The organism is Caldisphaera sp. (assembly GCF_049974385.1).
Taxonomy (GTDB): Archaea; Thermoproteota; Thermoprotei_A; order Sulfolobales; family Acidilobaceae; genus Caldisphaera.
The window spans coordinates 1-57,671 of record NZ_JBMFIW010000003.1 but is presented as its reverse complement, the minus strand read 5'-3'; the positions used below and the strand labels follow the sequence as shown (position 1 = coordinate 57,671).

Below are 57,671 nucleotides of genomic sequence, written 5' to 3'. Positions count from 1 at the left end.
CTAAATTCTTTGACATCACTCCAACATTTTCTAACCTACTTCTTATATTTGGATTGTTTAAGAAAATCTTTGCATATTCATTAAGTCTGTTCCTCATATATCTAGTTGCTTTCCTTGCTCCTTCTGGGAAATCATCTGGTATATCTCTCCTAACACCACCAAATACAGGATATGAATGAGTTAACCTAGCTCCAGACATCTGCTCTGCTAAATCTATGAAAACCTCTCTATCTCCGAACGCCCACATATAAAGAGTAGAATGCCCTAAAAATACTCCAAATATACCCATACCATATAAATGGCTAGCTATTCTGTTTATTTCACAGAGTAATGTTCTCAAATATCTTGCTCTTTCGGGAGGTTCTGTGCCTAACAGCTTCTCCACAGCCTCAACGTATGGAAGAGTTATATTGCATGCATCTAATATTGCCATCCTCTCAAACAAAGGAATATTCTTTATCCAATCTCTTCCTTCTGCTAACTTTTCCATTGTTCTATGAACAAAGCCTATATCAGGGTCTACTCTTACCATTATATCTCCATCAACTTCTACTATAATTCTCATATGTCCTGATCCAGGGTGTGCAGGTCCTATATACACTTCATAGGTATTCTTGGACAATTCACTTACTTCCATACCAGGTAAATGAGGGACTACACTACCTGAAGTACTTGATTCCATAATTTCACCACCATTTATTTGCGTTATATGCTACATAGTCTACCTCTATATCATCGCTCTCCTCTTTAACAACGTAATCTTTTCTTAATGGTTTCAATGCTGCTATTACTGGAGTTAATAGCAATAAACGTAAATCTGGATGATCATCAAATGTTATTCCAAAGAATTCATAGACTTCTCTTTCTTGGAATTCTGCGCTCACCCATATTCTAGATAGGCTTGGTAAATGAGGATTATCTCTATTAATTATAGTTGACAATCCTATAATATACTTAGATAGTTCCTCGTTTAAATAACTTGATATATGATATGTTATTTTAAATTGTTTCTTTGCGATATAGTCAATGGCTGTGACAGATTTTACATGATCAAAACCAGAATCCTTTAATTTCTTAGCAGATTCGACTAGTTTCTCTGTTGGTACTAATACATCTAAATAACCTTTGTTTTGTTCAATGCTAATAACATTATCTTTTAATACATTTTTAAGTAAATCTTGTATTGAGATCAACTTTTTCACCTCTCCAACCACATAAATCTTCCTTAGGTATAATATTTTTCATATCTTCACGCTTTGCTTCTTTTATCCAATTAGCTGCTATAGATTTATTTCTTAGCAATTTTTGCAATTCTACAATAGCCCTAGATACTGCTTCTGGTCTCGGCGGACAACCCGGTATATAAACATCAATAGGTATCACTTGCCATGGTCTAACTATGTTATAACTATTATAGAATATTCCTCCATCAAGTGAACAAGCTCCCATAGCAATAGCAAACTTTGGATAAGGCATTTGATCCCATGTAATCCTAACAGAACAAGCCATTTTCTTTGTAACGGTTCCTTCCACTATAATTAAGTTAGTTTGCCTTGGTGAAACCCATGGAAGTGATCCATATCTTTCGTTATCAAATCTAGGTCCCCATGCAGCCCCTATTTCACAGCCGCAACAACTAGTCATTAAGTGAACAGGCCATAGACTAAAGGCGTTAGCCCAATCAACCATCTTCCCAATAGTCCCTTTTAAAAGAGCATTCTTGGCCATTTCAGCTGCTGTATCTAAATCTCCTATAAAAAACCTACCTTTTTCCTCTCCATTTCCTTTCTCTTCATTTTTACTCATATCTACAAATCACCTCAATCCAAAACCCATTTTCTAATTTTCTTAGCCTCATATGCAGCATATGCCAACAAAGGGGCAAATACTAAAACTAATACTAAATATAATAGAAGGGCATGAAATATTAGTGTTTTAGGAACAATAGTTATAAAGGTTAGAAGCACAACAGCCGGTTCCATGGCTAAAAACATAACTAAATAACCAAAATATTGAAATGAAACTTTCCCTTTACCTACTCCTTTTGGTGGGTTGGCAGATTCAAATGGTAATTTTTTATATGGCTCTGTTTTTTCTACATCTTCACTAGCCTTTAATAGCCATTTCAAAAGATATATTACTGCCACTAATAATAGGAAAACTACTATTGGTACTATTACCATCGAATTCGCAGTTATTACAAATGTATTATAGGCTATTGACAAATTAAATTCACCCTTCACGTATCAAATAAGTATTAGGAGTTTTATTTATTTTTTTACTTTTGTATTGTATAGTTATTTCTAATAAATATTTTTATACGGGTTTTGATAAACTAAACTATTAATTACTTCTTAAGGAATGCATTTATGACTTTATCATTAATCTAAAGCTTTCAAATTTTATTTTTAATTAAAATAGTTAATAGTCCTTGCTAACTTTAATGTCAAAGAAGATAAATAATCTCTACTTATACAATAACAAGGTTATGCAATACCAAGGAGCTGTATAGAATACGAATAAAAAACTAGAATATAATCCATAATGAGTTAAATCCTTAGATCCTATAGGAGTCTTTATTTGATTATAAAATGAAAAATAGAAAATATTTTATTTCATCGAAGTAAAACCTTTAAATCTACACAAACGTAAAAATAAAAGGAAGTGCTATAACAAAAACTATGGGGAGAAAATTGGTAGAAAGAGTTCCGCCTGAAGCTGAAGCAAAATATAATAAATATTTGCAGTTAAGAGACTCATATAATGTTATAGTCCAAGAAAGAATGAATGCTGAGTCATCATTAGGAGAAATTGAAAAGGTATTAGAGAAATTAAAAGTATTGGGGCCTGATGCCGAACTGTATAAAATGACCGGTTTTGTTTTAGTAAAAAGCAAGAAAGAGGATTTGGAAAAAGAACTTGAAACCAAGAAAGAGGATTTGGAACTAAGAATAAAAGCACTTAAAAATCAAGAATCAATGGTAAAGGAACAAATAGATAAAATTGCAGTAGAATTAAAACAATTGTTATCAGGCATCGGAGGTCCTGTAACTAAAGGAGGAATTGGAGGGGCAGGAAGTTAAAAATAGGTAATTATTTTGATAAAAACTAATTCACAAAATTTTTTATTAGATTTTATTCAAGAGATAAGTAATGATAAAATAGGTATTTCTTTTCATTCTAACGCAGACATAGACGCCATAGCTTCTTCTTTAATAACATATCAAATATGTAAGAAATATAATAGTAATTGCTGTATTGATATAAAACCTGGAATAGCTAAAGAATCAAAACTAGCATTAAAAGAATTAAACATTGATATTAATGAATGCAACTCAGATTATGACAAATTAATTATTTTAGATGCAGCCGGCTTAGAGCAAGTATTAGATATTGTTTCAAAGCCAAAAAAAGGAATTTTAATATTAATAGACCATCACTCAGAAGGGCAATTGTATAAGAATTCAAAATTACACTATATTGACGATGAAGCATCCTCTACTACAGAATTAGTCGTTACTTTTTCAAAAGAATTAAATTTACCATTAGATGAAAAAATTTCAAACTTAGCCATATTAGGTATAATATTTGATAGCAACAAATTAGAAAGAGCTAGGAAAAATACTTTTGATTCTTTAGCTTTTTTAACAGAACACGGAAACTATAAAAAATCAATATTTATTTATCACAACATCATAAAATATTTCGAAGAAGATTTATCAATTAGGATTGCAAAACTTAAAGGCCTTTCTAGGCTATTAATAGGAAAAGTATGCAAAGATTTGATAATTGCCTTAACGGAAATAGGATCCTATGAATCCTTAGTATCAAATAGTGTAATTCAAAGCGGCGCTGATGTTGTTTTTGTTATAAAAAATAAAGAAAGTGAAAACAACAGAATTTCTATAAGATTATCTGATAGAGCTTTGTTGAAAGGATTAGACGCATCTTATATAGCTAAGTTATTAGGAGAAAAATTTCACGGAGAAGGAGGAGGTCACAAAGGTGCATCAATTGTTTCTTTACAGGAAAGCGAAAATATTGAAAAGGAAAAATTTTTCAGTTATTTAGTAAATCTTATAAATAGTATGTGCAACAAAAGTGAAATTAAAAATGGAAACAAAGAAATATAGAATTTATGCCGATTCTAGAGAAGAAACGTCTGGTGTGCCTAAATTATTGGAATCGATGGGAATTATGGTAATTAGAAGGCAACTAGAAGAAGGAGACTATATGACTCCTGAAGGAATAATTATAGAAAGAAAAAGTGCTCCAGATTTTGTGAAATCTCTATTCGATGGAAGGCTATTTGAGCAGGCTAAAAGAATGTCAGCAAAATATCAAAATATAATATATATCGTTGAAGGAGATTTTAGAAGATCATTACTTTATTATAAAAACAGAGAAAAACAAATTCAATCTGCTTTGGTTACATTAATAATAGAATTTAACGTTAAAGTTCTTTGGAGTTTAGATCAATTATCCACTGCAGAATATATCGAATCAATTATTAGGAAATCATTTGTAAACAAAAAAAATAATGAAGTAGTTGTGCATAAAAAACCAAAGTTAGATGAAAGTAGGCAATGGCAACTTTACATTTTGCAATCTTTCCCGGGTATAGGAGAAAAAAATGCTGAAAAAATATTAGATCATTTTGGCTCTTTAGAAAAATTCTTTAACTCAAGCCTTTCTGAATTAGCAAGCATTATAGGAGAAAAAAAAGCATCAAAAATCAAAGAAATTATAAAAGTACCATATAAAAAAGGGTCTAAAGGATTTAGCTCATTAGAAAATTACTATGGCAATAAAGGTTGATATTTTGAGTCCGTTTGAATATACATCTAAGTGGTTCGTATTTAAAGCATATGGACATGAAAATGTTAGAGCAACTCATAGGTCTACAATAGAAATAACCAAAGATAATTTTTTAACAACAAGAGGGGATTGCATAATAGGAATAAGGTCTGAAGCATCTACAAAAGACTTTCCACAATGGTTAGTTGAAGACATAAAAAATGGAAGCAAAATATTTGTTGTATTTTGCACAAATAACTATTGTGATAGCTTAATAGGCTATGGAGATAAGGACCTTATACTATCACACGAAAACAAAATTATATTCAGAAAGAGCAATTATATAGAACCCGCAACTGCTTTAATAAGAAGCAATAAAGCAGCTATAGATCTAAGTAGAAAGTTAATTGATGACATTAAAAAAAGCGAAGAATTTACAATTATGATAACAAGCCTTAAAATTTAAAAAAAGTTATATTACCCATATATTAATCTTTAATTAGAAAAAAGCGAGGGTAAAATTTGAGCAAAAAATACCAAGAATTAAAGAAGACTAATGCTTCCCAAATCCTATCAATCATTAGTAAATTGATAATTCAAATAGAAAATACTTATGATGATGAATATAACCTTTTTGATGCAAAAGTAGAAAAAGATATCTTAGATTTTAGATCATTACTTAAAAAAATTAGCGGAAATATAATAGAATTAAAGATTAATACCCCATGGGAGTTCGAAGATTATTCTACTGAAATTGATGGTAAAGAGATTTTAATTAAAAAAGATCCAAATATTAAGGATTATATTAGCATAAAAGACGTTTATAATTTTATTCCATATATTCCATTTAAAACAGATTTGGATATAATAAAACCTTTTACAAAGAAAACCAGCTTAACTAATATAGAATTTTTATTTATGTATGATAACAATGGATATTTATCAATATTAGAGGGAGAATTGCTTAAAGTAAAAATACCCTTTATAAGAGTAGTCTTTAATATGCATACACATCCTGAAGGACATTGTGGATTTTCAGTTCCAGATATAAATAGCGGACTTGATTTATTATCTGAAGGTGGGCTAGCTACTTCTGTTGTTACAGATAGTTGTGCTATTGTAATGCATAGGCAAGGTCTAATAACAGAAAACGATTATATAAAAATTAAATCGAGAAAATATGAAAATGAAATTTTTGACTCAATAAAATTTACGAAAATTATTTACTAAGGCCCTAATAGATCTTCAAGTTTTGGAGGCTTAGGTGGTAGTCCCTTTCTGTCCCTTATTTTCTTTATTAAATCTTCAAGTATTGAATCTGGTACTGGAGCCCATCTGCTAAATTCTGTTCCCCAAAAAGCTTTTCCAGCAGTAGATCCTCTTAATTCCTGTGATATATCAAAGCTTTCGGCAACAGGTATTTCAGCACTTACTGAAACCTGCATACCTACTTGTTTTACATCTAAAACCTTTCCTCTTTTCTTAGTTATTATTGCAGTTACTGGGCTCAAATAATCCATTGGAACTTTTATATCTAATTTCTGAATAGGCTCAAGAAGTGTTGGCTTTGATGTTAACATAGCAGCCCATATGGCATTTCTTACAGCAGGATATATTTGTCCAGGACCTCTATGGACAGGATCTTCATGTATTTCTGCATCGTGAAGTGACACTTTAAGTCCTCTAACAGGCTCTGCAGCCAATGGACCTTCTTTAACAGCAATTCTAAAGCCTCCTAATATGGTATCCTTCACTTCTTTAAGGTATTGCACACCTGATGTTGCATCAATAAAGATGTTTATATTCTCATCTATAGTCCATATCTTTCTTGCCTCATCATAATCCCAACCTGCTTTATCTCTTAATATTTTAGCTCTATCTTTGGGATCTTGATCTTCATTAACCAAACCTTTATGTATAAGCTCTATAGTCTCTTCATTTAAAGGTTCAACGCTTATATAGAACCTATTGTGTTTGTTAGGGCTCTTTCCTTCAAATGTTTCACTTTTTTGCTTAACGGACTCTCTATAAACAACTATAGGTGGACTTGCTTTTACCTCTACTCCATATAATTCTTTTAGCATCCACATAGCTATTTCTAGGTGAAGCTGCCCCATACCAGAAATTAAGTATTCTCCAGTTTCCTCATTTATCTTAACTACAAGGTTTGGATCTTCGAGAGTAAGCTTCTTTAAAGCATCTATCATTTTTGGTAGATCTTGTAACTTTGCAGGCTCTATAGCAGATGTTACAACAGGTTCACTTATGTAATGAAGCTGTTCAAAAGGTGCTGCTTGAGATTTATATGACAGCTCAACTAAAGTTTCTCCTGACTTAAGGCCTTCTATACCCATTAGAGCTCCTACATTACCAGCAGGTATTTTGTTTGTTAATTCTCTAAATGGACCCATATATAAGCTTACCTGTAATATTCTTCCACTACGATCGCTTGAAACAATATATACCTCTTTTCCTGGTTCCAAGGTTCCTGAAAAGACTCTACCTGTTGCAACAATACCTGCTTTCTCTACTTTTATTGCATTAGCATAAAATACCAATGGCCCATTCGGATCAGCTTCCATCATAGCCTTACCTAAATCAGTATCAAGATTTCCTTTCCATATTTTAGGAATTCTGTATTTTTGAGCTTCTCTAGGATTAGGTATAAATTTAACAGCCATATTTAATAATGCATCCCATATAGGAGCTTTCTTAAACAGCTCGACTACTTTATCTTTATTATTTGATGAATATGCATCTATTATTTGCTGAAATGTTATGCCCTTTTTTGCCGCATCAGGTACAGTTAAAGCCCATTTATCTTTTGCACTGCCAAAAGCTACATTACCTTCTGCTGGATTAATTTTCCACTTATTCCTGAACTCTGGCTCAGCATACATATCTATTAAATTGTTAACATCTTTTATTATCTCTACAAACCTTTCTTGGATTTGTTGGGGGCCAAATTTTAATTCCTTTATCAATCTGTCTACCTTATTAATATATAAGACAGGCTTTACTCTCTCTTCCAATGCCTGTCTTAATACTGTTTCTGTCTGAGTCATAACTCCTTCTGCAGAATCAACGACTACTATTCCTCCATCTAGGACTCTAAGGCTTCTCGTAACCATACCAGTAAAATCAACATGTCCAGGGGTATCGATTAGATTAATAACGTAGGGTTTTCCATTAAATTCATGATAAAGGCTTGCATTAGCTGCCTTAACAGTCATTTCTCTTTCTTTTTCTACATTCAAATAGTCTAGAAGTAATGCATCGCCAGCCACTCTTTCGGATATAATTCCGGCTCCTGCTAACAACGTATCGCTAGTTGTAGTTTTTCCATGATCTACATGAGCAATAACACCTATATTTCTAACCTGTTCTATATTTGACATTATTTTTTCTATTTCTGATATGACTTTTACTCTAGCACCCATTTTTTTCACCTACTTCTTTTTAATTAAGAACTAATTAAGGGTTAAAAAATAATATTATTTTCATTTTGATTAAGCTTATTCTTTCTAAATTTTAAGAATTTTTATACATTTGAAATATCCGAAAATTAACTTATAATATAATTTGCCATTAAAAATATTAACTCTAAGGAATTGTTTTGAATATTTCATTAAAAATGATGTTACTTAATTATACAAAATAATTTAAAATATTAAAATAAAAATTCCCATTTACTTTTAAGAAACATTGAGCTAGTTAATTTGAGTATTAGACAATTTAAAACCATTTTGTCCAATCAATGGTACAAAAATTACACCTATATCATATCTAATATTTATTTGACCCAAGTCGTCCTTTTTTAAAATGGTTAATTTTTGTTCTTCAATAGATCCAATTGGCATAACAGCTATCCCGCCATTTTTTAATTGATCATAAACAAAGTTAGGTATCTTGGGAGAGGCAGCTGTTATTAATATCTTATCATAAGGTTTTTCTTTTTCATAACCTATAGATCCATCTCCTACAATAAGTTTAACGTTTTTGTGTAAACCTAGCTTCTCTAGGTTTTTATATGCAGTCTCGGATAACTCTTTAATTCTTTCAATTGATATTACTAAACCTTTTTCTTTAACTATATATGATAATATCGCTGTCTGATACCCAGAACCAGTCCCAATTTCTAATATTTTATCACCTTCCTTTAATTCCAACAGCTCTGTCATATAAGCGACTATACTTGGAGCACTTATTGTTTGCCCATACCCAATTGTTAAAGGTTTATCTTCATATGACTCATTAATATATTTTGGTGGAACAAAAATTGATCTATCTACATTACTAATAGCCTCTTCGACTATTTTAGTTTTTATAAAACCAGCATCTTTTAAATAATTAATTAACCTATTTTTTTGTTGATAAATATAGTTGTCTGACATTATTTCACCTTAATTCATTTCAATTCTTTTTAATCTAATTAATATATTAATTAACCTAAAATAATAACCTTATATTATTCTTCGTTAAATTTTTTAAAGGATAATCCAGAACTTTCAAGCATTTTACTTACCATAAAATATGGGATTCTTTCAAGCATAGATTTTTGACTTGAATCAGGAAATTCACTTATTGAATTTGAAGCTTCAAAGACTATATCATTTAACATATTCATTCCATTTTTTACTATATCATCACCTCTATCTTTGATTGCGTACTTTTGCATAATCCATTTTTCAAATAACACTTCTCCCGGATCGAGCTTTTCTTTTTTTCCTATTAAATATGAATAATAATCACTTATATCATCAGCTAATTGATATGCTATACCTAACTTATCTCCATAAAATTCTGCATTATCTAATACTGTTGAGTTCTTAGCGGCAATTGCTCCTAAAACTGTTGATAAACTAAATAATGATGCTGTTTTTAATTTAACAACATTTAAATATTCTGAAGGTAACAATTTTATTGAAGCATATGCATCCATAATTTCTCCTCTTACCATAGATTCCCATGATTTAATGCTGTATTTTATAGCATCGAATCCATATTTTTCTATCACTCTTTGAGCTACTGGAACTAAAAGGAGAGCCGTTAAAGCAGTCTTTCCAATACCATATACAATCCAACTAGATAATTTTCCTCTCCTATTAACATCGTTATCAACTATATCATCTATTGCTAAGCTAGCTGCATGTACCATCTCAATAGCTACTGCAGCATCCGAGGCGAATTCAATATTAGATCCAAGAGACTCTGCAAAAAGAATCGTTAAAAACCCTCTAAACATTTTACCTCCTGTTACCAAATATTTTGGTATCCCTTCTATTCCTAAATTCTCCATAGTCTTTGCTGCATCATATATTTTTGGTTGAAGATATTCTCTAACCTTTTCCCATTTTTCAAGTATTAAATTGTCTATGTCTTCATAGGAGATTTCTTTATTCAACCTTTGCACACCACTTCTTCCATTACTCATATCATATTTAGGGGTTATTAATATGTATCCTTACTACCTTTTTTCACAAACATTTAAGAATGCTTAAATATTCTATACATTAAGAATCTTGCTAAGCAATATATTTAAATAAATATTTAATAAAATTTCTTTGGATTTGTCGCATATAATATCCCTACTATAATAGGCATTTTCTTAAAATTTACATTCTCAAAATAATTTCTTGCCAACATTATAAACTCTTTTGGTGAATACATATAATTAATAGTTTTATGCAAATTAGGGTATAATAGAGCTTCTTTACCGCATCCCATAAGAAGACCTGATATAACTGATAATATGTTAAATTGAAAAAATGATATTATTTTTTCTAACGCTGATTCAGGCCTATATAGGTCTAATATAATTAATTTACCTTTTCTTTTCAAGACTCTAGAAAATTCGCGTAAAGCTTTATCATAATTCCTTGCATCTCTAAAAGAAAACATAGCTACTATTGCATCTGCAGAAGAATCTTTAATAGGAATATTCTCAAACATACCATTAATTGCATTTATGCCTCCTATATTATCTTTAGCCATTTTAATCATAGCAAATGATGGGTCCATTGCAATTATTTGAGAATAATTATGAATAACTCTAATATATTTTGTTGAAGTCCCAGGACCACTTCCTGCATCTATAATAACATTTGAGCCCTTAGCCAACGAAGTTGCAATTATTCTAAGTTTTTTTAATGTAAAAAGACTCATCAATATATTTACCTTTTCATAGCATCCCTTTTTAGAATAATTTTCTATTTCAGATACTATATTCCTCCAAAAATCTTCTTCCAATCCTTTACTCTTAATTTCTAATTCATTGCTATTTTTCATCCCTAACTCCATTGATTTTATTATAATAACTAATTTTATAGTTTATTTAAAAAATGAAATTAAAAATAAAGAAAAAATTAATTATCTTTTGGGTCAGAAACCTTTACAGGAGCTATTGAACGGGCTGTTTTCTCCAAATCTAATCCCAATAAGTTCTTGTTTCCAGTTTCGAATCCTTTGTAATACCAAACTAACGTTCCACCGACTCCTATTAATGCTATTATAAACATTGAAGCGGCACCTATTGCAAATGGTAAAGGTATTAATATCAATAGACCTGCTATTATAGCTGAAGAAACCCAAACTACAAATCTTACCAAAGAAACGTATAGACCTCTTCTGTTAGTTGGGAATAATTCAGGTTCTAACAAAGCTCTAGATGCCCATGTTAATTCTACCGGAACCATAAGTAACGTGAACATTGACAATATAGCAAATGATGACTTTGCTACACTACCAACTATCCACAATAATGCCCAAAACACAGCTAACATACCATAAGACATTAATGAGAAGACTTTTCTACTCACTTTAGATGTAACTAACAAGCCTGCAACTACTCCTACTATAGTCATAGTGAAGCCTCCGATCAAAGGAACATATGCTGCTACATTGCTGAAATATGCAAATGATGCACCATATGTTATGTAAACGAATGCAACATCCTGAACAATTCCTATAAGGATTAATGTTAAGAACCTAAGGCCTAGACCTGCATTTGGATTTACTATTTCGGTTGTGTTATCTATTTTCTTCCATGCATCTTCTACATTACTTTGCTTTTTAACTGCCCTCCAAGGTAACGTCTCTGATGCCTTTAACCATGCCAATATCAATCCGATTGTTGGTGCTACATACATGAGGATTAAAGCTAGCTCATAATTAGCAGAAGCTGCAATAGCACTATTTATTCCGAATATGAGCAATGGAACATATGCTAAAGCTACTCCCAGATTTCCAAAATTTGGTCCTATAACAAGCAACTTACTTCTGTATTGAGAATTAACGCTTTCTGATATCATGGCTAATACCGGGCTTTCTAAGCCTATAGCTGCCATTCCAACTATTGCTATGGATACCAAAAGCGTTATTGTTCTTGCAACACCAGAAACGAAATTAAGCCATACTGGTAAATATAATATCATACCTAATAGGACCAAGCCTGACGACAAAATAAACGCAAGCTTTCTTCCTAGCGCATCAGCAATGTATCCAGCTAATAAGGCGCCAATTCCTCCGAACAAATATGGTAATGTAAATCCAAGCCATGCCAGATTTGATGGTATAACTTCAGTTAGTGCAGATAATGGACCATAGCTTTCTGCTAATCCGAACACTATCATACCTAAAGATAATGCGACGAAAGCTGCCCATGGAAATCCTATAGATGTTTTTTCAGCCAAATACGTCACCGAATCTAGTCGATTTGACCAGCAGTTATAAATTATTAACAAAATTTATTATAAAATTTTACTTGATTAAATAAAATGCAGTTTATTATACCACCTAAAGATACCTTTATTGAACTGAACTTTTTCCTAACCCAAAAAGTTAGGTTTTTAGAGAAATTTAACAGTATATGAGCACATACTTCATTTCACTTAAGGAATCTTAAAAGAATTTTCAAACAATAAAAATAAAAAATTTTAGACATTAGTTACATTCCTTTATAGATCTTATTTCTCTCCTTTCCTACTCTATACTGCAAGAACAGAAAAACCTTACAGTACCTTAAAGGGGAAGGGCTTGCTATCATTTATTCTCTATTAAAATAAAAATAATAGAAACTATAAAAATTAAAACCGAAGAAAAAATTGAAACTATGCCAATTCCAAAAGAAAGACTTGAAACCCCTATTACTGAGGTTATTTCTGGAGCAAACCCGCCCAAAATTCTACCAAACATGAAAACAAAATTTGAAGCAGTAGCTCTCAACTCTATTGGATAGTTTTCACTAACCCAGATACCATCATATGAAAACAATCCAGATGATATATAAAGCAATGCTAAGAGAAGAACTATAAAATAAGAATTCTTAGCAAATATTAATAAAAAACCTGAAATAAGCCCTAAGGCTGAAAAGCTCATAGTAGTTTTACCTCTTCCTATTTTATCAGACAAAAAGCCAGCAAACCAATAAGAAAGAAAGCCAATTATAGAAAGTATACCTATATCTGATGTCATATCAAGCTTTTCAATTAAAGTTGGAGCAATACTTAATAAAGGAACACTTAGCAAAAATGCTCCTACAACTATTAAAGATAACAAAATTGTTTTATATCTATATTTGCTAATAAAAAGGTCACCTATATTTGATACCCTTTTTTGATGAGTTTTCAACGTTTCTTTAATAACTACTGAAGATATTATGCCAAAAACTAAACTTATTATACCGATAGTTAAAAATAGGAATCTCCAATATCTAATAAAACTAAACGTTAAAACATCTAATCCAAATCCTACATAATAAAGACCTTGAACTAATCCCCCAAATGACCCTGTATATGAGCCCAAAGTTTCAACTATTAATGCATATGCTATGCCATTCTCAGCATTTACGCCAAAACCAACAAAGAACCAGCTTATAAATAATTCAATGATAGAATTAGAAAATGATGAAATAATTAGAAATAAAGAAAACAAAATTATAGATAAAATTGTTGTAAACTTCCTACCAACTTTATCTGCATATCTTCCTAAAATAAATCCTCCTATAGCTCCTCCTATAAAGTCTATAGGAAATGTTAAGCTGATAATGTAAAGAGGTACATTAAAATAACTTGAAATTTGGGTTAGAACCATGGAAATTGAAAATACTACATAAGCTGATAATGTAAAAGGAACTAATACACCTATCATATTGTTAATTTTATATTTATTCAAGCAGACCCCTATTAAACTAAATTAAAAGATAAAATTAAAATTTTCATACGTCAAGTTAATTAAAAAATAAACAAATTATAAGCCCATTTTCAATAGTATAAAATGCGATGAAGAGTGTGGTGGACCCGGAAACTTAAAAGTTAATGACGACAAGGAGCCCTCTGAGCACTAGATTTTTTATTAATATTCTAATATTGTTTTGCATATCTCATAACCGTAAAAGCTTTTTCACCACATATAGGGCATTTTTTGCCAGATAATTTCTTAGAAGGCCATGGTGTTCCTAAACTTTTTGCCTCGAGCTCTTCCATGATTTTGTTTGCGCATGTATCTTTACCGCACCAGGGGATTTCAACAATTCCTTTTTTATTTATATAATCCTTTGCTTCTTTTATATTATCAAACTCGTATATTTTTTGTTGTAAATTCTTCCACGCTCTTTCATATAAATTGTTTTTGATGCTTTCTAGAATTAAATTAGTTTCTTTTATAACATTGCTTTCTTCAACTACCTTTCTTGCTAAAGTATCTCTTCTAACTATAGTTATGGTACGATTCTTTAATTCTCTAGAGCCAATTTCTATTCTAACAGGAATACCTTTAGCCTCCCAATAATAGTATTTTTCTCCAGGAGTGATGTCTGGCCTATCGTCAATTTTGCATCTAATTTTAGAATCAACAAGTTTATTAAGTATATTTTTGCTATATTCAATTACAGATTGTGCTTCTGATTCATTATTTGATGGTATTGGAACTATCACCACCTGTATAGGGGCTATGTCAGGTGGCAACACTAGACCATTATCATCTCCATGTACACCAATTATTGTTGCAATAACCCTATCGCTTATACCATAACTTGTCTGCCATGGATGATCAAAAGATTCATCCTTTAATTGTATCTTGTAGTTAAATGCTTTTGAAAAACTTTGGCCTAAATGATGTACAGTTCCTATTTGTAATGTTTTACCATCAGGCATTATCGTATCGAAAGCTATAGTATATAATGCTCCTGCAAACTTATCCCAATCGGGCCTTTTACTAATTATATAAGGTATTCCTAATTCATCAAAGAACTTTTTATATATGTCTATTGCTTCTTTTATTTGGTTTTCTGCACTATCAAAACTATCATGAATTGTGTGAGCTTCTTTAAAACTTGTTACTTCTCTTAATCTTATTAATGGTCTTGTTGCTTTGGTTTCATATCTAAACATACTAACTATTTGATACAATTTTTTTGGTAATTGTTTATAACTTTGATACCAAAGTGATTCATAATATGTTATAATCGTTTCGCTTGTTGGTCTAAGGGCTAACTTTTGATCTAGTTCTTCAGTTCCTCCATGGGTTACCCAAAATACTTCATCTTCAAAGCCTTTTATATGCTCTCCTTCTTTTTCTAACATCCATTTTGGAATTAAGAGAGGGAACAAAATCTCTTCATGATCCTTTGAATCTAGTAAATCTCTCATTAAATCTATAGTTCTTTTCCTTATTTGAAATCCATATGGCAACCAAATACCCATACCCTTAACTGGATACCTTCCGTAATCGTAAACTTCAGCCCTTTCTAGTATCCAATCATACCATTGAGAAAAATCTTTTTCTTTCTTTTCCTTTCTTGGTTCCACCACTTCTAACACCGTTTAATTACTGGATATTACAAGCATAAAACAAAATATAAATATTGCATGTTAAAAAATCATGGCAATACAAACAATATTATTATCGCTATCAATAATCCATATATTGCTATTCCTTCTCCTAATACCACAAATATGAATGCTGTTCCAAATAGCTCCCTGTTTTCTGCGACAGCACTTATTGCTGCAGCACCAGCAACACCTACAGCGTAACCTCCACCAATTCCTGCTAGACCTATTGCTAAACCTGAACCAATAGCTTTACCTAGTTCAGAGTAAGGCGAAACAGCTGCAGTAGAAGAACCGGTTGCAGCATGAGCTATAGCCATACCAGTTCCAAAAGCAGCCAATAAAGAAATTAACGCCACAGCTATCATAATATATCTATATTTTGGATTCTTTAACGATTCCCTTATAACCAAGCTAAGCCCTTCCATAAACTTCTCCACTTTAACTCACCATTACTTTAATCTCAAAACAGTTATTTAACCTTTATCAATTACCTTTAAATAAGTTTATGTGTGTTACTACTGCAAATAGTAATTTATCATTTATATTATACTTATAAGAATTATTAAAAGAAATTAAATTTTATCATTTTACAAATTTATAAAAGGTTTATTTGTAGTAATACCAGTGGTGAAAAAAGTGCAGATACCATTAGATAAGATTTGTGTCAAAAGTGGAATGCTGTGCCCAAACTGTCAAGCAAAAATAGACAAAGGACTATATGAAAAATGGGAAGTAGATGTAATGAAAGTTTTATTAGAATTAGAAGACAAACTAAAAGGAATGAAAGATGTAAATTATAAGAAATCCATTATATTTGATAAAAAGTTATATGTAATGTTAGAAAATTTGGGTCAACATAAGCATGAGATTGAAAAATACCTAAGAGAAAAGCTTAGCAATTTTGGTTTTAATAAGATTATTTTGATAGAATTCACAAATAATCCAAAAGAGTTAGTATATAAACTATTGCACAACATAGAAATAAAGTCGGCCAATATTTATTATAGTCCAGATGGAAATATATATTATGTAGTTAAAGTCCCATCATATGAAAAATTTAAAGTAGATGAGATAGGAGATTCTGCTAAAAGAATATTTAAAATATTAACAAACAATGACATATATTTTGAATTTGTGGAATCTGCCAGATCAACAAAAATAATTAATGAAGAGGAAAAATTAAACCAACATATTGATTCTGATAAATTAAATAAAATCCTAAAAAATATATAATTTTTTATTATTAATTTTATAAAATTACTTAAACCAATTATCTAATCTTGCCTGCTTTGTTTTTATTGATTCTTTATAAGACTTTCTTAGCCTTTCTATGGCCTTTTTAACCCTATCTTCATTAAAATCATGTTGCTTAACTAACATATCTAATATTTTTTCTTCATCTGGCTCTTTCCAGTCTATTTTATAATTATCATTTGATGGAGGACTTAAGAAATAATTATATATCTTTATAGGATCAACATCTCCCCAATCAACTTTTATTGAATTTAAAGCCTTTATCGGATCCTTATATTCCTTAACGAACTTTAAAGCAGTTTTTGGCCCATAACCCTTTACTCCATCAGGATTAAAATCTGTTCCTAATAAAATACCTATTAAGATTAATTGTTCTCTACTAATATCTAGTAGTTTAAGCATATCTGATAAATTTATTAGTTCAGGTTTTATCTCAATATATTCTTCTTTATTTGGAAGCTTTCTTTTACCAGTTATTGCGAGATTTCTAACTAGTTTTGGAGAACCAAAAAGTAGGCTATCATAATCCTGGCTTCCTGCAGCATATACATCACCTTTTTTAGCCATGTAAGCTGCCTGTGCCTCTCCATCAGCTGGCGCTTGAATCCATGGTATACCCATATAAGTTAATAGCTGCTTTGCATCATTTACCATTGTGCTTGAAAGAGACGTAGATGCTTGAGCATATTTTTTCGCCTCTTCTATACGGCCTTCTTCTTTTGCCTTTTGATATTTTTCCGCATATTGCTGCCTTCTAGAAATTCTCTCCTCAATTTCCCTTTTTTTCATTTCCGGAGGTTTTCCATCAAAAACATATATAGGTTTAACGCCTTCTTCAATTAAGTTTATTGTTCTATAAAATAGACCGCTTATATGACTAGTTATGTTACCTTGCGAATCTATTAATGGTGTTCCATCAGGTTGTCTGATTGCAGCAAGAAATTGATATAACATATTATACCCATCCAGGGCTATAGAATAACCTTTTAAAGATTTTATTTCGATATCTTGTTTTGCGTTTTCTGGAATCAGGTCTTTTAAGTTTACTCCCAAAAGTTTCACCACTTATTAAAATAAAAATTAAAACGTTTTAATTTTTCGTTAACTTTCATTATCTACTTGATGGGGGATTTCAAATTGTTCCATTGACTTCTTTAATTTAATAAGCCTGTCTTCCTTTGTACTAGAACTTACTACTATTAAACCCATTATCTCTAATTTTATTAAAATCTTTATTAGGTCAGCAGGAGACATTTCATATCCTTGACGAGATAAACTTGATATGATTTCTCTTTCAGAAACAGGAATTTCTCCATCTTTAGTTAACCTTTTTATCTCATCATATACTATGTTTAAATACGGAGATTCTGCCCATATACTCAAATTTATCACCTCAATAGGTTATAGATGTCGCTGTAGATCTACCTGGATTTATTTGCCTAGCTGTTTCCATCCATTTCATATAATATTCTATCATGTATTGGGTTACACTTGGCTTCACCTTTGATAATGCAACATCAAAATGCCTCTTTTTCACTATTCCGTTTTGTAAGTCTTCCCTCAAAGCACCCATAGCAGCCTCTCTTACTAATGCCGCTAGATCTGCACCTGTATATCCATTAGTCCTCTTTGCTATGTCAACTAAATCAACATCATCTCCTAAAGGTACTGTTCTTGTATGTATTTGCAATATTTCAAGCCGGCCTCTCTCATCTGGGGGTGGAACATAAACTAGTTTTTCTAACCTTCCGGGTCTTATTAAGGCTGGGTCAACCATTTCTGGTCTGTTTGTTGCTGCTATAACAACAACGTTTTGAAGGTCGGTAATTCCATCTATTTCAGTAAGAAGTTGGCTAACTATCCTTTCTCCTACCCTTGTCCCCTCATCGGTGCCTCTTAAAGCTGCTATAGCATCAATTTCATCAAAGAAAACTACTGCAGGTGCATATTGTCTGGCTTTTTTAAAGATTTCCCTTATTGCTTTTTCGCTTTCACCTACCCATTTACTTAATACTTCTGGCCCTCTAACTGTTATGAAGTTAGCTCCGCTTTCTGTTGCAACTGCTTTTGCTAATAATGTCTTACCGGTTCCTGGAGGACCAAAGAGAAGAACTCCCTTAGGTGGTTGAACTCCAATCCTCTTAAATGAATTTGGGTACTTTAATGGCCATTCTACTACCTCTCTTAATTCTTGCTTTAAGCTATCTAAACCTCCTATATCTTCCCAATGAACTTCTGGTATTTCAACCTGAATCTCTCTTAATCCGCTAGGCGTTATTTCTTTAAACGCGGCGATAAAATCCTCCATAGTAACTACCATTTTTTCTAAAACTTCAACTGGTATTTTCTCCTGCTCTATATCAATCTCTGGCAGATATCTTCTTAGTGCATGCATGGCGGCCTCTTTTACTAATGCTGCCAAATCTGCCCCTGTATATCCTTTTGTAATTTCTGATAGCCTTTCCATATCAACATCGTTATCTAATGGCATATGTCTTGTATGTATCTGCAAGATTTCCAATCTTCCTTGCTTATCAGGTAAAGGTACTTCAATTTCTCTATCAAACCTACCAGGTCTCCTTAATGCTGGATCTACTGCATTTGGCCTGTTTGTTGCTCCAATAACTATTACCTGGCCCCTATTTTCAAGACCATCCATTAGAGCCAATAACTGTGCCACTACTCTTCTTTCCACTTCTCCTACAACTTCGTCTCTCTTAGGAGCTATTGCATCTATTTCATCGATAAATATTATTGCTGGCGCATTTTTCTTGGCCTCTTCAAAAATCTCTCTTAATCTTTGTTCACTTTCTCCGTAAAACTTACTCATGATTTCAGGACCATTTATTGCAACAAAATATGCATCGCTTTCTGTTGCAACCGCTTTTGCTAATAATGTCTTACCGGTTCCTGGAGGACCAAAGAGAAGAACTCCCTTAGGTGGCTCAATTCCGAGTCTTGCAAATAGTTCCGGGTGCCTTAATGGTAACTCAACCAATTCTCTAATTCTAGATACTACTTCCCTTAAACCGCCTATATCCTCGTAAGTTACCTTAGGAACGTTTATTTGTGTCATTGGCTTTTCAAGAATATCAACTGAAGTTTTTTCACTTATTATAACAATTCCTCTTGGTCTTGTATCTATTACTGTCAATTGGACGGCCTGACCTATAACAGGAACGACTATAACATCTCCTTCAATGACAGGAGTTCCAACAAGCTTCTTTTTAACATATTTTTTAAATCCCTCATCAACTGATATCGAATGAACTGTTGGAGCCAACTTTACTTTTGTAGCCTGTTTTGGAATAGCCTTTCTAACAATTACCTTGTCTCCAATATTAATGTCTGCGTTTTTTCTCAATATACCATCCATTCTTATTATATCTAGGCCTTGGTCTTCAGGCAATGATGGCCATACAACAGCAACTGTCTTCTTCTTACCTTCTATTTCTACTATATCACCTGGTTCAACATTTAGTTGCTTCATTATATCAACATCTATTCTTACTCTTCTTTTCCCAGTATCTCTTGGCCTTGCCTCAGATACTCTCAAAATTATTTCTTTCGAATTGTTAGATTGATTCTCTTCTGACATAATTTTACCCCACCATCTCCACAAAAAAACTATGCTCTAGAGCCTTTAAATTAGCATTTTATATTATTTTTATAAATATTAATATTTTATATTATTTAAAAACTAAATTCACACGCTTTAGATTGAATAAAGTAAGAATTAAACAATAACAACAACTATTACTCATTTGTATAAATAATTTTAGATTCGTACTAAAAATTATTTTATATATTTATTAATAATAGAAATTATAACAATATATGATAAAATTTATTTAACCTACGCATAATATAACATAATGCATAGGGGAGAATGGTTTGCCTGAAACCCAAAATACAATAAACCAAGGTAGAGTTGATGTTTATCATATAAATTGGGATTCTAAATCAGACGCTAGTTACGTAAAAAAGGAGCTTGTTAACGCATTTAGGGCTAGGGCAAAAAGAGTTATAATTCATGTTTATAACTCTTCTGATTATTCCTATATGGAAAAGCTTAGAGATTTTTTAGGTGAATTTTTATCTCAAACAATCATAATTGTAAGAGAAAAGACTGATAGCGATTTAAGGTGATAGAAATGGTATTTGATGTAATATTAACTACTGATAGGACAATGATGAGTGATCATCATAAGCATGAGTTCTTAGGATTTATGACTACTGGACCATCTATTGGTCTACCAGAGTCGATCTGGAAATGGATAGCAGCACCTAAGCCAAAAGTAGATAAGCTGGGTAGGCCAGCTATAGCTCCTTATGGTATTAGAAAAATAGAAGCTGCTTTAATTGATTCTGGAATAAACGCAGCAGTGATTGATCCAGATCACATAAATAAGCACTTAGATACAGTAAAAGTAATAATGATAGGCCATCATGATTATTTTGCATATGGTCCCCCAAGCAGCGAATGGTGGAGTATAACAGGCAAGGAGCCTATTAATAGAGTTTCATTTAGAAAATTCATGGAAAGCCCTGCTATAAGGAAAGCTAAAGAGAATGGGGTAAAAATAATTGTTGGCGGCCCTGCTGCTTGGCAGTGGTTATGGTCTCTTGAGGAATGGAAAAAATGGGGGGTTGATACAGTCGTAGACGGGGAAGCAGAAAAAGTTTCTGTTGAACTAGTTAAAAAAGCTCTTAACAATGAAGATTTGCCAGATTATGTTTTTATAGGACCTCCTGACGTTCCGTCATTGGATGAAATACCTAAGATAAAGCATGCAAGCGTAAATGGGCTTGTAGAAATAATGAGAGGATGCCCTAGAGGATGCAAGTTTTGTAGCGTAACTCTAAGAGCGTGGAGGTCTATACCGCCAGAAAAAGTTATAGAAGAAGTAAAATTAAACCTGAGTGAAGGTATCGATCAAATACTTCTTCATAGTGAAGATAATTTACTTTATTTTGCTGATGGAATTAGGCCCAGGCCAGAGAAACTTTTGAAATTACACACAATGGTAAGAGAAATATCAGATTTACCTATAGCATGGTCTCATGTGAGCTTAGCGGCTGTAAAATATGCAGAAGAAAACTATAAGTTAATATCAAAGCTTACAGATATCATGTATAGCGGGAATCAAGATTTCTTAGGAGTAGAAATAGGCCTAGAAACAGGTAGTGTTAAGTTAGCCAAAAAAATCATGCCAGCTAAATCTGCCCCTTATAGCGCAGATAAGTGGCCCGATGTAGTTGAATCCGCATTCTCAATTTTAATGGATCACAATATAATTCCTGCAGTAACATTAATTGTTGGTCTTCCTGAAGAAGAGCCAGATGATGTAATGGCTACAACAGAGCTCATAGAAAGGTTAAGACCATATAGGAGCTTAATAGTTCCTATGTTCTTTGTCCCAATGGGTCAATTAAAAGAAAGGGATTGGTTTAGAAAGAATTTCTTAACAAGAGAACACATAGATCTACTTAAAGCAACTTTAAACCATAGCACTTATTGGGCAAAAGACATAGTTAGTAGATTTTATATTAAAGGATTCAAATATGGCCCCGTAAGGTTTTTACTAAATTACATAACCGACTACATACAGAAGAAGGCTTTGATAGCTGCTGAGATGGTAGAAAAAAGTTGGGAAGAAGATAAATTAAAGAATAAAAGCAAAGAACAGATATCAACAAAAATACAAGTATAAACTATTTTAATTTTGAAGATAACATAATAATTTAATTCTTTTTTAATTACATCATGCTATTGGGAATTAAGTTTGAATAGAAGAAATTTATTAATGATTGCAGTGCTATTAATTATAATGATTGCAGTGCTCTCCATAATTACAGAAAATCCAATTAAAATCATCTATATAATATACAAAGGTAACATTTTATTACTATATTCATTCTTATTAATAACTTTATCAGAAATTATAAAATCGTTCAGGCTCTATTACATATGCAATTCATTAAAAAAATGCAAAATAAATTTTATCGAAGCTATGGAAATTCAATTTAACGGATTCTTTGCAGGAACGATTACCCCAGGAAATTTTGGAGGTGTTTTCACAATTGCTGGATTAATAAGTAAATACTCTCAAACTCCAATGGGAGAAGCATTTGGTATTTCTTCTCTTCAGTCATTTTTTGACGGCATAATACCATCAGTTGTATCATTTGTATTATCATTATATTATCTACCCAAATCTATAGGTATAACTATTTTCTCTTTTTTAACCATAATATTTTGGATTTTAGTTTTTAATGTTAACATAAAAAATTTGTTTATGAAACTTATTAGTAAAATAGGAAAAGATAATATAAAGCAAAGAATAATATATGAGATAGATAGATTCCAAAACTTACTTAGAGTTGCTGGAAATAAGAAAATAATAATAAATTCTATAGCTATTACATTAGTTGCATATATAATCCAAGTATTTTCAATAAGAATTTTATTAAAAAATTTAGATATAACTTATTTAAATATCTTTATAGCTCTAATGTTTAACTATTCTATGGCATCATTTCCTACACCAGCTGGAGAAGGAGGAGCTGAATATGGGCTTGCATTATTATTACCTTTAAATGTTGTTATTTTATGGAGATTAACTTATGTTTTTTCAGGTCTAATATCGGGAGGCTTTTCTTATTTAACTTTTAAGAAGCTGAAAAAATCATAAAAGCATATTTAAATATTTTCACCCTTATTTTATCAAATGATCTGAGGTGAAAAGAAATTTCAATAGAAGAAAATAAAAGAATAGTAATAAGCCCACCAACACATCCAATATTTATGGGATTTTATCTAATGGCAGGAGTTATTATAGCATTAATAGCCTTTAGATTTCCAGTATATATAGCGCAGTCATCTACCTTAAGTTACGCTCTTCCTTTAGGCATACTATCTGCAATACTAATAGTATTGAGTCCAGCTTTGAGTTTTGTAAACCTTATAGTGAAAAGGATCAGAACTGGAATAATAGAAAATGTATTAGAATTACAATACGTTGATTTTTTTGGGATTCCTATACCAGTTCCTAAAATGACTTTTAGAGAAGAGACCATGTCTATTGCCGTTAATATAGGAGGAGCTTTAGTTCCCTTATTTGTTTCAATAACATTATTCATATTAATGATTTATTCCCCATATTCAAAAATATTTTACATGGCTTTTATTGTTTCTCTTCTTATTAATACTTTAACAACATATTTTTTGGCAAAGCCTATAAAAGGTGTTGGAATAGCAGTGCCAGCATTTATACCGCCCATTATATCATCAATTCCAGCAATATTAATCGCTGGAATAAGTCCAGCTGCTGCTTCAGCAGCATATATTAGCGGATCCATGGGCAGCTTGTTGGGAGCAGATATATTGCATTTAGCAAAAGAGCCTGAAAAAATATTTGCTCCTTTAGTAAGCATTGGTGGAGCAGGAATTTTTGATGGAGTATTTATAACAGGTTTAATTGCGTTTGTAATAGCATATTAATCATATTTTTATGTTTATCTCATAGATTGACTGTTTTGGGCTATAATCTAATACCCTTCTGACTTGCGATATCTCGAAACTATAATTGCAATTTACTTTTAATTGATCCAAAATTATATTTAAATTTTGTTTTTTATTGTCTAATAAAGTATATAGATGTATATTACCTTGATTTTTTATTAGATTGCATGCTGCTCTTAAAAAAGAAAGAGAACCTGTAGGATGATTCATTATTATTCTATCAAATTTAGTTTTAATAATATTGTCAAGGTTCATAGAGTCACTTCTTATAAAAAATGTTTCTCCTTTTAATGTCTTTTTATTAATTTTTGCATTCAAAGATGCAAGACTTATAGCATAGGGATTTAAATCAACACCTATAACCCTTGATATTCTTTTCTTAGCAATGTTTAATGCAAAACCTCCTACGCCTGTAAACATATCTAATACAAATTCTCCATCTTTTACCATATCTGCTATCCTATTATGCTCCCCCCCAAGTCTTGGGTTGAAATAAACCTTTTTTATATCAATGTAGAAAATCAAACCATTTTCTTTATACAAAGTTAATGTATTATCCTTTCCATAAAGTAATATGAGTTTTGGTACTCTAAATTCCCCCTCTGTATCTATTTTTGCATATACACTTTCTATATTAGGATTAATCCTAGCAATTTCACTTGCTGCTTTTCTCAATATTTCCAAGTTACCTTTATAATTTATTATTGCTATTTTACCTATTATTAGATAACTAGATATGCCTTCTATAATTGCATTTAATTTCTTTGATTTAAATTTATATTCTTCAAATAATTCATTACAAATTTCAAAAGGAAAATGTTTTCCAATCTCATTTAAAGATTTTTCATTTACTATAGGAATCAATAAATAATTGCCTTCTTTTCTTGGCCTTAAATCCTGATTCAATAAACCCATCTCTTTCAATATATTAATAGCATTATTTCCCAACTCTTTATACACTTTAATGCATTTACTACTTATTTTGTCAGGCATTACAATTACCTATTTACATCCAATTTATTAATTCTACCTGATCTATATAATTTTGTAGGCCAGGATAGTGGCTGACGGGCCTATTGGCCTGAGGAAACACCGCCCTCTCGGTGGCAGCTGGGCCTCTGGCTGAGGTGATACCTCAGGCAACGGCACAGAAACGAAACGGCCTCCATTATATGATAATGATGCAGCAAGATCTTCTTGGCAACAAGAAGATAGTAATCTGCTGAAGATAATGGAGGATGCGATGAAACGGCCGACCCCAGCGGAGCAAGGTAGAGGGCTATGAGGAGCCACGCAAGCCCTCTAAATCCGCAGAGTCAAATGCCACTAAACAGAAGGCGGGTTATTATCCTGGCCTACAAATATTTACGATAGTTAGAAAAATCGTTTATCTAAAAGCATAAAGGTATCTTAATAAAAGATTTTTATTATAATTATAGATTAAGATGAGGTTTTATAGACTACTTATATCTTATTATACTTGTATGGTGGACAGTTTGTCAACCGAAAAATATGGAATCGTAATAAAACCCAATAGTACAACTGCAAAAGAAATTGCTTTAAAAGTTATAAAAGTTCTTACTAAATACAATAAACAACCAATTTTAGAAAAAGAAAGCAAAGAAAACTACAGCGATATAAACACTATAGACGATTTTAACATCGAAATAAATCCACCTAACAAAATTATTGTAATTGGAGGCGATGGAACTTTATTAAGAACTGTAATGAGAGAAAAGACAGGAAACTCAATAATAATGGCTATTAGAGCTGGGAAAAGAGGTTTTATGTTAGACGTGGAAGAATATGAAGTAGAAAACAAAGTCTATGAATTTATAAATAACAAGTTCACTTTGGTTGAGTATCCCAGATTACAACCTATATTTAACGGAGAAACTAAAAATTGTGCTATGAATGATATAGTAATTTTTACCTCAGATGGATCGTTAGTTAAGCTTGATGCATATTATAATGGAGATAGAATCTATGGTGTTGATGGAGATGGTATAGTTGTATCAACAACAATTGGCTCAACAGCCTACAGCCTAAGCGCAGGAGGGCCTATAATTGATCCCAGGCTAAATTCTATAATTTTAACCCCATTAAATCCAGTTCAACTTCATATAAGACCTGTAGTATTTCCATATAGTGGATATATTGATATTAATATAAAAGATGACAGCGGAAATTATTTCATAAATATTGATGGACAAGAAAAAATAGCAAGCAGGTCTAAGTCTTCTCTTAGAATAACTTTATGCGATAAACCAGCAAAAATAGCAAGATTTAGATGGTGGGAAAGCTATTATGAGAGACTATTCTCTAGGTTATTATCATACTGGTAATAATTGCATAATATTAGATACTGGAGCCATATTTTCAGGGTTTGTATTAAGTAATTTGGATAAGAGTATAACTACTTCATCTGTTATACAAGAAGTAAAAGATGAGGCATCCAAAAATATATTAAATATAATTATAAATGCAGATAAGCTATCTATAATAGATCCTGATACTAAATTTTTATTAAAAATAAAAGAAGAGGCAAAGAAATGGAAACTTTCTAGCAAACTAAGTAAAACTGATCTAGATGTTTTAGCGCTATCTTTACAATACAAAGAAAAATGCGAAGAAGTTTATTTAGCAACAGACGATTATTCGATTCAAAAATTAGCTGTAAAACTTGGAATTAAAATAATAAAAATCAAGTATAAAGGTATTAAAGAATTAAAGAAATAAATACAATATTAAATAATTTTAAATGATTTAATTGCCGTCTGATATAGTATGAATTTCTAGTAAAGATTTTTCATAATTCCTATCTATTACTTCCCCTCTAAGATCGAAGTATGTAGCATTACTTATTTTTACTTTTACTCTCTTACCAATTAAATCGCTATCACCTTTAATTGCAATAGGAAAATAATTATTTAATCTTGCCATAACATAATTCTTCTTAAATCCATGAGACGTAACTAATGCTTCGTATTCGTTACCAACATACTTTTTATATATATCCAAATCTATTTGCTTAATTACTTCATTTAAAATTAGACTTCTTTCCTTTTTTATTGGCTCTGGAACTTGCTCCATATATGCTGCCTTAGTTCTTGGTCTTATACTGTATTGAGCTAAGTAAACCCTTTCAAATCTTAAATCTTTAACAAGTTTGACCGTATTTTGAAAAGCCTCTTCATCTTCTCCTGGATGTCCAACTATAATGTCTGTAGCAAATAAAGAATCTGGATATTTAGATTTTATTTTGTTATGTAATTGCTTATAATCATCTATAGTATAATTTCTATTCATTATTTTTAAAACTTCATCATCTCCTGATTGGACTGGTATGTGGAAGAATTTGAATATCCTTTCATCATTATAATAACTAAGTAAATTATCAATTATTTCAATTGACTTATCTGGTGTCATCATTCCAATTCTTATTCTATAATCTCCTTTTATTTTATCTAATATTGTGTTAATCAAATCATCAAGTCTAAATTTAGGATTAAAATCTAATCCATAAGCGGCTATATCTTGACCAGTTAATCTAATTTCTTTAACGCCATTTTTTACTAGCTTCTCAAAGACTTCTATAATAATTCTGGGCTTATATGATCTTAAAGTTTTTCTAGCCAATTTCGTAATGCAGAAACTACAATTATCAACACAGCCTTCTTCTATCATAATTGTTGCAATGCTGTCCTCTATGGGAGGTGTTGGAATAAAATCTGTATTCCTCTCACCATCAATTAATACTATTTTATCTTTATTATTAACAACTTCTAATATCCTAGTTACGTTTTGAGGAGATATTAGGCTTGCGTTTTGGACAACTCTATTAATTAGAGATGGTCTAGCTTTAGCTAAACAACCTGAAACTATTAACTTTGAATTGCCGTAGTTTTTCTTAATTTCCTTAAGTCTCTTCAATATCTTTGCTTCCGTGTCTAATCTAACAGCACAAGTATTAACTATTATAATATCTGCTTCACTTATCTCTGATGTTTTTTCAAAATTGTTTTGAGATAATATAGAGTCCATAGTTGAGCTATCAAATTCCGAAAGAGCACAGCCAAATGTCTCGATGTAGTATTTTTTCAAGCGTTTCACTCTCAATAGCTATTTGCTACTAATTTATAAAACTTAAATTGTAATAAATTTTTACATTAACATTTATTATACTATATTGGGTGAAAATTTAATCAAAACTTAAAATTATAACTTTACACTTTATTCAAATCTTAAATTCAAATATTTCTATTATAATTTATTATAAAGAAGAAAAATAAATAAAAATTAAGAATTAGTAAAAAATAATATAGTCTAAAAGCTATTAATAAATAAATGAATATATGAGTAAAAATATTAACGTAATTTTCTCCAATATAAAAACTATAACGATTAATAAATTTTTTAATTTCTTATTGAAGTAATATTGACTTTGTATTTTAATCTTATTTATTGTTAAAAAATTTTGGGAGCCTAACTCCGGTTTGCCCTTTATAATTACCCTCATAGGGTTTTTCTGAAGGTGTTTCCATTTTAACTAATATTAAATGCAAAAACCTATCACCAGCATAAAGCTTTACCGGAAATTCGCTACCTATAACCTCGATGGTTAATTGACCTTCAAATCCTGCATCTGTAACAGTGCTAGGTATATATATTCCCGTTCTTGCCCATGTACTTCTTAAGTTGACTAAACCAGCAAGATAAGAAGGTAACTTAATATATTCAAGAGTGTGAAGCAAATAATGTCTATGAGATTCTACTACAAAACTATCCGATGAATCGCACTCGTAAAATTCGTTAGCATTTCCAGGTTTATTCGGATCTAGAATAGTATTTGTTTTTTTAAATGCACAATATTCTCTTCCAAGCTTTAAATCTACTCCATTTTCCCTTATTGTATCATCACTCAAAGGATCTATTACTAATTCCCCCGATTTTAAAAGAATCTTAATGTCTCTATCGCTCAATATCATATTTTCTCCCAAACCAATAATAATTGGCTTATTATTTATATTTTTTAGATCTTAAGGTTAAATTTTAATTTATATCAAATCAAATTGCAGCTTTTATTAAACCAACATATAATGGATTCGGATTTAGTGGTCTACTTGTGAATTCTGGATGTGGTTGTGTTCCTACAAAAAACTTATGATCTTTTTTAGATAATTCTATGAATTCGACTAATCCTTGATCGCTCCAACCACTCACTTTAATTCCTGCATCAATTAACTTATCTAAGAATTTTAAATTAACCTCATATCTATGTCTATGTCTTTCATAAACAATTTCTTTTCTATATAAATCGTATACCGTAGTATTTTTAACAACATTTATTTTTGACGCCCCAAGTCTCATCGTGCCTCCCATATAATCTATATTCTTTTGGTTTGGTAACAAATCAATAACTGGATAGGGTGTATTTGGATTTATTTCTGTAGAATTTGCATCCTTTAGTCCTAATACATTCCTAGAAAACTCAACTACTGAAAGTTGCATTCCAAAGCAAACTCCTAACATAGGTATATTATTTTCTCTTAAATATTTAATTGCATTTATTTTGCCTTCAGTTCCTCTAGCTCCAAATCCTGGTAAAACAACCGCTCCTTTAACATCTTGTAAAACATCTTCAACTTTTATTTGCCCATTTTCAATATCGGTCGCTTCAACCCAAATTAATTTTGGCATAACACTTGTAAAAACTCCTGCACTTTTTAATGCCTCTGTTATACTTATATAGCTATCTTTTAATTTAGTATATTTTCCGACCATAGCTATAGGGACTTGCTTATCTATCGATTTTAGCTTATTAACAAATTCTTCCCATGATGCTAAATCTGCTTCTCTCTCCTCTATATTAAATCTTTTTGTTAAGAATTTGCCATATCCTTGGCTTTCTAAAATAAGAGGGACTTCATATGGTGTAAAAGTGTCATGATCGCTAAAAACTGATTCTTTCGGAAGATTTGAAAATAATGCAATCTTATATCTAGATTCTTCTTCTAGAGGTCTTGAACTTCTGACAATAACTGCATTAGGTTGTATTCCAATCCTTCTTAACTCCTGCACGCTGTGTTGAACAGGTTTAGTCTTTTGCTCCCCTGTTGCAGATAATATTGGAGAAATAGCTACATGAATAAATGCTACATTATCTGGCCCTAAATCAACCCACATTTGTCTTGCTGCTTCTAAAAATGGTAGACCTTCTATATCTCCAACCGTACCGCCAATTTCTATAACCATTACATCTACTCCTGTATCTTTTGACAAAGTGATTATCCTATTTTTTATTTCATCAGTAATATGAGGTATTATTTGAACTGTTTTTCCTAAATATTCTCCTCTTCTTTCTTTAGTTATAACATTAAAATAAACTTGACCTGTTGTTATGTTGTGTTTTTTAGTTAAATTTATACCTAAGAATCTTTCATAATGCCCTAAATCTAAGTCTGTTTCTCCTCCATCTTCTGTAACATAAACTTCACCATGAGCATATGGATTCATTGTACCAGCATCGACATTTAAATACGGATCTACTTTAATAATACCAACGCTATATCCTCTCGATTTGAGCAATAATCCAGTACTCGCTGAAACTATTCCTTTTCCTATACCTGACATCACTCCTCCTGTGACGAATGCAAACTTTGTACCCATCATTAATGCCTTTTAGTAATTTAGTGTCTAACCCTTTTAATGTTTTAATCTCACTAAACTTGTGGGAGATCAATTTGAGCATAACGATCTATTCATTAATCTTTATGATACTTATTGAATTAGTGGTAATACTTTATCTTTATATATCTAATTGGAGAAAATCAGTTAAACTTGACAGCATTAAAAGTAGCATACAAGAAATAGCCAATGAAAAGGCTAAAGTTATAGCAATGGAATCAATAGAAAAAGCAAGAAAGGAAGCTATACAGCAAAGCAGAGCTGTTATTTCTGGGAAGGTCTATGAACAATTTGCGCCATATATGCCTAATTTTAAACATAATCCAAAAGAAGCAAGATTTATTGGATCACCCATAGATTATGTGGTATTTGACGGATTAGAGAATAATGAAGTGAAGTCTATATATTTTGTTGAAATAAAAAGCGGAAAATCTAGCTTAACTAATAAAGAAGAATCTATAAAAAAAGCTATCGAAAGAAAAGCTGTTTATTTTGAAACAATATATATTAATAATGATTAATTTTAAGCATTTTGCGATTTTAAAATCTTTTTGAATGGGTATGTTAGCAAAACTTTTATATAAAAGGATAGGAAAAAGATAGATGATGCAAAAATGGAGATCTATGATATGCACTGTCACTTAAACGAATTTCAGGAGAATGAATTAGAAGAAATATTCAAAAGTAACATAAAAGTAGTTGCTGTATCTGAAGACATAAAAAGTTTAAATAAAATAATCGAGCTAAGCTATAGTTACCCTAAAAATGTGATACCATGCGGAGGTTTCCACCCATGGATGATCAAAGAAGGCAAAACGGAAGAAGTAAAAATAATTCTAAAAATAATTGAAAAGAATGGACTTAAATGTATTGGAGAAGTTGGAATAGATAAAAGATTCCTTAGCGAAGATACCTATAAAATGCAAGAAGAAATTTTTCTTTTATTCGTAAACCTAGCAAAAGAATTAAATGCAATGATTAACATACATTCTCCGAACGCATGGAATGAAGTTCTAAATATTCTGAAAAATAAAGAAGTAAAGAAAGCCATGTTCCATTGGTATACTGGCCCTTTAACTTTAATTGATCAAATAATTAGAGAAGATTATGTGATATCATTAAACGCAGCGCTAATGATACAAAAAAAGTATCAAAAAATTATAGAAAATACCCCGCTCAGTAGCGTAGTATTAGAAAGCGATGGACCATACAATTATCATGGAGTAAGACTTTCTCCTCTGATGCTTTATAAATTCATTGACTTTATATCAGGCATTAAAAAAGTAGAAAGGAATACCATAATTTCAACAACTTCAAAAAATGCCATGAAATTGCTAAGTTTGTCTTTCTAACTGAAATGACTTAAGAATTTAAAATTGTTGATTTTGCGTTATCACATAAATATGCATTTTTAAGAAGTAAAGAATACTCAAAATCGCTTATCTTTTTCTTATAAGATTCGATACAAATTCCTTTTCTAAAAAGCGGGGCATTTATTACAAAAGTTTCTGCTTCCCCTCCTTCAAATGCTGCATGGAATCCATATTTTTTCGAAAATTCTATAATTCTATCTATTATTTCTTTATTTATTTCTATTCCTAAATACTCTATTGGTATGCCATATGTAGTTATCTGAGTTATAATAAAATGTATATTATAATCGAGTAAGTCATACATATATTTTTCAGGATTTGCACCCCACTGAGGATCAAAAAGATCTATACTTAGTTTCTCTGCTAATGCCTTAAATCTATTTAATTGGTAATGGCTAGCTATACCTCCTATAACTAATGTATTAAAATCGTTTTCTTTTTTTATTCTTGATAATTCGTAATAAAGTTCTTCAACCTCCTTTTCCTTTTCACCACTTAAACTTAATATATGATGTACTTTTCTTAATCCCATTGACTCAGTTTGAAGAGAAGTAAGTTCAACCATAGGAAAATGAAACATATAACTATCTTTTCTAATAGGTTTTATGCTAACTATACATGATATTTCGTAACCGAACTCTACTGCTTTGTGCAAAGCATAAGTACTGTCTTTACCTCCTGATAGTAAAGAACAAACTTTCTTAGACATGAATTTTATCCTCTTGTTTTATTTGTCGCTTTATGGATATATTCTCTCTCTAAATCTTGGGAAAGGTATGGAATCTCTTATATGATCTAGTCCAGCTATCCATGTTACCAATCTATCTACACCAAGCCCATAACCGCTATGAGGTACTGTGCCATATTTTCTTAAATCTAAATACCATTGATAATCGCTTGGGTTATAACCTTCTTCAACTATTCTTTTATATAGTTTTTCATAACTATCTTCTCTTTGACTACCTCCTACTACTTCTCCATATCCTTCTGGGGCTTCTAAATCAAAGCCCAATACAACATCTGGTCTGCTATCATCTATCTTCATATAGAAACTTTTGAGATGCTTTGGAAACATAGTTAGGAAAAATGGCGTATCGAAGTATTCTGTTAGTACTTTCTCTTCATCGGCTCCTATATCATCTCCCCACTTTATGTTAATTCCTTTATTTTTTAATTTCAATATCGCCTCGTCATATGTAATTTCTGGGAAATTTGTTTTTAATGAGTTTTCGAGTATATTTGTGTCTCTTTTAACTATCTCTAAATCCTCCAGCCTATCTTCTAAAACCTTCTTAATAGCACTCTTAATTAATCCTTCTACATGATTCATCATATCTTTCATACCCATCCATGCAGCTTCTCCTTCTAAATGATAGTATTCATAAAGATGTCTCCTAGTCCTACTTTTTTCTGCCCTAAAACTTGGAGTTATTGCCCAAACTTTTTCTAAGCTGAATATCATAACCTCTAAATAAAATTGCGCACTTTGGCTTAGATATGCTTTTTTGTTAAAGAAATTGACCTCAAACAGAGTAGCTCCACCTTCAACAGCACTCTGCGTTAATATTGGAGGATTTACTTCCCACCAGTTGTTTTTCTTAAAGTATTCTCTTAATCCTTCCAAAACTGATTGTCTTATTTTCATTATCGATGTTAATTTCCTAGATCTCAACCATAAGTGTCTTATATCTAATAAGTAGTCTATGCTTTCTCCTCCCTTTATTGGAAAGTCATCCGAAAGCCCTATTATTGATAAATTTTCTATTTGCAATTCTTTACCGCCTGGAGCTCTTTCATCATTTTTAACTATACCTTCTATAACAACTGAAGATTCTATGGTAGATTTTTCTGCTAAAGAAACTAAGTCTTGTGGAGCATTTTTCCTTGGTAAAACTGTTTGAATTATACCTTCAGAATCTCTTACAACTATAAATATATTATCTGCTAGATCTCTTTTTCTGTAAATCCATCCTCTGACCTTAGTTTTCTCTCCTTCATTTAACTTTAATATTTGCTTTGTACTATTAAATCCTTCATTTTGCTCGCCCATAATTTATTCCCCATAATTTATAAAAAACTATAGGTTTAAATTTTATGGGTATCTAAATTAAAGAAATTTAAATTTCGAAAAAAGCATAGAGATAAAAATTATAAAGGGTAATTTGCATTGGAAAATGGGACCTGAGCCGGGTGTGGTCGCCGAGACCTATATTAGGGCCCGTAGTCTAGGTGGTTAGGACGCCGCCCTTACACGGCGGAGGTCGCCGGTTCGAGCCCGGCCGGGCCCATCTACTTGATTTATAAATTAAAAGCAATGTCACAAAAAGGTGAAAAATTGGACAGAAATTCAATACTGATAACAATAAGCTGGCTTATTTGGGGCGCCGGATTCTACGTTTATTACCCATTTTATTCTATATTAGTAGCCAAATATATTGGAGAAAATAATTTAGGCCAGTTTTTTACTTATTTAGAAATAATTAGTTTGCCTTTCCCAATATTAGGTGCGCTTCTTTTCAGAAAAATTGGAGAAAAAAATACCATTATTTTAGGTATGCTTTTATCCGGCTTAGGAATATTTATCATACCATACGCAAAAAGCTATTTTGATTTGTTGTTTGCATCGGTAATATCTTACTTGTTTTATATATCGTTACCTAACTATTATTCTTTAATGAAAAATAAAGAATCTGGAACACTTACTAAAATATGGGCTATATCTGTTTTGCCTGCTGTAATATTCCCTATTCTAGGAGGATCATCTGCACAAGTGATTAGCTTAAAGATTCCATTTATTTTGGGAGGATTATTAACATGCGCATCGGGATTTGTTATTTTTCCTATTAACGATAAAGTTGAAAGAGGATCATTTAAAATATCTATTAAAAAAGATCCGACCCCTTTTTTATCTATAATCCCTATAGCATTGGTTACACCGTTTCTAATGGTAGAATTGGTAAGAGTCTATCATATGAATTATTTTTTGATAGGCCTAATAGATTCGTTATTAGAAACACTAGGTATGATTTCAGGTTTCTTTCTACCTAGAGTTAACAAATTAGGACTTCCAATATCTCTTCTAATTTTTTCATTAATTTCATTTTTTTATTTCTATTGGCCCTTTTCCTTAGTATTCGGAATGAGAGAAGCAATTATACCATTAAGCTTAGATTATTGGAGCAGCCCTAAATCCCCTGAAGGAATATCATTAATAAATACTATGCAATTGCTTGGATGGGTTGTAGGATATGGTATTAGTTGGATTTTAAAAGCACCAAAAAATAGTATTGTATTTTCTTCAATATTTTCATTTGCGTTAGGATTATATTTAATTTTTATAATATTATTAGAAAAGAAGAATGGCAATAGAATTATGAACTAACTGGCGCTATATACATAACAAATTCTTCTGGACCTGATATACTAAACTCTATCTTTAGAGGGTAATCTGTAGTAAATTCTAGATTCACACTTTCTGCTATAGTTGTTATTGGTTCAATTGTAGATCTCAATGAACTCAAGCTATAAGATGACGTTGATTCTTCATCAATAGAGACTTCTTGAAGTGGTGAATCTTTTTTCATAATCCATTGATAATATTTTTCTTCTCCACTAACTTCAGCTATTATCTGATTATCTTTTCCAGTTATTTTAATAACATCACCAACTAACTTTGCATCTTTTACAAGAGTATCTATGTCATTTGCTGATACTATAAAACGAACTGTTGGATTCATCTTAATTTCTTTTACTTCATTTTCTTCAGATTCCCCACCCGACACATCAAATGATCTCTCTACACCTGTTTTTTCATCAACCAATGTTACTCTCATATAACTATCTCCAGTTGAATATTGGAGAACTATCTTATCATTTCTTGTGGATCTTCTAAGCACCTTGCTCAATTCACTCATGTTAACAGTTAGAGTAATATCAGAATCTACAGAAAGTTCTTCAAAGGCAGTTGATGAAACTTTAAAAATTCCTAAAATTGTTTTGTCTGGGCTGAAAAGCCAAGACGTCAGCCCATCGCTGCTAAAATGAAATAATCCTTCATCGTTAATCCTAGCTAAAGCTTGTACAATTTTTTTAAATTTGCTACCGGAAGTATAAACTGCTTTAATTGAGACCAAACTTAGCACCTAATTTATATAGTTCTATTAAACTAAATATAAATTATTCTATTAATACATGGACTTATGAAAAGGATATCTATATGATTTTATTCAATCCAATCCTGAGTCTGAATTTTTTCAGGAATATATTGAAATGCTAAAAACTTTAATCCTTTGCTTGCCATAGCTTCTATTTCTAGTTTTGCTTTTTTATCCATAAACATATCTATTTCTCTTTTCCAAAGCTTTGAATGGAACCATGAATACTTCATTAACTCTTTAGCCCTTTTTATGTCAACATCTTTGGCCTTTATTATAAAATTCCTTCTTTCTTCGTCGTTCAAATATGCCTTTTTTGTTCCATAACCAAATATGTCGCTCATTGATACTCCTAAAAATTTTGCTTTAGGTGTCGCTAATCTTTCACTTTCATAACTTAACTGTATACTGCCTACCTTAAACACGCTATAAATATACCATCCATAAGGATCTGAATCAGTTAATATATATACAGGTAATTTTAGCTCATCGTGAAGCCTTCTAACAAACCTTCTAGTGGCTCTATCAGGCTGACCTGCACCTGTAACTAAGAGAGCCTTATACTTTTGCCAGAAACCTGCCCTATGAAGTTGTTGAAATACTGCATCTTTCTCTACAACTAAAACTAATTCAGCATCATAATCTAAAAACTCTATTAAATCTGGTGTTGATTCTATAGCATAAGCCCCATGACCTAATTTAGATAAATCTATAACATCATTACCGCTCCTTATTCTCATATTTCCTACAACTTTTCCTTTTTCTTTACTTAATATTAGCATATCTTCCCTCAATAATCCTGTCATAACCTCTACGTCTCTTATAGATGCATCGCTTTCTGACTGTTCTTCCCATGTATTTTCTTCTTTGATCTTTCCATTCAAATCCTTAAACAATATTGTGTGCTTGCCTCTATAGTATAGATCTCTTATTGTTGGGTATTCGTTTTCAACCAATGCTTGATAAATAATTGAAGCCATTAATAACGTTTGCATAAATTTCTTTGTTTCATTCATATTTAAGAAGTTCCTCTCTATTTTCCTTATACCAAGCTTCAAAATGCCTTTACTAGGATCAAAAACTGTGTTAGCTAAAGTTCTCATTGGTATTTCTAATTTAGGTGGACTACCTTTTTCTATACTTTCAGACAATTCACTGAATTTCTTGTGAAATATTTCAGCTACTTTCTTTCTAGCTGCTATATCAATTTTGTCTATATGAGACATTCTTTTTTACACCTCATTGTTCTAATTTAACATTTGCTATAACAGATCTAACTATCTTTTCTGGATCTTCTTCTTTTCCATCAATTTTAGGCAATTCTATAGATTTTGACACTATTTTTACAAGTTTTTCAATAATTTTTTCATTATTATTTTTCCCATCAGTACCCCATTTATCCGGGGGGATTGATAATATGGATAAGCTTCTAGCAATTTCTGGAATATATTTTGATATAGTTACTATTTTTTCTCTTAATGTACGTTCGCTGTTCTTTTTTGAAATATATAACCTTAAACTCCTTGCAATTTCTTGAACAGCATTTTTAATTTCACTTTCTAACTCTTGAACTTCACTAAGACTTTCTTTACCAACACCTTTATAAGGTACCTTTGTACTGGCAACATGAACTAAAACAACTAATGGCATAGGCTCTTCAATATTATATAGCTTCCAGTTTATTGAGCTTACTACCTTATATGAAACATCTTCTCTCTCTTCATATAATAATGGAATTTTGTTAGCATATCTTAACAGCACGGGCTCCTCTGTAGGAATTATGTTACCTCCATAAGCAATTCCTGCCTCAACTATAAATGGGTGACCTTCATATGCCCTAGCCTGTCTTGTTATAGCCTTTACCCATTCAGCATTAAATAATCTCTTCAAACCTACTTCAATTAATTCTTCACCTATTGGACTTAGATAATCACTTCTTGGAGGTCTAAAGTTTTTGTATGTTCTTAATCCAGTAGCCACTACTTGCAAAAGTTTTGAGTTTCCTTTTTCAATAAGCATTTTAGGATTCATGTTTGGATCAATACCTATGCTTTCAAGAAACTTTCTTGCAGTTATTTCACCTATACTCTGAAATTCTTCTACCATAAATTCTAGCATTGTTTTTGTTTTTGTAAAAGAAACCATGGCTTTAAGTTGCTCTATATCAATGCCATGAGGGTGTGGCTTTGCTTCACTTGGTGGTTTTGGCATTTTTTTGGTAACCCTTGGAAAATAGTATATTTCATTTTCTGGGGTTTCAAAAACTATCTCAGCATAAGGAGCTATAAGTGCTGTTCTTTTTATGTATTCAATAATTTTTTGTTTTGCTCTTATCCAATCACCTTCTAATGTTAGATAAACTTTTGTACCATGCCAATTACTTCTTTTAAGAAGTTGACCTTCTTCAATTATAACTGGCTCATTTTTCTTAATGTCTATTAGTAATTTTTTATAATAAATATTATCACTTGAATCTGTAGAAGATACAATAAAAACGGGTTGACCTGTTGTCATCTGAGAATACAATATTGCTGCTTTAACACCGAGGCCGTACATACCCCTTGTTTGTCTAATTACATACTTACTACTATACAAAACTTTACCAAAAGCATTTGCTATCTCATTTGGAGGCACTCCAATACCATTATCTTCAACTGCTACCTCGTATTTAGCAGGCTTATCATCTGTAGCTGCCTCTACCTCTTTTATTGATATCTTAACCTCAGGCAATACATTATGACTGTCCGTTGCATCTAAAGAATTTTCTACAAGTTCTCTAACAGTTTGATATATAGCTCTTGTTGGATTTGAAAAGCCCGCTAATTCTTTATTTTTGGCAAAAAACTCAGCTATACTCATCTCTCTATATTTTTCTTGTGCTTTAATTCTTTCTTCCGATTCGGCCTCGGCGCTCATTTTTTTACACCTCTTAAATTCTTTTAACTTACCGGACTTAATACCAGTATAAGGTATATGACTAAGGTTTTAATAATTTAATAAAAAATTTATATTATAATTTTTAAAATACTTTAAGAATAGATGCAGCCAATATAGGTAATGTTATGGTTGCATCTCCATAAACTATAGATTTTTTGGCCTTAGGTTTAACTTTTCCCCAGGTTATTGCTTCTCTTGGCATAGCTCCGCTTAGGCTTCCATCCCATTCTGACGCTGTAGTTAAATAAACAACATAGTCTAATCCATTCCTAAATTGACTCCACCAAATAGCATGATGCTTGCTGATCCCTCCTCCAATAATAAGCGCTGTAGCTTTTTCTTTCTCATCAAAAAATATATCAGAAAGTTTTTTCATATCTATGAAATAGTTTACCTTAAAATCTTTGTATTTTTGCGATTCCATAAACAAATCAGTGCCGAAAGCTCCATCAGGCCAGCCAGGTACAAAGACATCTACGCCTGAGTTTCTCGAGGCCCTTAAGAAACTATTTTCATCACTTATCATACTTCCTGCCAAATTCAAAAGCTCGTAAACCCCCCACTCATTTTTTATTTTAACTGCTTCTTTAACTAGTTTTTTAACAAACTCTTCTACTTTAAGACCATAATCATCAATTCGTATGAAGACATTTCCTAGTCTATGTATATTGTTTTTATAAAGATTTTCATCATCAGATTCAAAATATCCTTTAAAGTATATGCCTCCATTAGATCTTGCTATATCGTGATCTAATGCGCCACACGTAGTTATGATTACGTTAAATGCTTTCTTTTCTATCAGTTGAGTTATAATCCCCCTTAGACCTGTTGATATTAAATTACCAGTAAAAGTCAAAATCCTTACATTTGATTCCTTTAGACCTTCAGTTAATATATTTGCAGATTCGTAAATATGGCCAGCCATAAACCCATAGATATCTCCATAAATCTCTATCAATTTTTCAACTGGCATGTTTGGATCTATTCTAACATCTTTAACTGGTTTAATTTCCATTTCCATCACATTTTTACTAAATAGCATACATAAATAAAAGCTTAACACAAAGATCTTATTATGGGATTAAGTACTATATAAGCATTTCTATATTGAAATGAAAATAATTTTTAGCATAAAAGATCTATTTGGTGAATGAACTTGAGAAAGAGAAGTCTGTCTAATTTAATTGGCACTGTTATTTTAATTAGCGCAACATTAATTGGAGGTGTTCTTGTTTACAATTATTTCCAAAAATCTTTAACTACAATGGAAAATATGGGACAAGGTGTAAATATAATAGCAAACTCACAGACAATTAGCAGTAATAGCCAAATTATATATATAAAAATCACAAACGATATGCAGAGTCAAATTAAAATAACCGGAATATATGGAATTTATCAAAATGGAACGCAAGAAAACATAACACTATCGTCAAACAATATAGTTCCTGATGTAATAAATAAATATATTAATCCTGGTGAGTCAATATCATTTGTTGTTTATACGTCGTCTAGTTTGCAATCAATATTTCTACAATATAACGATACACAATCAAACACAATTATGTCAACTCAACCAGTTAATCTAAAGTGATTAAATTGAGACTAGGCTTAGAAAAAGCCTTCAAAATAATTAAAAATAATAAAACCGAGGAAAAAGATACAAAAGAAAATTTTTATGAGCAGGAAGATAATCTTTTTAAAAATCCACCAAAATGGTCAGTTATTGCACAATATAAAATAGGCCCAGTTAATTATTATGTATATAGAGGAGAAGATAATCTAGTTCACCTTTACATAAATGAACCAAAAATAGAAATGAATATAGATTTACTGACAGGATTGAAAAAGGATACAAACGAAGAAGAAAGATATCTAATTAATAAATATAAAAGCGGTTATGGAAAAATCTATCCATTAATTATTGACCCCCATATAGATGAAATATCATATAATGGATATACTAATAATATAAGCGCTATACACAAATTAGTTCCATCGAGATGGATCATGGTTGATATAAAATTAGAAAAAGAAGAATCTGATTCCTTAGTTATTGAACTTGCTAGAAAAGCAAATAAAGTGGTTAGTCTTACTACCCCATATATAGAAGGTATAACAGATGATGGCAATAGGGTATCTGTTTCGTTCCTTAATGAAATCTCCCATTTTGGCAGTAACTTTGTTCTAAGAAAATATCCAGAAAAGCCATTGACCATGTCTGATTTACTTGCATCCAAAGTGTTAAGCCCCATTATAGCGGCATATATATGGCTTTTGGCTGAGGCGCAGGGATTTTTGATAATATCTGGAAGCATGGGAAGCGGAAAGACGACTTTATTACAATCAATAGCAAGTCTTTTACCACCTTATAGCAAAGTAATTACAATAGAAGATACCCCTGAACTAAAGTTAATCTCACCAAATTGGGATTCTTTTATAACAAGGCCAAAACTTCCTGGTAGCGAAGTCCAAGAAATCAATATGGAAGACTTATTAAAATATGCATTAAGAAGAAGAGCAGATTATGTTATAGTAGGAGAAGTTAGAGGAAGAGAAGCAAAGGTGCTTGCGCAGGCTGCTACAAGTGGTTATGGAGCTATGACTACAATTCACTCAGATTCTCCTGAAGGAGTAATATCAAGGCTTACCTTAGAACCAATAAAGTTGCCTTCCCTTTTCATAAAGTCAATTACAGCAATAATCCAAATAAGAACATTACCTTCCTTAGGAGGAAAGGCGATAAGAAGGGTATATGAAATAGACGAAGTTGATGATGAGGAATTATTAAATATATACAAGCTAGGATATCAAACGAATGATATAGATAATATCGTAAGAAAAAGCAAGAAACTAGAGATTGCAAGCAACAGACTTGGGTTCAATTATAATGAAATCTCTGAAGAAATGAAATCTAGAATAGAATTTTTAGAAAATACCATAGGGAAAAGCCCTGAAGATTTCTATGTTTCTTTATCAAGATACTATGTAGAAAAATATGGAGATGTATTATGATAAGCATCTATATTAAAAAGTTTGATTACTTAAAACTAGATATAAAAACCATAATTCTAATTAAAAAAGTAAGTAGACTACTTAAAATGATCTCTTTTTTAATGTTTATTATTTTAATTTACCTAATAATAGTCCATAAATTTTTTATTGTTTCTTTGCTAAGTTTAATTTCAATATTGTTTTTCTTTTCTGATTTTTGGATTCCAGAGATTTGGCTTAAGATCTTAAATAATGGAATCGAATATGAGTTACCATCTCTTTTGGCATTTCTAATACCATATGCCTCTACAACAAGAAACCTTATAGATTTATTGCTAACTATGCCAGATTCCTTAAAATTAAAGTATATAAAGAAAGAAATTGAAAGACTTAAAATTATTTTGAATTTTACCCAAGATAGTAGAAAGGCTTTATCCAAACTGGGTGAAACGACACCTAATTTAAGATTTAAGAGGCTTATTGTAGATTATGTTCAATCAGAATATATGGGGACTTCGAAGAATAAAATTGCAATGCTTTTATATAAGTATGCAATTTATGGAATAAGGGATGGATGGAAAAATTATATAGAGCTGGGTAAGGAATTTGTGGAAATCAGCATAGGGATTATTTTATCAATAGGCGTATTAGCAATATTAATATTATTTAATGGATCAAACTTATTATTTATTGTATTAGTCTTTGGATTATTTTTCATTCCTTTAATTTCTATCCTGCTGCTCTTATTGAGACCAAAAATAGGTGAGCCTCAAGACAACTATTTCGTTGAAATTTTATCCATAGTATTCCCATTAATCTCTTCTTTTCTCATATTAAAAAGCATGGTTTACTTTTCATTAATACCGCTTATAATAGGCTCTATAATATTAGAATTTTATTATAGAGAAACAGAGAAAAGAATTGATATAGCTTTATCAAATTTAAGAACAGCCTCAGAAAAAGCAAAGATTGGAAAAAGGTTTGATTTAGAGTTAAACAGAGCTAAAATATTAGCAAACAATATAATTCAAGCTATTTTGGAATCAGAAAAAATAGCTGGAAAAATAGGAGTTAGCAATGCCATAGAAGGAATTAGACTAATAATTGAAGAATCTAGAAGACTATCAAACTCTATAAAAGCACAGTCAATCTTTATGATGTCGATTGCTATTATTTCTCCACTAATATCAATATTTGCCATTAATATTATTTCTAGTACTTTTCTCAATTCATACCAATTCATACCAATTAACTATAACATGTTTTCTTTTTCAAAAATTATAATAGCATCCCTTTCTCCATTAACCGTTTTACCTATTTCAATATTATATAGAGGTAAAATTCCAACACTTATGCCAAGCTTACTATCTACATTGTTAGTTATATTATTACTCAGATAATAAATTAAAATAAAATAACCTTGACTCATAGTATGTTATTTCTCCATTTTTATCAACTATGGCTATAACTGGTATATGAGAATCTGCAACAGCTAAATTACTCCACTCTGCAATCTGAGAAGTAGTTATCGAATTACCTTCCCCTAATACTAAAACCTCAAATTTCTTAAGATTGGCTGTTTCGGAGATAAGAGTATTATCTCTTGAACCTTCCCAAACCCTTCTTCCTCTTCTCCTTAAATCAAAATAAACTAAAAAAATATTTAAAGGTATTTTATAATATTTTATGATTTCTAGTGCTTTTTTCCAACTCGTTTGGCCATTCATATTTGCCCTCTCAATAGCAACTAAATATGAACCTTCCAAACTGCTTATATAATTATTTACCATTAAACCATTTTTTTCTAATTGCTCACAAAAATCTTTGTTATTACAAGCTTTTACTGACATTTTTCCTTTTTCCATTGCTAACTCTAAGTAGTTTTCTTTTGACATTTTATTTCTCTTCCCTCTTCAAACGCCTAAAATATAAATAGTCAGCCAACTCAATTAAAGCTGCAACTCCAGCACCGGCAACACTATATAAAAGAAATCCACTCCCTATAAACAAATTAATTATTTCCGATCCGGTAATTATTCCTACTTTTAATCCATAATTTTCTAATGTTACTCCTAACTGAGCAAATGCGAAGGCTAAAGAAATAATTATTGCTATTGATGCTGTTTCTTTCAATATATTTAAGTTACTTTTTGTTACCTTGTAAAATATTCTAGAAACAACTATATACAATGTAAATCCAGCAAGCAAAATTGGTATTGAATTAGCTATTATGCTACCTGAAAATATTATGAGGTTTTCTTTACTTATTGCTGAATAATATCCGGCAAGAACACTAGCCAAAATAGTCACCCCTAATATACCTATACCTGCTATCTGAAAATGACTAGTTTCTCTTAAATATTTGGCAAACCCCGTTAATAGACTATAAGCTCTATCCTCTACATTAAATCCTTTTAATATTAAAAACACTCCTAAAACAGCTAGTATAATTTTTAATGCCAAAAATATGTACCCAAATACAGATAATATACCAAATAAAGCAATTAATATGCCTGGTATACCTAAGAAATATTTTGAATATTTAGGATCATCTATAGCCTTTCTTATATATCTTGCTAGTAAGAAATAGCTTCCTTCTACACCTAGATGCTGTTCAACTATAACCCTTCTCATACCTGCTATTGGTGCAAGCTCCCTTAATACCTCCGCTACCAAAAGCTCATCGGTACCATCACTTACCAAATAAAATTCCACATCTTTATTGCCAATTTTTTCTAGCAATTGTTTAACCCTATCTTTGATAAGGATTTGAGCCAACATGTTGTTTGTTGCATGACCCCCTACTATAGCTATCTCAGGATCATTGCTCGTTGCTTTTAAATTCTCATATAAATTAAGACCTGCAAATATTGCATTTGTGTCAGAATCTTCTGGCCTCTTTTCTGCGAAATCTATAGCAGCCTTCATAACTTCATCTTTACCAAATATCAGAGACCTACCAGTAACGTTACCTATATCATCATCAATATCTATTATTAATATTATTGGTTTTTTAGTTTTTTCTTCCACTATCCTTTGCCCATAATATCTATATGAATTCTAAAATAATAATATTTTCTTTCATCATTTTAAGATTTATTATTAAAGCTATTTTATTTAACGCGAGTTTATAATCTCTGGTTTTTAGCTAATAGTATGCTGATAGGGTGAAAAAAGTGTCGGGAAAGTATTATGATTTAGATCTTGACGAATCATTTATAAATGAACTAAAAGAAACTCTTGCATATATGGTAAATCCGGTAACAATTAGCGTATTTGTTGATGAAGAATGTGAAACATGCGAAGATACAATAAAACTAATAAATACTATAGCAGATGCTTCACCTATAAAAAATGGTAAAAAAATGATTGAAGTTAAAATATATAATAAATCAAATCAAGAAGATCTAAAGGAATTTCAAAAACAAGGAGTTGAAAGAGTTCCAGCAGTAACTCTCATAGGCGGGTTAATAAAGTATAGTGGAATACCTGCAGGAGAAGAAATAAGAGGATTTATTGAGACAATAATGAGGATAAGCGAGAATGACTCAGGATTAGAAAAAGAAACAAGAGAAGAGCTTGCAAAACTAAAAGGTAATGTACATATAGAGACTGTTATAACTCCCTCATGCCCATATTGCCCTTACGCAGTGCTATTATCAAACATGTTTGCATATGAAGCATACAAACAAAATAATCCGAAAATACTCTCTGAAACGGTAGAAGCTTATGAAAATATGGATATAGCAGAAAAATACGGTGTAATGAGCGTACCAGCAATAGCATTAAATGGTGTAGTATCTTTTGTGGGAGTTCCCTATGAAGAAGATTTCATAACGTATATAAAAGCAGCTGCAGAAAATAAACTAAAACAAATGGTTCCTAAAGAAGAAGGAGAAGCAACTGGAATCTAACTTTTCAAACTACTTAATAATTTATTTTTAATTGAAGATTCGTGGCTTAAATAGATTTTAGCTTTACAATAGCAACCTGAAGGCGATGGTATTCTATAGATTCCTGCACTATCTAATATATCGTAGCATCCAAGATGTGAACATATTTCCATTTTTTCAGTTCTTATTTTAGGTAAAATTTCAATTATTGAATTATATCCAGATACATTAAATATATCAAATTCTATTGTTTTATTATTAATTTCACTTAATATAACAGAAGAATAACCGCTTCTTATATGATTTATAATTTCATATCCATATGAAAAATTAGTATTAATATCTATTAAAGTATTAAAAGATTTTAAAATTCCACCCTTAACTATATAAAATGGTTTTGAAGAATTTATTTTTAGTTGGCCTGATTCAAATTCTAATTCAAAGCCATAGTTAGATACAAAACCAATTTCTGAATTCAAAACAAAAACATTTGTTCTAAAACTAGATTTTCTGGCATGAAATCTAAAAAACTTAAAAGGATAAAGGATAAAAAATGAAATGTCGTGATATGGTATATTAAAAATTATTTCGTTTTCATGATTAAATAAAAGTGTTATATCGTTGTTAGTAAAAAGGGTCCCTATATTAGTTTCATATATATTTATCCTGCCTAAAGAATACCTATCAATAACATTAAATTGTAAAGAACCTATGTTATAAGTACTTTTCCCTTCTACTTTTTTTACTTCTAAACATTCCTGAGTCTTTACTTTTGAAAATGGATCTGAATCTCTTACATAAATTTTCTTATTATTGTAGCTAAAACAATTTCCATAATTTAGCTCGTTAAGAATTGGTGCATGAGGAATAAACCCTAATGGATTAATTATGTAACTATCTTGAATTGCTGTATTTGGACTATAGCTTTTATAATTGAAAACCAAGTTTTTTATTGGTTTATCAGGAATACTCGACAACAAGCCTCCACCATTAATTTTCAGTTGGTAAGTATTGCAGCACAGCCATGTTAACTTTATACTGGCGCCAATTCTAACATCATAGATACCATTATTGTTAGCAATTGCAGGGAAACTTGGTATATTCAAAATCTCTTCTTTAAATATATCGTCTTTTTTAAAATTTTCAAAAAAATCAAACCACTCTTTAAATATTAAGCTTTTCTCCAATTATTTGACCTCCAACCTAATTTTTATTAATTAATAAAACAAAAATAATTTATACATAAAATAAATCTGCTTTAATAAACATATGCTATTATAATTCCTCCAGTTTTTTTGACTAGAGCGTCTTTATGAGTCATAACGCCTTGATTTGTAGACAAAATTAGATGACCAAGATCTCTACTTGCTAAGAATCTTCTTAAGTTCTCCGGAAGCCTTAATAATTCATTATATTTTATAGAAACCCTTGGCCTAACTGGACCTATTTTATTAATTCTTCCTAATAGCTGTACTTTAAACTTTCCAAATCTACCATCATCAACATATTCAAATTCTCCTATATATCCCTCTTTTTGGAGAACTCTTAGAACAGATGCCGAGAGCTTTGAAGCGGGTAACAATACAACTTCTCTTTCTCCCCTAAGCTCAGAATTCATTATTGAAGATAAATGATAAGCCAAAACATCTACCATTATCTATCACCTTACTTATATTTCTTAAACCCTAATGAGGGAGCTACCTCCCTAAAACACTGTCTGCATAAATAAATTCCATATTTTTGAATAACAGCATCTCTTGTTCCACACCTTTGACACTTCTGAGCTCCACGTCCAATACTTTTTACTTTTGGTGGTTTATATTTTCCCATTGCATTCACCTCATATAAATGTGACTCCAAGTTCTTTACTGAGCAGCACTATTGTTTCCTCTGGTTTCACTCTATGCCTTATCGGCATTTTAGATGTTTTAATCTTTCTCTTTTCTATTCTATATCCAGGTTTTTCTACTGTTATTATTACATCCATCCCTACTATACCTATTTCAGGATCATATCTAGCTCCTGGCAATAATATATACTCAGTTATTCCAAATCCTACGTTACCGAACTTATCAATACTACTCTTTTTGATTCTATAGCCAACTGCTTCAAGTGCCTTCTTTAAAAACGCATAAGCCTTTTCTCCTCTTAATGTAACCATGGTTGCTATATTTTCACCTTTTCTTATACCAAAAGGCCTTACAGTTTTTTTAGCCCTTCTTAAAGAAGCCTTTTGACCTGTAAGTTGAGTTAGTAAATCTTGTATTTTAACTAACTTTTCTCCTGATTGGCCTAACGCAATATTTACAGTTACCTTAACTATTCTTGGTTTAGTCATAGGATTTTCTTCCCATGACTTTAATATCTTATTTACCTCATTATCATCCAAAGCTATGCTCATAACTCTATCTCCTCCGGTAATGTAATAACAGGTTTCTCTTTTCCTACAACTAATACGTATTCAAGAGCTGTTTGTATCTTTTTACCATCTTTTCCTTCCAAAGTTATTGAAGTCCATTTCCAGCCCCATTGTTTATTTATAGATACTAGCTTGCCTAACCTACCTACGTTCTTTCCCCAAACTATTAATGCTGAATCCCCGATTTGGAATGGTATATGATCTTTTATATCTTGATTTGGTAACCCTATTAGTAAAGTATCCAATGTATTATACGGAACTTCCTTCTTCTCTTTTTCATTTAGTTTAATTAATATATTTCTACCTCCGCTAAGGTTCAATTGTATATTACCGCCTTTCACTACCGTTTTATTTTCTATCCTAACAGGTTTAATACTAGCTTCCTCTTTAGATATTTTATGCAACCTAAGATAATCTGTAGGATAGGGAATTACTCTATAATATTCATCATTCTCAGGTATTTCCAATACATCCATAGCACTTAAAGGATATTTATAATCCCTTACTACTTTTCCATCAACCTTAATTTTCCCTTCAGCAATTATTTTAATTGCTTCCTTGCCGGATTCGGCATATTTTAATAAATCCCTTAAAACTAACATTAAAGGAAGGCTTTGTTCAACTTTATGTGGACCTGGAGATGGTTTAACAGTCCATGGTCTAACTTTTCTTGGAACAGGCCAAAATACTGGTGCTGCCTTTGCTTTAATAGATCTGCTTCCTCCCATATTACCCATTACTTTTCACCCTCTTTTTCTTCTGGCTGTTTTTCTTCAACTTTAGCTTCTGAAACACTTTTTTCTTCTTGCGTTACCATTTTTCCTCCTCTCCTCTGTACAATTTTCTTTCTTTCTTCGTCTTTTAAATCTAAATCAGTGATGACTAGATTCCAAGGCCTAAATTTGACAGGTATTTCTGTCCCATCGGCTTTTTTCCTTGTAATACCCTCAATTTTAACAAACAATCTTTTTAGATCTACCTCTGATACCTTACCTGATTTTCCTTTATATGATCCTTTAACAACTTTAACCTTATCGCCTACTCTTAATGGCATGTTTCTAATTCCAAATTTTTCTCTTAGTTCTTTACTTAATTGTACAGTTACCAACTTATGTTTCAAATGAAGAGGCATATTAAATAAAAACTTACGCTGTTTCCTAGGACTAGATGATTTCATCATATATAACACCTCATATAATTGAGGTAGCAAGCTTAGCTACCGTAGGCCATCTTTCTGCTACTTCTTTTGGAACTGCACCTCTTATTTCGCTCCCTTTGGGAGTTCCATCAGGATTAACCAAAACTAGTGCATTGTCGTTAAATGATATCCAAGTACCATCAGACCTTTTATAAGGTCTTTTCTGTCTTATAACAACAGCATAACTTATTTGCTTTCTAACTTGAGGAGTTCCTTTCTTAATAGACACTACCACTAAATCCCCAACAGTTGCTCTTGCTAATCTCCTAACCCTGGTCTTCACTAATGGAACATCAACAATTAAAGCTTCCTTAGCTCCACTGTTATCTGCTACAAATGCTGTTGAACCAACTTGAAGACCTGCACTTAATCCTCTTCTTGAAAGCACTGCTCCATATTTCTTCCTCTTTGGCATTTATTTAGCACCCCTTATGTATGCTTACCTAAGATTACAAACTTTATAGTTTTTGATAATGGTCTAGTTTCACCAATTAATACTTTATCTCCTTCCTTTATATCTAAACATGCAGGAACATGCACGTGCTTTTTAGTTCTCCTCCACTCGTATCTTTTATACTTACGATCATAATACAAATACTCATGCCTTACAACTGCACTTTCCTTTGTTCTTAGCTTTTCAACAACAGCTTCTAATAATACACCTCTAACTTTAAGTGATCCATGCCATGGGCAATACGGATCACTACAGCTTTTTTGGGGCGGAACCACCCCAGGTATCTGCAAATTCTTTATTGTTTTCTGCTCTGGCATTAACCTTACACCTATCGCGATTCCTTATTTTACCGCACATCAAAAAGTAAAAAATGATACTTATAAACTCTATTGGAACTCTTACAATATGAAACCTATATATTCCTAAAAATTAAAAGAGCTAATAGATTTTCTTGCTATGTTAGATAACAAATGACATTTTTATTATTTTTATATATATTATTCTAAAAGTAAACATTAATAACCTAATTAATTAGATTATGTGCTAATCTTTAATATTTATCCCGAATTGTTTAATCTTTTTTTGAGCTTCACTAACCAACAGGTCTTTATTGCACATATAAAGAAGAAGAGTTTTTAATTTCTTTTTAATGTTATCATAAATAAATTCAGGCAATTCTGCTTTCTTTTCGCACTTTAAGTTTTCTAATATTTTTATAGATCTTATATTCTCAAGATCAACATAAGCCATAATATATTTGACATCAATTTTGAAAACCGCACTAAAAATTTGAGCATAGATAAGACCAGTTCCTCTGAACTCTTCAGATAAACCATACGCGATTTCTGCTATGTGAGGTTGGAGCATAATGCCAAATTTCGGGCCTATAGTAACTATCACATCACCAACAACATAGTTATCGCTTATAGCCAGATCAATATTTATTTCTTTGTTTTTAATTCTATTTTCTAGCACATCTGGTTTGCTAAGTTTACCTGTATAATTGAATAGCCTATATGAAGTAAAATCATTAATTAACTTAGACCAAAACGCTATGATCTTTTCTGAATCCTTTGGATTTGCTTCCCTAAGCTCAATTATTCTTCCATCTTTCAAATTAATAAACAATATTATTCGCCTTTATTCTTTGAAACTTGATACTTTTTAAAACTACTCTAATTACAAAATTTAAATATTATTACGTATAAATAAAAACAAAATATAGACTTACAAAATCATGTTTAGAGATTTGTAACATGCTTTTTCAATTCAAATAATCATAAATCTAAAGCATTAAGCTAAAAAGTAAAAAATTATCTAAAAAGTAATTTGTATTAAACAATAACAAATATCATTTTAATATATTTTTAGCTCTGTCTTCAGGCCTTCCTATCAACTCGTCTCCTAAAATAATTATTTTTTCACTATCGACTCTAAATTCAAGAACTGCCCCTTTTTTTAAAATTTTTAATTTATCTTTATCTGTTTCCAAAACTATAGTATTTTTTGTTTCATAAAATATTCTTCCACATTTACCTTCTAAAGAAGGATCCAAATGCTTAATGATACAAACTTCTAATCCAATTATTTCATGATATAATAAATTTTTTCTATTTATTTTCAAAAAAGGTCACATTTATTTACTTTGAGTCTTTTTCTTTTCATTAAGTAATGTCAAGATTCTGGCCTTATTTTTTCTAAGCTGTTTTATTCTAGCTGGATTATCAAGTGAACCTGTAGATGCCTTATGCCTTAATACTGTCAAATCAGATATCGTATCATTTAATATTTTCTTAATTTCTTCATCCTGCATTTTTCTCAGTTCACTCATTTTGAGCTTGTATTTCCCCACCTTCCTCAACCTCCTTTTCTTCACTTATTTCTTCCATCATTTCCTCTAGTTTTTCTTGTCCTTCCACAGATTTAATTTCTTCTACCTGCTCCCTTAAAGATTGAATAACATTTTTGATTTCATCTTCTCCTTTCTCATATATATGCGGTTGTGATGCCTGTTGCTTAACTATAATAACCCTCACACCATAAACTCCTTGAGGAAGTTTTGCACCTGAAACTGCTTTATCAACATATTGATCCACAATATCCCCAGTTTTGATTACCTTACCCATTTGAAGCTTCTCAAATTTAGCTCTTTCATTCGTTAATTTACCGCTTATTACTATTTCTGCCCCAATAGCACCAGCTTCTATTATTCTCCTTAATGTTGCCATAGCAACCCTTCTAAAATGATAACCCATTTCTAAAGATCTAGCAACTCTAAATGCTTGAACTCTTGCATTAAGCTCCATATTATCTGGTTGACTAACAGTTACTTGAGCGTTTTCTAAACCAAAGACTTTCTGGAACACTCCTTGCAACCTTCTAATTGTTGCTCCTTTCCTACCAATTATAAGTGCAGGTCTTTCCGCATATATGTGAATTCTTGTGCCAAGACCACTTTGAATTATATGAACTCCAGAATATCCCGCTGTATAGAAGTTTTGAGCAAGATATTCATCTATCTTTGCTCTAAGCATTGCCTGATCTAAGAAGTATTTTTTTATTCTAGACATAACTTCATCCCTCCATTCTAACTATCACTTCTACATTTGACCTGAATTTTCTAATTATATCAGCTCTTCCGAAGGCTCTAGGCATAGCTCTTTTTAATGTTAGGCCCTTGCTCACACCTATGTGAGATATAACTAATTTATCTACTTCTAATCCTTTATTTTCTGCATTATTTTCCACATTTTCTAGCAATTTTAAAACATATCTAGAAGCTTTGATGGGATATCTACCAGAAGGTACGCCCCATCTATCGCTTAAACCTCTTTTATGAGAAACCTTTTTGTTAGATCTTCTAAATGGTATTGGCTCTTTCTGTTCAATTACATTTTCTAAGAATTTTTCAGCTTTCTTTAAATTCATACCATTTATTGCCTTTGCTATCTCAACTATTACCTTAGGATGTACAGGAACTTCCCTAATTACTGCTTTTGCAATTTTACTTTCGTCGGGAATTTTAACTGAATAACTCCATTCTGGCAATTAAATCACCTCACACTTTAGCAGCTACATGCAAGCTGCTCTTAGATGCCTTTAATCCAGGCTCTCCATGATGAACAGTTTTTGTTGTATGGCTATATTCTCCAAGTCTATGCCCAATCATTTCTGGGGTTATTTTTACCGAAACGTATTCCTTACCATTATGAACTGCTATTGTTAACCCAATCATTTCTGGCAATATAACTAAATCCCTAACATGAGTTTTGATTACTGTATTTACTTTGCTAGGATCCTGCTGAATAGCCTTCCTAAGAGCTCTGATCTTAGCTAACAATGTTTTCTGAGAAGGCGTAAAACCCCTCGTTAAGCTTCTCCTAGATCTTGATGGAAATAACTTTACTAATTCGTCCATAGGCATATTTAGTAATTCTTCTAAAGTCTTTCCTCTATATTTAAATCGCTTCCATTCTGGTTTCAGTTCAATCGACATTTCTTTCACCTAACTGGCTCGCGCGCTTTCTAGCAATTCCTAGTTATTTATACTCCTTTAAAATCCTTTTATGCTATAATGAAATAAATTTAAATAAATTATTTAGTAAATTTTATTCAAAAACAAGTTTAATATGAAGGAACTTCAAATTGCTTTACTCTTACCTGGGTAACAACATCGATAGATTCTAATGCTGATTTTAGTTTATCAGCATCGATAGAACTCTGACTAATGTCTATAATAAATGTGCACTCTCCTTCCTCTCTCCTTGTTATAGATGTGCATCTATTTGCAATAATGTCTATTTTATACTCTGCAATTTTATCAATAACCTTTGCTAACGATCCCGGTTTATCTATCATATCAATGCTTATCTCTAAGACTTTAGCATTTTCAGATAATATAGGGCTTATTACTATTTCTTTTTTATCACTATCAGCTAATAATGCAACTAGCATTCCTGGTTCTATACCTAAGTTTTCCCTCATGGTTTGAGGTATCGTTATCCTGCCTTTGGAATCTACCTTAACCAATCCAGTAATTCTACTACTTGACACAAAGTACACCCCATTAAATTCTCAACCTATTTTACGTACATCCTTTCTATTATAGATAAGTTAAGAGATATAAAATTTTACTTTTTGTAACAGTTTTCAATTTAAAATAAAAAAATTCAGAAAGTATTAGCGTATTTTACAAACATTTGCGGTCAGAGTGAGACTAGGTATTTCATCCCTCCATCATTGGTTGCCCACGTCATCATACCGCTAATATTTAGTCGGTATCATGTGCTTTTATATATTATTTATTAAGATTTAGCTATGTTGATTTCCTTCAACAAATGTGGTCTCTTTGAATTTGCCTCCTCTCTTGCTTTCTTTATTATATTATCTATGTTATCTAAAAAGTCATCTGGTAATTTCTTAAAAATTGGTTCAATTTCATTTAATTTCATTCCAAATTCTACATCATTGTATAGAATTTCATTCCATTTAACCTCATATATATTTGTGCTATAACCCAATTGCTTCCAAATAATATTGGAAGTTGAAGGCATAAATGGATATAAAAGCAATGATATATTCTTTATAATATTAGCAGAAACGTTCATAACCCCCTTTGCAAGTTTAATGTCTTTGCGATATAACTCCCACGGAGCTCTATCGTTAAGATATTTGTTTCCAAGTCTTGCTATTGATAAAATGCTATCTGTTGCTTTTTTAAGCCTAACTTCATCCAAACTTTGTTTATATTCGTTTATATAGGAATAGGCAATTTTATTTGTTTCTATATCTATACCTTCTAGTTTTTCTGGTTCAGGTATGACGCCATTAAATCTTGATTTCAATAACGAAAATACTCTATAAATAAAATTACCAATATCATCATTTAATTCATTGTTTACTATTTTTACAAATTCTTTCCAGGTGAAATTAGAATCTCCTCCTTCAGGCCTAGTTCTAATTAATACCCATCTCCAATATTCTGCCGGTGCTATATTTATTGCCTCATCAAGCCATATACCTATTTTCCTACTCTTACTGAATTTTTGGCCTTCATACATCAAATACTCTGTAGAATTTATTTTCCATGGAAGGATGTAATCTTCCTCTGATGCAATTAGCATGGCAGGCAGCACAATAGCGTGAAAAGGTATGTTGTCTTTTCCTATAAAATATATGGATTTGGTTTCTTTGTCTTGCCAATATTCTTTCCATGCATCATTTTCTTTCCCAATTTTCATTAAATATTCTTTAGTTGCACTTAAATAACCTAAAAGAGCGTCAAACCATACATAAATAGTTTTATTTTGAGTATCCGGAAAAGGAGATTCTATACCCCAACTTATATCTCTTGTTATGCTTCTCGGCTTCAATCCATGCTTTACCCATGATATACTATAATTTTTAACATTATCATCCAATTCACTATTATTAATAAGCCAGTTAAGTAACTTCTCTTGAACCTTAGATAAGTCTATAAAGTAATTTTTTGTCCTTATCCAAACAGGAGTTGATCCACATAAAGAACACCTAGGGTTTATCAAATCTCTAGGTGATAATAACCTACCGCATTTATCGCATTGATCGCCATGAGCTTGATCAAATCCGCAATAAGGGCATGTTCCTACAACATATCTATCTGGCAAAAACATTTTATCATTTAAACAATAAGGAAGCTCTTCTTCCATTGGAAAAATATAGCCCTTTTCATAAATTTTCATTAAAAATTCTTTAACGAATTCTTTATGAACTTCACTTTCTGTTCTTGAGAATAAACTGAAATCAAAATTGAACTCTTTAAATAAATTTACCATGTATTCATGAACTTGGTCAGTTAATTCTTTAGGTTTAACTTTTCTTTTCCTTGCTTCTAATTCTATTGGAGTTCCATGCTCATCGCTGCCTGTAACAAATATGACATCATTTCCTAATGCTTTAAGATACCTTGCATATACATCTGCGCTTAATAAATGAAGAACAGTTCCTAAATGTGGAATGAAATCTGAATATGGCCATGCTGATGCAACAATGTATTTCATTTCTCCTCACCTGCTTGGCTCAAAACTACTTAATATACGCTAAATATAAAGCTTTATTAGTAATTACATTTAAGATCTAGGTTTTATTTAACTGTTAAGCATATTCCCTCCAAGTATATCCACATCTTTTACATTTATAAAATCTTGTTGGAGGCTCATCTGCAGCTCTTGTTTGCATCATCCAAGCCAATATTTCATCATTACCACACTTAGGACATCTTATACTACCCTTTAATACCTGTGCTGTCGGAGGTGGAGAATCGGAGTCGATAACTATGGTCTTATCTTTAGGAGTGTGCTGGATCTTTTCTTTTACCTTTAAAGCATTCGACAAGCTATTTTGATCAGCTTCTATTTTATATCCACATTTTGGGCAAACTAGATACGTTTTGCCTTCTATATGTTTTGGCTTCATTATACTTCCACATTTTGGGCAAAACATCATTGAACTCTGCACCACTTACCTCGCCCCCAATCTATTGTATTTTGCAATTATTAACTCCTTTTTGTATTCTTTAAATATCTATCTATATTCTCTAAGAGCGTTTCATTAATACCTTTACTATTTTTAATTGTTGACCTTCTTTGATACTTTTTAGCTGTTTTATCTCCGCAATCTATTATATCTGATAGTAAAGTTTTGCAGTAAGGGCATACTCTTATAAATTCTTTGTTATCTATCCTGCAATTGCTTGTTGCTACCCTTCTTTTACAAATATCACAATATTCCCAAGATAATGTAATCCTCAAGTTTATCGCCATGATCCTAATCTATACTATTTGAGAGGGGTATTAAATTATTTTACCTCTGCAAACATTTTATATCAAGCATATTAAATAGATCAACCTTACTAAATTATGAAAGAGTTCCCCTTTTCCCCATGTTCTCATATACTGTTCTTAATTATGTTTTTATTTAAGTTTTTAATTTTACTGAAAATTTAAATTCTTCCCTTATTCATATATTAATAGTTTGTTCAAAACTGATGGCATTATAATCTAAGGGGTTTGGGCTTCATTGAATTTTCATGAATTTATATCTAATTCTCAGCCCTTGGGCTTCACCAGGGTCACGGGATAACCCGTTACCCCTCCGCCCCTTTAGCGGGATAACCCCAA

Annotated in this window: 64 protein-coding genes, 1 tRNA gene and 1 other RNA gene (1 of these 66 running past the window's edge); 21 read left to right on the top strand and 45 right to left on the bottom strand. The window is 31.3% G+C overall.

Going from position 1 to position 57,671, the window contains the following annotated elements; genetic code table 11:
- The 4 genes in view from ACP5GV_RS01505 to ndhC are tightly spaced (at most 14 nt apart) and all read right to left on the bottom strand, a layout consistent with a single transcriptional unit that may run on beyond the window.
- Window positions 1-682, bottom strand: partial view of an NADH-quinone oxidoreductase subunit D gene (locus ACP5GV_RS01505; RefSeq protein ID WP_292319422.1) — the 5' portion only. The gene continues 569 nt to the left of window position 1, outside the view; the window shows 682 of its 1,251 coding nt (coding positions 1-682); its start codon is at window positions 680-682; its stop codon lies off the left edge, out of view.
- Window positions 683-686: 4 nt separating this feature from the next.
- A complete protein-coding gene (locus ACP5GV_RS01500) occupies window positions 687-1,202 on the bottom strand; it encodes an NADH-quinone oxidoreductase subunit C (protein WP_428101893.1) in 516 nt (171 codons plus the stop codon).
- Window positions 1,168-1,806 (bottom strand): NADH-quinone oxidoreductase subunit B, encoded by a 639-nt coding sequence (locus ACP5GV_RS01495; RefSeq protein ID WP_292319424.1) that lies wholly within the window; start codon window positions 1,804-1,806, stop codon window positions 1,168-1,170. Before ACP5GV_RS01495 ends, ACP5GV_RS01500 begins: the two co-directional genes overlap by 35 nt.
- A gap of 14 nt (window positions 1,807-1,820) precedes the next feature.
- Complete coding sequence (ndhC, locus tag ACP5GV_RS01490) at window positions 1,821-2,225, bottom strand: NADH-quinone oxidoreductase subunit A (protein ID WP_428101891.1); 405 nt, start codon at window positions 2,223-2,225, stop codon at window positions 1,821-1,823.
- Between the two features lie 468 nt (window positions 2,226-2,693).
- Between ndhC and ACP5GV_RS01485 the strand changes: the two genes are divergently transcribed.
- The 5 genes from ACP5GV_RS01485 to ACP5GV_RS01465 are packed head-to-tail and all read left to right on the top strand — an operon-like array spanning window position 2,694 to window position 6,027.
- Complete coding sequence (locus tag ACP5GV_RS01485) at window positions 2,694-3,083, top strand: prefoldin subunit beta (protein WP_292319426.1); 390 nt, start codon at window positions 2,694-2,696, stop codon at window positions 3,081-3,083.
- Between the two features lie 15 nt (window positions 3,084-3,098).
- Window positions 3,099-4,133 (top strand): DHH family phosphoesterase, encoded by a 1,035-nt coding sequence (locus ACP5GV_RS01480; RefSeq protein WP_428101889.1) that lies wholly within the window; start codon window positions 3,099-3,101, stop codon window positions 4,131-4,133.
- Window positions 4,114-4,818: an ERCC4 domain-containing protein gene (locus ACP5GV_RS01475; RefSeq protein WP_428101887.1), complete on the top strand. Its 705-nt coding sequence runs from the start codon at window positions 4,114-4,116 to the stop codon at window positions 4,816-4,818. Before ACP5GV_RS01480 ends, ACP5GV_RS01475 begins: the two co-directional genes overlap by 20 nt.
- A complete protein-coding gene (locus ACP5GV_RS01470; protein WP_428069157.1) occupies window positions 4,802-5,263 on the top strand; it encodes a DUF371 domain-containing protein in 462 nt (153 codons plus the stop codon). Before ACP5GV_RS01475 ends, ACP5GV_RS01470 begins: the two co-directional genes overlap by 17 nt.
- Before the next feature lie 56 nt (window positions 5,264-5,319).
- The gene (locus ACP5GV_RS01465; protein ID WP_428101885.1) at window positions 5,320-6,027 is read left to right on the top strand and encodes a hypothetical protein; all 708 of its coding nucleotides are present in this window, start codon (window positions 5,320-5,322) and stop codon (window positions 6,025-6,027) included.
- Here ACP5GV_RS01465 and ACP5GV_RS01460 read toward each other — a convergent pair.
- The 8 genes from ACP5GV_RS01460 to ACP5GV_RS01425 all read right to left on the bottom strand — a co-directional run bounded on the left by ACP5GV_RS01460 (window position 6,024) and on the right by ACP5GV_RS01425 (window position 16,063).
- Window positions 6,024-8,237, bottom strand: coding sequence for an elongation factor EF-2 (locus ACP5GV_RS01460; protein WP_428101883.1), 2,214 nt, complete (start codon window positions 8,235-8,237; stop codon window positions 6,024-6,026). The genes ACP5GV_RS01465 and ACP5GV_RS01460 overlap by 4 nt on opposite strands.
- Window positions 8,238-8,507: 270 nt before the next feature.
- Window positions 8,508-9,191 (bottom strand): protein-L-isoaspartate O-methyltransferase, encoded by a 684-nt coding sequence (gene pcm / locus ACP5GV_RS01455; RefSeq protein WP_428101881.1) that lies wholly within the window; start codon window positions 9,189-9,191, stop codon window positions 8,508-8,510.
- A 74-nt stretch (window positions 9,192-9,265) separates the two neighbouring features.
- The gene (locus ACP5GV_RS01450; protein ID WP_428101879.1) at window positions 9,266-10,201 is read right to left on the bottom strand and encodes a polyprenyl synthetase family protein; all 936 of its coding nucleotides are present in this window, start codon (window positions 10,199-10,201) and stop codon (window positions 9,266-9,268) included.
- Window positions 10,202-10,347: 146 nt separating this feature from the next.
- Window positions 10,348-11,085, bottom strand: coding sequence for a class I SAM-dependent methyltransferase (locus ACP5GV_RS01445; RefSeq protein WP_428069150.1), 738 nt, complete (start codon window positions 11,083-11,085; stop codon window positions 10,348-10,350).
- A gap of 77 nt (window positions 11,086-11,162) precedes the next feature.
- Window positions 11,163-12,497, bottom strand: a complete 1,335-nt coding sequence (locus ACP5GV_RS01440) for an MFS transporter (RefSeq protein WP_428101877.1) — start codon at window positions 12,495-12,497, stop codon at window positions 11,163-11,165.
- Between the two features lie 340 nt (window positions 12,498-12,837).
- Complete coding sequence (locus tag ACP5GV_RS01435) at window positions 12,838-13,968, bottom strand: MFS transporter (RefSeq protein WP_428101875.1); 1,131 nt, start codon at window positions 13,966-13,968, stop codon at window positions 12,838-12,840.
- 188 nt (window positions 13,969-14,156) lie between these two features.
- The gene (proS, locus tag ACP5GV_RS01430; RefSeq protein WP_428101938.1) at window positions 14,157-15,602 is read right to left on the bottom strand and encodes a proline--tRNA ligase; all 1,446 of its coding nucleotides are present in this window, start codon (window positions 15,600-15,602) and stop codon (window positions 14,157-14,159) included.
- 71 nt (window positions 15,603-15,673) lie between these two features.
- Complete coding sequence (locus ACP5GV_RS01425; RefSeq protein WP_428101873.1) at window positions 15,674-16,063, bottom strand: hypothetical protein; 390 nt, start codon at window positions 16,061-16,063, stop codon at window positions 15,674-15,676.
- A 199-nt stretch (window positions 16,064-16,262) separates the two neighbouring features.
- On the opposite strand from ACP5GV_RS01425, the gene ACP5GV_RS01420 reads away from it, so the two are divergent.
- Entirely contained in the window at window positions 16,263-16,859 is a 597-nt protein-coding gene (locus tag ACP5GV_RS01420) for a hypothetical protein (protein WP_428069143.1), read from the top strand.
- Window positions 16,860-16,883: 24 nt separating this feature from the next.
- Here ACP5GV_RS01420 and fen read toward each other — a convergent pair whose 3' ends face one another.
- From fen to ACP5GV_RS01405, 3 genes are read right to left on the bottom strand one after another with little or no spacing between them, the layout of a single operon-like run.
- Window positions 16,884-17,933, bottom strand: a complete 1,050-nt coding sequence (gene fen / locus ACP5GV_RS01415; protein ID WP_367117881.1) for a flap endonuclease-1 — start codon at window positions 17,931-17,933, stop codon at window positions 16,884-16,886.
- Between the two features lie 48 nt (window positions 17,934-17,981).
- Window positions 17,982-18,263, bottom strand: a complete 282-nt coding sequence (locus ACP5GV_RS01410) for a hypothetical protein (protein ID WP_292319440.1) — start codon at window positions 18,261-18,263, stop codon at window positions 17,982-17,984.
- Between the two features lie 10 nt (window positions 18,264-18,273).
- Complete coding sequence (locus tag ACP5GV_RS01405; RefSeq protein WP_428101870.1) at window positions 18,274-20,478, bottom strand: CDC48 family AAA ATPase; 2,205 nt, start codon at window positions 20,476-20,478, stop codon at window positions 18,274-18,276.
- 296 nt (window positions 20,479-20,774) lie between these two features.
- Between ACP5GV_RS01405 and ACP5GV_RS01400 the strand changes: the two genes are divergently transcribed.
- The 4 genes from ACP5GV_RS01400 to ACP5GV_RS01385 all read left to right on the top strand — a co-directional run bounded on the left by ACP5GV_RS01400 (window position 20,775) and on the right by ACP5GV_RS01385 (window position 24,384).
- On the top strand, window positions 20,775-21,029 hold the full coding sequence (locus ACP5GV_RS01400; protein ID WP_428069275.1) for a hypothetical protein: 255 nt from the start codon (window positions 20,775-20,777) through the stop codon (window positions 21,027-21,029).
- Window positions 21,030-21,034: 5 nt separating this feature from the next.
- The gene (locus tag ACP5GV_RS01395; RefSeq protein WP_428101868.1) at window positions 21,035-22,594 is read left to right on the top strand and encodes a B12-binding domain-containing radical SAM protein; all 1,560 of its coding nucleotides are present in this window, start codon (window positions 21,035-21,037) and stop codon (window positions 22,592-22,594) included.
- 72 nt (window positions 22,595-22,666) lie between these two features.
- Window positions 22,667-23,575: a lysylphosphatidylglycerol synthase transmembrane domain-containing protein gene (locus ACP5GV_RS01390; protein WP_428101866.1), complete on the top strand. Its 909-nt coding sequence runs from the start codon at window positions 22,667-22,669 to the stop codon at window positions 23,573-23,575.
- Between the two features lie 128 nt (window positions 23,576-23,703).
- On the top strand, window positions 23,704-24,384 hold the full coding sequence (locus ACP5GV_RS01385; protein ID WP_428101864.1) for a DUF1614 domain-containing protein: 681 nt from the start codon (window positions 23,704-23,706) through the stop codon (window positions 24,382-24,384).
- Here ACP5GV_RS01385 and ACP5GV_RS01380 read toward each other — a convergent pair whose 3' ends face one another.
- Entirely contained in the window at window positions 24,385-25,398 is a 1,014-nt protein-coding gene (locus ACP5GV_RS01380) for a class I SAM-dependent methyltransferase (protein ID WP_428101862.1), read from the bottom strand.
- 56 nt (window positions 25,399-25,454) lie between these two features.
- Here ACP5GV_RS01380 and rnpB point away from each other — a divergent pair.
- From rnpB to ACP5GV_RS01365, 3 genes are all read left to right on the top strand, one after another.
- Window positions 25,455-25,762, top strand: an RNA gene (gene rnpB, locus ACP5GV_RS01375) — RNase P RNA component.
- Window positions 25,763-25,901: 139 nt separating this feature from the next.
- On the top strand, window positions 25,902-26,750 hold the full coding sequence (locus ACP5GV_RS01370) for an NAD(+)/NADH kinase (RefSeq protein WP_428101860.1): 849 nt from the start codon (window positions 25,902-25,904) through the stop codon (window positions 26,748-26,750).
- On the top strand, window positions 26,713-27,144 hold the full coding sequence (locus ACP5GV_RS01365; RefSeq protein WP_428069283.1) for a hypothetical protein: 432 nt from the start codon (window positions 26,713-26,715) through the stop codon (window positions 27,142-27,144). The genes ACP5GV_RS01370 and ACP5GV_RS01365 overlap by 38 nt, the downstream gene beginning before the upstream one ends.
- Window positions 27,145-27,171: 27 nt before the next feature.
- Here the strand turns inward: ACP5GV_RS01365 and ACP5GV_RS01360 are convergent, their stop codons facing one another.
- From ACP5GV_RS01360 to ACP5GV_RS01350, 3 genes are all read right to left on the bottom strand, one after another.
- Entirely contained in the window at window positions 27,172-28,518 is a 1,347-nt protein-coding gene (locus ACP5GV_RS01360; RefSeq protein ID WP_428069332.1) for a tRNA (N(6)-L-threonylcarbamoyladenosine(37)-C(2))-methylthiotransferase, read from the bottom strand.
- Window positions 28,519-28,862: 344 nt separating this feature from the next.
- Window positions 28,863-29,393, bottom strand: a complete 531-nt coding sequence (dcd, locus tag ACP5GV_RS01355; protein WP_428069285.1) for a dCTP deaminase — start codon at window positions 29,391-29,393, stop codon at window positions 28,863-28,865.
- Window positions 29,394-29,472: 79 nt separating this feature from the next.
- Window positions 29,473-31,074, bottom strand: coding sequence for a CTP synthase (locus tag ACP5GV_RS01350; RefSeq protein ID WP_428101858.1), 1,602 nt, complete (start codon window positions 31,072-31,074; stop codon window positions 29,473-29,475).
- A 74-nt stretch (window positions 31,075-31,148) separates the two neighbouring features.
- On the opposite strand from ACP5GV_RS01350, the gene ACP5GV_RS01345 reads away from it, so the two are divergent.
- Both ACP5GV_RS01345 and ACP5GV_RS01340 read left to right on the top strand, forming a co-directional pair.
- The gene (locus ACP5GV_RS01345) at window positions 31,149-31,613 is read left to right on the top strand and encodes a Holliday junction resolvase-like protein (protein ID WP_428101856.1); all 465 of its coding nucleotides are present in this window, start codon (window positions 31,149-31,151) and stop codon (window positions 31,611-31,613) included.
- A 93-nt stretch (window positions 31,614-31,706) separates the two neighbouring features.
- A complete protein-coding gene (locus ACP5GV_RS01340; protein ID WP_428069289.1) occupies window positions 31,707-32,444 on the top strand; it encodes a TatD family hydrolase in 738 nt (245 codons plus the stop codon).
- Between the two features lie 10 nt (window positions 32,445-32,454).
- Here ACP5GV_RS01340 and ACP5GV_RS01335 read toward each other — a convergent pair whose 3' ends face one another.
- Both ACP5GV_RS01335 and asnS read right to left on the bottom strand, forming a co-directional pair.
- Window positions 32,455-33,174: a diphthine--ammonia ligase gene (locus ACP5GV_RS01335; protein ID WP_428101854.1), complete on the bottom strand. Its 720-nt coding sequence runs from the start codon at window positions 33,172-33,174 to the stop codon at window positions 32,455-32,457.
- A gap of 30 nt (window positions 33,175-33,204) precedes the next feature.
- Window positions 33,205-34,515, bottom strand: coding sequence for an asparagine--tRNA ligase (asnS, locus tag ACP5GV_RS01330; protein ID WP_292320466.1), 1,311 nt, complete (start codon window positions 34,513-34,515; stop codon window positions 33,205-33,207).
- 164 nt (window positions 34,516-34,679) lie between these two features.
- Between asnS and ACP5GV_RS01325 the strand changes: the two genes are divergently transcribed.
- A tRNA-Val gene (locus tag ACP5GV_RS01325) sits at window positions 34,680-34,753 on the top strand.
- Window positions 34,754-34,800: 47 nt separating this feature from the next.
- Complete coding sequence (locus ACP5GV_RS01320) at window positions 34,801-35,847, top strand: hypothetical protein (RefSeq protein ID WP_428101852.1); 1,047 nt, start codon at window positions 34,801-34,803, stop codon at window positions 35,845-35,847.
- Here ACP5GV_RS01320 and ACP5GV_RS01315 read toward each other — a convergent pair.
- The 4 genes from ACP5GV_RS01315 to ACP5GV_RS01300 all read right to left on the bottom strand — a co-directional run bounded on the left by ACP5GV_RS01315 (window position 35,837) and on the right by ACP5GV_RS01300 (window position 40,571).
- Window positions 35,837-36,607 carry a DNA polymerase sliding clamp gene (locus tag ACP5GV_RS01315; RefSeq protein WP_428089245.1) on the bottom strand — a complete coding sequence of 257 codons (771 nt, stop codon included), beginning with the start codon at window positions 36,605-36,607 and terminating at the stop codon, window positions 35,837-35,839. The genes ACP5GV_RS01320 and ACP5GV_RS01315 overlap by 11 nt on opposite strands.
- 80 nt (window positions 36,608-36,687) lie before the next feature.
- Window positions 36,688-37,845 (bottom strand): DNA topoisomerase IV subunit A, encoded by a 1,158-nt coding sequence (locus ACP5GV_RS01310; RefSeq protein WP_428069297.1) that lies wholly within the window; start codon window positions 37,843-37,845, stop codon window positions 36,688-36,690.
- Window positions 37,846-37,858: 13 nt separating this feature from the next.
- A complete protein-coding gene (locus tag ACP5GV_RS01305; protein ID WP_428101936.1) occupies window positions 37,859-39,505 on the bottom strand; it encodes a DNA topoisomerase VI subunit B in 1,647 nt (548 codons plus the stop codon).
- 133 nt (window positions 39,506-39,638) lie between these two features.
- A complete protein-coding gene (locus ACP5GV_RS01300) occupies window positions 39,639-40,571 on the bottom strand; it encodes a deoxyhypusine synthase (protein WP_428101849.1) in 933 nt (310 codons plus the stop codon).
- A 141-nt stretch (window positions 40,572-40,712) separates the two neighbouring features.
- Between ACP5GV_RS01300 and ACP5GV_RS01295 the strand changes: the two genes are divergently transcribed.
- Genes ACP5GV_RS01295 through ACP5GV_RS01285 form a run of 3 tightly spaced genes read left to right on the top strand, consistent with a single transcriptional unit; the run spans window position 40,713 to window position 43,950 of the window.
- Complete coding sequence (locus tag ACP5GV_RS01295) at window positions 40,713-41,150, top strand: hypothetical protein (protein ID WP_428069301.1); 438 nt, start codon at window positions 40,713-40,715, stop codon at window positions 41,148-41,150.
- Window positions 41,151-41,155: 5 nt separating this feature from the next.
- Window positions 41,156-42,571, top strand: coding sequence for a type II/IV secretion system ATPase subunit (locus ACP5GV_RS01290; protein WP_428101847.1), 1,416 nt, complete (start codon window positions 41,156-41,158; stop codon window positions 42,569-42,571).
- On the top strand, window positions 42,568-43,950 hold the full coding sequence (locus ACP5GV_RS01285; protein WP_428101845.1) for a hypothetical protein: 1,383 nt from the start codon (window positions 42,568-42,570) through the stop codon (window positions 43,948-43,950). Before ACP5GV_RS01290 ends, ACP5GV_RS01285 begins: the two co-directional genes overlap by 4 nt.
- On the opposite strand, the gene ACP5GV_RS01280 is transcribed toward ACP5GV_RS01285, so the two are convergent.
- Window positions 43,939-44,445, bottom strand: a complete 507-nt coding sequence (locus ACP5GV_RS01280; RefSeq protein WP_428069307.1) for a hypothetical protein — start codon at window positions 44,443-44,445, stop codon at window positions 43,939-43,941. The two genes, ACP5GV_RS01285 and ACP5GV_RS01280, sit on opposite strands and share 12 nt — an antisense overlap.
- 1 nt (window position 44,446) lies before the next feature.
- Window positions 44,447-45,580: a DUF373 family protein gene (locus ACP5GV_RS01275; RefSeq protein WP_428101843.1), complete on the bottom strand. Its 1,134-nt coding sequence runs from the start codon at window positions 45,578-45,580 to the stop codon at window positions 44,447-44,449.
- Between the two features lie 146 nt (window positions 45,581-45,726).
- On the opposite strand from ACP5GV_RS01275, the gene pdo reads away from it, so the two are divergent.
- Window positions 45,727-46,464 carry a protein disulfide oxidoreductase gene (gene pdo, locus ACP5GV_RS01270; RefSeq protein WP_428069311.1) on the top strand — a complete coding sequence of 246 codons (738 nt, stop codon included), beginning with the start codon at window positions 45,727-45,729 and terminating at the stop codon, window positions 46,462-46,464.
- Here the strand turns inward: pdo and ACP5GV_RS01265 are convergent.
- From ACP5GV_RS01265 to ACP5GV_RS01180, 18 genes are all read right to left on the bottom strand, one after another.
- On the bottom strand, window positions 46,461-47,630 hold the full coding sequence (locus ACP5GV_RS01265) for a hypothetical protein (RefSeq protein WP_428101841.1): 1,170 nt from the start codon (window positions 47,628-47,630) through the stop codon (window positions 46,461-46,463). The two genes, pdo and ACP5GV_RS01265, sit on opposite strands and share 4 nt — an antisense overlap.
- 71 nt (window positions 47,631-47,701) lie before the next feature.
- The gene (locus ACP5GV_RS01260) at window positions 47,702-48,097 is read right to left on the bottom strand and encodes a 30S ribosomal protein S8 (protein ID WP_292320494.1); all 396 of its coding nucleotides are present in this window, start codon (window positions 48,095-48,097) and stop codon (window positions 47,702-47,704) included.
- Between the two features lie 11 nt (window positions 48,098-48,108).
- Window positions 48,109-48,273, bottom strand: coding sequence for a 30S ribosomal protein S14 (locus ACP5GV_RS01255; RefSeq protein WP_292320496.1), 165 nt, complete (start codon window positions 48,271-48,273; stop codon window positions 48,109-48,111).
- Between the two features lie 10 nt (window positions 48,274-48,283).
- Window positions 48,284-48,844 carry a 50S ribosomal protein L5 gene (locus ACP5GV_RS01250; protein ID WP_292320497.1) on the bottom strand — a complete coding sequence of 187 codons (561 nt, stop codon included), beginning with the start codon at window positions 48,842-48,844 and terminating at the stop codon, window positions 48,284-48,286.
- Window positions 48,841-49,599 (bottom strand): 30S ribosomal protein S4e, encoded by a 759-nt coding sequence (locus ACP5GV_RS01245; protein WP_428069315.1) that lies wholly within the window; start codon window positions 49,597-49,599, stop codon window positions 48,841-48,843. Before ACP5GV_RS01245 ends, ACP5GV_RS01250 begins: the two co-directional genes overlap by 4 nt.
- Complete coding sequence (gene rplX / locus ACP5GV_RS01240; protein ID WP_292320501.1) at window positions 49,599-50,042, bottom strand: 50S ribosomal protein L24; 444 nt, start codon at window positions 50,040-50,042, stop codon at window positions 49,599-49,601. Before rplX ends, ACP5GV_RS01245 begins: the two co-directional genes overlap by 1 nt.
- A 10-nt stretch (window positions 50,043-50,052) precedes the next feature.
- Window positions 50,053-50,475, bottom strand: a complete 423-nt coding sequence (locus tag ACP5GV_RS01235; protein WP_292320503.1) for a 50S ribosomal protein L14 — start codon at window positions 50,473-50,475, stop codon at window positions 50,053-50,055.
- 14 nt (window positions 50,476-50,489) lie between these two features.
- Window positions 50,490-50,831 (bottom strand): 30S ribosomal protein S17, encoded by a 342-nt coding sequence (locus tag ACP5GV_RS01230; RefSeq protein WP_292320505.1) that lies wholly within the window; start codon window positions 50,829-50,831, stop codon window positions 50,490-50,492.
- A 226-nt stretch (window positions 50,832-51,057) separates the two neighbouring features.
- The gene (locus ACP5GV_RS01225) at window positions 51,058-51,642 is read right to left on the bottom strand and encodes a GNAT family N-acetyltransferase (RefSeq protein WP_428069318.1); all 585 of its coding nucleotides are present in this window, start codon (window positions 51,640-51,642) and stop codon (window positions 51,058-51,060) included.
- Window positions 51,643-51,865: 223 nt separating this feature from the next.
- Window positions 51,866-52,138: a ribonuclease P protein component 1 gene (locus tag ACP5GV_RS01220; RefSeq protein ID WP_428069320.1), complete on the bottom strand. Its 273-nt coding sequence runs from the start codon at window positions 52,136-52,138 to the stop codon at window positions 51,866-51,868.
- Window positions 52,139-52,150: 12 nt separating this feature from the next.
- Window positions 52,151-52,345 (bottom strand): uL29 family ribosomal protein, encoded by a 195-nt coding sequence (rpmC, locus tag ACP5GV_RS01215; RefSeq protein WP_428069322.1) that lies wholly within the window; start codon window positions 52,343-52,345, stop codon window positions 52,151-52,153.
- Window positions 52,338-53,084, bottom strand: a complete 747-nt coding sequence (locus ACP5GV_RS01210; RefSeq protein WP_428101839.1) for an uS3 family ribosomal protein — start codon at window positions 53,082-53,084, stop codon at window positions 52,338-52,340. Before ACP5GV_RS01210 ends, rpmC begins: the two co-directional genes overlap by 8 nt.
- A 4-nt stretch (window positions 53,085-53,088) precedes the next feature.
- Complete coding sequence (gene rplV, locus ACP5GV_RS01205; RefSeq protein WP_292320515.1) at window positions 53,089-53,562, bottom strand: 50S ribosomal protein L22; 474 nt, start codon at window positions 53,560-53,562, stop codon at window positions 53,089-53,091.
- Window positions 53,563-53,572: 10 nt separating this feature from the next.
- Complete coding sequence (locus ACP5GV_RS01200; RefSeq protein WP_292320517.1) at window positions 53,573-54,010, bottom strand: 30S ribosomal protein S19; 438 nt, start codon at window positions 54,008-54,010, stop codon at window positions 53,573-53,575.
- Between the two features lie 128 nt (window positions 54,011-54,138).
- On the bottom strand, window positions 54,139-54,567 hold the full coding sequence (locus tag ACP5GV_RS01195) for an AbrB/MazE/SpoVT family DNA-binding domain-containing protein (RefSeq protein WP_428101836.1): 429 nt from the start codon (window positions 54,565-54,567) through the stop codon (window positions 54,139-54,141).
- A 251-nt stretch (window positions 54,568-54,818) separates the two neighbouring features.
- Window positions 54,819-56,552 carry a methionine--tRNA ligase gene (gene metG, locus ACP5GV_RS01190; protein WP_428101833.1) on the bottom strand — a complete coding sequence of 578 codons (1,734 nt, stop codon included), beginning with the start codon at window positions 56,550-56,552 and terminating at the stop codon, window positions 54,819-54,821.
- Between the two features lie 94 nt (window positions 56,553-56,646).
- Entirely contained in the window at window positions 56,647-56,997 is a 351-nt protein-coding gene (locus ACP5GV_RS01185) for an RPA12/RPB9/RPC11 RNA polymerase family protein (protein ID WP_428069338.1), read from the bottom strand.
- Window positions 56,998-57,047: 50 nt separating this feature from the next.
- Window positions 57,048-57,314 (bottom strand): hypothetical protein, encoded by a 267-nt coding sequence (locus ACP5GV_RS01180; RefSeq protein WP_428069329.1) that lies wholly within the window; start codon window positions 57,312-57,314, stop codon window positions 57,048-57,050.
- Between the last annotated feature and the right edge of the window lie 357 nt (window positions 57,315-57,671).

Coding starts and splice junctions, on each gene's coding strand:
- ACP5GV_RS01495 (WP_292319424.1), bottom strand. CDS start 1,806: ATGAGTAAAAATGAAGAGAAAGGAAATGGAGAGGAAAAAGGTAGGTTT.
- ACP5GV_RS01475 (WP_428101887.1), top strand. CDS start 4,114: ATGGAAACAAAGAAATATAGAATTTATGCCGATTCTAGAGAAGAAACG.
- ACP5GV_RS01470 (WP_428069157.1), top strand. CDS start 4,802: ATGGCAATAAAGGTTGATATTTTGAGTCCGTTTGAATATACATCTAAG.
- ACP5GV_RS01460 (WP_428101883.1), bottom strand. CDS start 8,237: ATGGGTGCTAGAGTAAAAGTCATATCAGAAATAGAAAAAATAATGTCA.
- pcm (WP_428101881.1), bottom strand. CDS start 9,191: ATGTCAGACAACTATATTTATCAACAAAAAAATAGGTTAATTAATTAT.
- ACP5GV_RS01445 (WP_428069150.1), bottom strand. CDS start 11,085: ATGAAAAATAGCAATGAATTAGAAATTAAGAGTAAAGGATTGGAAGAA.
- ACP5GV_RS01405 (WP_428101870.1), bottom strand. CDS start 20,478: ATGTCAGAAGAGAATCAATCTAACAATTCGAAAGAAATAATTTTGAGA.
- ACP5GV_RS01395 (WP_428101868.1), top strand. CDS start 21,035: ATGGTATTTGATGTAATATTAACTACTGATAGGACAATGATGAGTGAT.
- ACP5GV_RS01385 (WP_428101864.1), top strand. CDS start 23,704: ATGGCAGGAGTTATTATAGCATTAATAGCCTTTAGATTTCCAGTATAT.
- ACP5GV_RS01380 (WP_428101862.1), bottom strand. CDS start 25,398: ATGCCTGACAAAATAAGTAGTAAATGCATTAAAGTGTATAAAGAGTTG.
- ACP5GV_RS01365 (WP_428069283.1), top strand. CDS start 26,713: ATGAGAGACTATTCTCTAGGTTATTATCATACTGGTAATAATTGCATA.
- dcd (WP_428069285.1), bottom strand. CDS start 29,393: ATGATATTGAGCGATAGAGACATTAAGATTCTTTTAAAATCGGGGGAA.
- ACP5GV_RS01350 (WP_428101858.1), bottom strand. CDS start 31,074: ATGGGTACAAAGTTTGCATTCGTCACAGGAGGAGTGATGTCAGGTATA.
- ACP5GV_RS01340 (WP_428069289.1), top strand. CDS start 31,707: ATGGAGATCTATGATATGCACTGTCACTTAAACGAATTTCAGGAGAAT.
- ACP5GV_RS01335 (WP_428101854.1), bottom strand. CDS start 33,174: ATGTCTAAGAAAGTTTGTTCTTTACTATCAGGAGGTAAAGACAGTACT.
- asnS (WP_292320466.1), bottom strand. CDS start 34,515: ATGGGCGAGCAAAATGAAGGATTTAATAGTACAAAGCAAATATTAAAG.
- ACP5GV_RS01310 (WP_428069297.1), bottom strand. CDS start 37,845: ATGTCTCATATAGACAAAATTGATATAGCAGCTAGAAAGAAAGTAGCT.
- ACP5GV_RS01300 (WP_428101849.1), bottom strand. CDS start 40,571: ATGGAAATTAAACCAGTTAAAGATGTTAGAATAGATCCAAACATGCCA.
- ACP5GV_RS01285 (WP_428101845.1), top strand. CDS start 42,568: ATGATAAGCATCTATATTAAAAAGTTTGATTACTTAAAACTAGATATA.
- ACP5GV_RS01280 (WP_428069307.1), bottom strand. CDS start 44,445: ATGTCAAAAGAAAACTACTTAGAGTTAGCAATGGAAAAAGGAAAAATG.
- ACP5GV_RS01260 (WP_292320494.1), bottom strand. CDS start 48,097: ATGGTAGATGTTTTGGCTTATCATTTATCTTCAATAATGAATTCTGAG.
- ACP5GV_RS01255 (WP_292320496.1), bottom strand. CDS start 48,273: ATGGGAAAATATAAACCACCAAAAGTAAAAAGTATTGGACGTGGAGCT.
- ACP5GV_RS01250 (WP_292320497.1), bottom strand. CDS start 48,844: ATGAGCATAGCTTTGGATGATAATGAGGTAAATAAGATATTAAAGTCA.
- ACP5GV_RS01245 (WP_428069315.1), bottom strand. CDS start 49,599: ATGGGTAATATGGGAGGAAGCAGATCTATTAAAGCAAAGGCAGCACCA.
- rplX (WP_292320501.1), bottom strand. CDS start 50,042: ATGATGAAATCATCTAGTCCTAGGAAACAGCGTAAGTTTTTATTTAAT.
- ACP5GV_RS01235 (WP_292320503.1), bottom strand. CDS start 50,475: ATGCCAAAGAGGAAGAAATATGGAGCAGTGCTTTCAAGAAGAGGATTA.
- ACP5GV_RS01230 (WP_292320505.1), bottom strand. CDS start 50,831: ATGCCAGAGCAGAAAACAATAAAGAATTTGCAGATACCTGGGGTGGTT.
- rpmC (WP_428069322.1), bottom strand. CDS start 52,345: ATGAGTGAACTGAGAAAAATGCAGGATGAAGAAATTAAGAAAATATTA.
- ACP5GV_RS01210 (WP_428101839.1), bottom strand. CDS start 53,084: ATGTCTAGAATAAAAAAATACTTCTTAGATCAGGCAATGCTTAGAGCA.
- ACP5GV_RS01200 (WP_292320517.1), bottom strand. CDS start 54,010: ATGTCGATTGAACTGAAACCAGAATGGAAGCGATTTAAATATAGAGGA.
- metG (WP_428101833.1), bottom strand. CDS start 56,552: ATGAAATACATTGTTGCATCAGCATGGCCATATTCAGATTTCATTCCA.
- ACP5GV_RS01185 (WP_428069338.1), bottom strand. CDS start 56,997: ATGATGTTTTGCCCAAAATGTGGAAGTATAATGAAGCCAAAACATATA.
- ACP5GV_RS01180 (WP_428069329.1), bottom strand. CDS start 57,314: ATGGCGATAAACTTGAGGATTACATTATCTTGGGAATATTGTGATATT.